Annotated in this window: 44 protein-coding genes and 3 pseudogenes (2 of these 47 cut by a window edge); 23 read left to right on the plus strand and 24 right to left on the minus strand. The window is 70.9% G+C overall.

Annotation, left to right across the window (positions count from 1 at the left end; all coding sequences use genetic code 11):
- A protein-coding gene (locus WMF17_RS11775) for a protein phosphatase 2C domain-containing protein (RefSeq protein WP_437602138.1) crosses the window boundary here: on the minus strand, nt 1–535 show its 5' portion. The gene continues 329 nt to the left of window position 1, outside the view; only the first 535 of its 864 coding nucleotides appear in the window; it begins with the start codon at nt 533–535; its stop codon lies off the left edge, out of view.
- A gap of 424 nt (nt 536–959) precedes the next feature.
- Here WMF17_RS11775 and WMF17_RS11780 point away from each other — a divergent pair, with 424 nt between their 5' ends.
- From WMF17_RS11780 to WMF17_RS11815, 8 genes and pseudogenes are all read left to right on the plus strand, one after another.
- The gene (locus tag WMF17_RS11780) at nt 960–1,658 is read left to right on the plus strand and encodes a DUF2238 domain-containing protein (protein ID WP_437649465.1); all 699 of its coding nucleotides are present in this window, start codon (nt 960–962) and stop codon (nt 1,656–1,658) included.
- A gap of 1,008 nt (nt 1,659–2,666) precedes the next feature.
- The gene (locus WMF17_RS11785; RefSeq protein WP_437649467.1) at nt 2,667–9,422 is read left to right on the plus strand and encodes a DNRLRE domain-containing protein; all 6,756 of its coding nucleotides are present in this window, start codon (nt 2,667–2,669) and stop codon (nt 9,420–9,422) included.
- 161 nt (nt 9,423–9,583) lie between these two features.
- Nucleotides 9,584–9,820 carry a hypothetical protein gene (locus WMF17_RS11790; RefSeq protein ID WP_437649469.1) on the plus strand — a complete coding sequence of 79 codons (237 nt, stop codon included), beginning with the start codon at nt 9,584–9,586 and terminating at the stop codon, nt 9,818–9,820.
- Between the two features lie 38 nt (nt 9,821–9,858).
- A complete protein-coding gene (locus tag WMF17_RS11795; protein WP_437651330.1) occupies nt 9,859–10,500 on the plus strand; it encodes an RHS repeat-associated core domain-containing protein in 642 nt (213 codons plus the stop codon).
- Between the two features lie 18 nt (nt 10,501–10,518).
- Nucleotides 10,519–10,830 carry a hypothetical protein gene (locus tag WMF17_RS11800; protein ID WP_437649471.1) on the plus strand — a complete coding sequence of 104 codons (312 nt, stop codon included), beginning with the start codon at nt 10,519–10,521 and terminating at the stop codon, nt 10,828–10,830.
- A gap of 89 nt (nt 10,831–10,919) precedes the next feature.
- Nucleotides 10,920–11,252 carry a carboxypeptidase-like regulatory domain-containing protein gene (locus WMF17_RS11805; RefSeq protein WP_437649473.1) on the plus strand — a complete coding sequence of 111 codons (333 nt, stop codon included), beginning with the start codon at nt 10,920–10,922 and terminating at the stop codon, nt 11,250–11,252.
- Between the two features lie 122 nt (nt 11,253–11,374).
- Nucleotides 11,375–11,677: pseudogene (locus WMF17_RS11810) on the plus strand (hypothetical protein); the annotation flags it as partial.
- Nucleotides 11,677–12,153: a hypothetical protein gene (locus WMF17_RS11815; RefSeq protein WP_437649475.1), complete on the plus strand. Its 477-nt coding sequence runs from the start codon at nt 11,677–11,679 to the stop codon at nt 12,151–12,153. The pseudogene WMF17_RS11810 and the gene WMF17_RS11815, both read left to right, overlap by 1 nt.
- A 437-nt stretch (nt 12,154–12,590) precedes the next feature.
- On the opposite strand, the gene WMF17_RS11820 is transcribed toward WMF17_RS11815, so the two are convergent.
- The gene (locus WMF17_RS11820; protein WP_437602140.1) at nt 12,591–13,280 is read right to left on the minus strand and encodes an NUDIX hydrolase; all 690 of its coding nucleotides are present in this window, start codon (nt 13,278–13,280) and stop codon (nt 12,591–12,593) included.
- A 254-nt stretch (nt 13,281–13,534) separates the two neighbouring features.
- Here WMF17_RS11820 and WMF17_RS11825 point away from each other — a divergent pair, with 254 nt between their 5' ends.
- On the plus strand, nt 13,535–14,374 hold the full coding sequence (locus WMF17_RS11825; RefSeq protein ID WP_437649477.1) for an STAS domain-containing protein: 840 nt from the start codon (nt 13,535–13,537) through the stop codon (nt 14,372–14,374).
- A 62-nt stretch (nt 14,375–14,436) separates the two neighbouring features.
- On the opposite strand, the gene WMF17_RS11830 is transcribed toward WMF17_RS11825, so the two are convergent.
- Nucleotides 14,437–15,954, minus strand: a complete 1,518-nt coding sequence (locus WMF17_RS11830; RefSeq protein WP_437649479.1) for a L,D-transpeptidase — start codon at nt 15,952–15,954, stop codon at nt 14,437–14,439.
- A gap of 50 nt (nt 15,955–16,004) precedes the next feature.
- Nucleotides 16,005–17,402: a WD40/YVTN/BNR-like repeat-containing protein gene (locus tag WMF17_RS11835; RefSeq protein WP_437649481.1), complete on the minus strand. Its 1,398-nt coding sequence runs from the start codon at nt 17,400–17,402 to the stop codon at nt 16,005–16,007.
- A gap of 183 nt (nt 17,403–17,585) precedes the next feature.
- On the opposite strand from WMF17_RS11835, the gene WMF17_RS11840 reads away from it, so the two are divergent.
- From WMF17_RS11840 to WMF17_RS11860, 5 genes and pseudogenes are all read left to right on the plus strand, one after another.
- Nucleotides 17,586–17,717 carry a hypothetical protein gene (locus WMF17_RS11840; protein WP_437489870.1) on the plus strand — a complete coding sequence of 44 codons (132 nt, stop codon included), beginning with the start codon at nt 17,586–17,588 and terminating at the stop codon, nt 17,715–17,717.
- Between the two features lie 48 nt (nt 17,718–17,765).
- Nucleotides 17,766–18,272, plus strand: coding sequence for an RNA polymerase sigma factor (locus tag WMF17_RS11845; protein ID WP_437602144.1), 507 nt, complete (start codon nt 17,766–17,768; stop codon nt 18,270–18,272).
- On the plus strand, nt 18,262–18,810 hold the full coding sequence (locus WMF17_RS11850; RefSeq protein ID WP_437602145.1) for a hypothetical protein: 549 nt from the start codon (nt 18,262–18,264) through the stop codon (nt 18,808–18,810). The genes WMF17_RS11845 and WMF17_RS11850 overlap by 11 nt, the downstream gene beginning before the upstream one ends.
- Nucleotides 18,811–18,895: 85 nt before the next feature.
- Nucleotides 18,896–19,306 carry a DUF2809 domain-containing protein gene (locus WMF17_RS11855; protein ID WP_437602146.1) on the plus strand — a complete coding sequence of 137 codons (411 nt, stop codon included), beginning with the start codon at nt 18,896–18,898 and terminating at the stop codon, nt 19,304–19,306.
- Nucleotides 19,307–19,382: 76 nt separating this feature from the next.
- Nucleotides 19,383–19,562, plus strand: a pseudogene (locus WMF17_RS11860) (VOC family protein); the annotation flags it as partial.
- Between the two features lie 262 nt (nt 19,563–19,824).
- Here the strand turns inward: WMF17_RS11860 and trxA are convergent.
- The 8 genes from trxA to WMF17_RS11900 all read right to left on the minus strand — a co-directional run bounded on the left by trxA (nt 19,825) and on the right by WMF17_RS11900 (nt 30,541).
- Nucleotides 19,825–20,226 (minus strand): thioredoxin, encoded by a 402-nt coding sequence (gene trxA / locus WMF17_RS11865; protein ID WP_437602149.1) that lies wholly within the window; start codon nt 20,224–20,226, stop codon nt 19,825–19,827.
- 157 nt (nt 20,227–20,383) lie between these two features.
- Nucleotides 20,384–20,830, minus strand: a complete 447-nt coding sequence (locus WMF17_RS11870) for a hypothetical protein (RefSeq protein ID WP_437602150.1) — start codon at nt 20,828–20,830, stop codon at nt 20,384–20,386.
- 7 nt (nt 20,831–20,837) lie between these two features.
- Nucleotides 20,838–21,227 carry a DUF4150 domain-containing protein gene (locus tag WMF17_RS11875; protein WP_437602151.1) on the minus strand — a complete coding sequence of 130 codons (390 nt, stop codon included), beginning with the start codon at nt 21,225–21,227 and terminating at the stop codon, nt 20,838–20,840.
- Nucleotides 21,228–21,239: 12 nt separating this feature from the next.
- Complete coding sequence (locus tag WMF17_RS11880) at nt 21,240–21,890, minus strand: DUF3540 domain-containing protein (protein WP_437649482.1); 651 nt, start codon at nt 21,888–21,890, stop codon at nt 21,240–21,242.
- 35 nt (nt 21,891–21,925) lie between these two features.
- Nucleotides 21,926–22,969: a pentapeptide repeat-containing protein gene (locus WMF17_RS11885; RefSeq protein ID WP_437649484.1), complete on the minus strand. Its 1,044-nt coding sequence runs from the start codon at nt 22,967–22,969 to the stop codon at nt 21,926–21,928.
- Nucleotides 22,966–25,641, minus strand: a complete 2,676-nt coding sequence (locus WMF17_RS11890) for a DUF2169 domain-containing protein (RefSeq protein WP_437649485.1) — start codon at nt 25,639–25,641, stop codon at nt 22,966–22,968. The genes WMF17_RS11885 and WMF17_RS11890 overlap by 4 nt, the downstream gene beginning before the upstream one ends.
- A gap of 98 nt (nt 25,642–25,739) precedes the next feature.
- A complete protein-coding gene (locus WMF17_RS11895) occupies nt 25,740–28,163 on the minus strand; it encodes a type VI secretion system Vgr family protein (protein ID WP_437602155.1) in 2,424 nt (807 codons plus the stop codon).
- A 95-nt stretch (nt 28,164–28,258) separates the two neighbouring features.
- Entirely contained in the window at nt 28,259–30,541 is a 2,283-nt protein-coding gene (locus WMF17_RS11900) for a DUF2169 family type VI secretion system accessory protein (RefSeq protein WP_437649487.1), read from the minus strand.
- 628 nt (nt 30,542–31,169) lie between these two features.
- On the opposite strand from WMF17_RS11900, the gene WMF17_RS11905 reads away from it, so the two are divergent.
- Both WMF17_RS11905 and WMF17_RS11910 read left to right on the plus strand, forming a co-directional pair.
- The gene (locus WMF17_RS11905) at nt 31,170–31,403 is read left to right on the plus strand and encodes a hypothetical protein (protein ID WP_437649488.1); all 234 of its coding nucleotides are present in this window, start codon (nt 31,170–31,172) and stop codon (nt 31,401–31,403) included.
- 77 nt (nt 31,404–31,480) lie between these two features.
- Entirely contained in the window at nt 31,481–32,737 is a 1,257-nt protein-coding gene (locus tag WMF17_RS11910; protein ID WP_437649489.1) for a radical SAM protein, read from the plus strand.
- 32 nt (nt 32,738–32,769) lie between these two features.
- On the opposite strand, the gene WMF17_RS11915 is transcribed toward WMF17_RS11910, so the two are convergent.
- On the minus strand, nt 32,770–33,942 hold the full coding sequence (locus WMF17_RS11915) for a lipase family protein (protein ID WP_437649491.1): 1,173 nt from the start codon (nt 33,940–33,942) through the stop codon (nt 32,770–32,772).
- 303 nt (nt 33,943–34,245) lie between these two features.
- On the opposite strand from WMF17_RS11915, the pseudogene WMF17_RS11920 reads away from it, so the two are divergent.
- Nucleotides 34,246–34,458 (plus strand): annotated as a pseudogene (locus tag WMF17_RS11920) (helix-turn-helix transcriptional regulator); the annotation flags it as partial.
- A gap of 88 nt (nt 34,459–34,546) precedes the next feature.
- Here the strand turns inward: WMF17_RS11920 and WMF17_RS11925 are convergent.
- Nucleotides 34,547–38,494 (minus strand): protein kinase domain-containing protein, encoded by a 3,948-nt coding sequence (locus tag WMF17_RS11925; protein WP_437649493.1) that lies wholly within the window; start codon nt 38,492–38,494, stop codon nt 34,547–34,549.
- A gap of 285 nt (nt 38,495–38,779) precedes the next feature.
- Here WMF17_RS11925 and WMF17_RS11930 point away from each other — a divergent pair, with 285 nt between their 5' ends.
- Nucleotides 38,780–39,241 carry a hypothetical protein gene (locus WMF17_RS11930; RefSeq protein ID WP_437649494.1) on the plus strand — a complete coding sequence of 154 codons (462 nt, stop codon included), beginning with the start codon at nt 38,780–38,782 and terminating at the stop codon, nt 39,239–39,241.
- A gap of 67 nt (nt 39,242–39,308) precedes the next feature.
- Here the strand turns inward: WMF17_RS11930 and WMF17_RS11935 are convergent, their stop codons facing one another.
- Together WMF17_RS11935 and WMF17_RS11940 are read right to left on the minus strand one after the other, a co-directional pair.
- Complete coding sequence (locus WMF17_RS11935) at nt 39,309–39,794, minus strand: hypothetical protein (RefSeq protein ID WP_437649496.1); 486 nt, start codon at nt 39,792–39,794, stop codon at nt 39,309–39,311.
- 278 nt (nt 39,795–40,072) lie between these two features.
- Complete coding sequence (locus WMF17_RS11940) at nt 40,073–41,638, minus strand: AbgT family transporter (RefSeq protein ID WP_437602164.1); 1,566 nt, start codon at nt 41,636–41,638, stop codon at nt 40,073–40,075.
- 281 nt (nt 41,639–41,919) lie between these two features.
- Here WMF17_RS11940 and ssuD point away from each other — a divergent pair, with 281 nt between their 5' ends.
- Complete coding sequence (gene ssuD / locus WMF17_RS11945; protein ID WP_437602165.1) at nt 41,920–43,059, plus strand: FMNH2-dependent alkanesulfonate monooxygenase; 1,140 nt, start codon at nt 41,920–41,922, stop codon at nt 43,057–43,059.
- Between the two features lie 62 nt (nt 43,060–43,121).
- Here the strand turns inward: ssuD and ssuE are convergent, their stop codons facing one another.
- From ssuE to WMF17_RS11975, 6 genes are all read right to left on the minus strand, one after another.
- Complete coding sequence (ssuE, locus tag WMF17_RS11950) at nt 43,122–43,688, minus strand: NADPH-dependent FMN reductase (protein WP_437602166.1); 567 nt, start codon at nt 43,686–43,688, stop codon at nt 43,122–43,124.
- Between the two features lie 176 nt (nt 43,689–43,864).
- On the minus strand, nt 43,865–44,356 hold the full coding sequence (locus tag WMF17_RS11955; protein ID WP_437649498.1) for a hypothetical protein: 492 nt from the start codon (nt 44,354–44,356) through the stop codon (nt 43,865–43,867).
- Nucleotides 44,356–45,777, minus strand: a complete 1,422-nt coding sequence (locus WMF17_RS11960; protein ID WP_437649500.1) for a hypothetical protein — start codon at nt 45,775–45,777, stop codon at nt 44,356–44,358. The genes WMF17_RS11955 and WMF17_RS11960 overlap by 1 nt, the downstream gene beginning before the upstream one ends.
- A gap of 622 nt (nt 45,778–46,399) precedes the next feature.
- Entirely contained in the window at nt 46,400–47,152 is a 753-nt protein-coding gene (locus WMF17_RS11965; RefSeq protein WP_437602168.1) for a hypothetical protein, read from the minus strand.
- Nucleotides 47,149–47,754 carry an RNA polymerase sigma factor gene (locus tag WMF17_RS11970; protein WP_437602169.1) on the minus strand — a complete coding sequence of 202 codons (606 nt, stop codon included), beginning with the start codon at nt 47,752–47,754 and terminating at the stop codon, nt 47,149–47,151. The genes WMF17_RS11965 and WMF17_RS11970 overlap by 4 nt, the downstream gene beginning before the upstream one ends.
- A complete protein-coding gene (locus tag WMF17_RS11975) occupies nt 47,754–48,854 on the minus strand; it encodes a hypothetical protein (RefSeq protein ID WP_437649502.1) in 1,101 nt (366 codons plus the stop codon). The genes WMF17_RS11970 and WMF17_RS11975 overlap by 1 nt, the downstream gene beginning before the upstream one ends.
- A gap of 725 nt (nt 48,855–49,579) precedes the next feature.
- Here WMF17_RS11975 and WMF17_RS11980 point away from each other — a divergent pair.
- Together WMF17_RS11980 and WMF17_RS11985 are read left to right on the plus strand one after the other, a co-directional pair.
- The gene (locus WMF17_RS11980; protein ID WP_437649504.1) at nt 49,580–50,086 is read left to right on the plus strand and encodes a hypothetical protein; all 507 of its coding nucleotides are present in this window, start codon (nt 49,580–49,582) and stop codon (nt 50,084–50,086) included.
- A 72-nt stretch (nt 50,087–50,158) separates the two neighbouring features.
- Nucleotides 50,159–50,884: a hypothetical protein gene (locus tag WMF17_RS11985; protein ID WP_437649505.1), complete on the plus strand. Its 726-nt coding sequence runs from the start codon at nt 50,159–50,161 to the stop codon at nt 50,882–50,884.
- A gap of 108 nt (nt 50,885–50,992) precedes the next feature.
- Here the strand turns inward: WMF17_RS11985 and WMF17_RS11990 are convergent, their stop codons facing one another.
- Together WMF17_RS11990 and WMF17_RS11995 are read right to left on the minus strand one after the other, a co-directional pair.
- Nucleotides 50,993–52,303, minus strand: coding sequence for an ammonium transporter (locus tag WMF17_RS11990; RefSeq protein WP_437602173.1), 1,311 nt, complete (start codon nt 52,301–52,303; stop codon nt 50,993–50,995).
- 236 nt (nt 52,304–52,539) lie between these two features.
- Nucleotides 52,540–54,192 carry a 4-alpha-glucanotransferase gene (locus tag WMF17_RS11995; protein WP_437602174.1) on the minus strand — a complete coding sequence of 551 codons (1,653 nt, stop codon included), beginning with the start codon at nt 54,190–54,192 and terminating at the stop codon, nt 52,540–52,542.
- A gap of 328 nt (nt 54,193–54,520) precedes the next feature.
- On the opposite strand from WMF17_RS11995, the gene glgX reads away from it, so the two are divergent.
- Together glgX and treY are read left to right on the plus strand one after the other, a co-directional pair.
- Nucleotides 54,521–56,875, plus strand: coding sequence for a glycogen debranching protein GlgX (gene glgX / locus WMF17_RS12000; RefSeq protein WP_437602175.1), 2,355 nt, complete (start codon nt 54,521–54,523; stop codon nt 56,873–56,875).
- Between the two features lie 479 nt (nt 56,876–57,354).
- Nucleotides 57,355–57,671, plus strand: partial view of a malto-oligosyltrehalose synthase gene (treY, locus tag WMF17_RS12005; RefSeq protein WP_437602176.1) — the beginning only. Its footprint extends 2,890 nt past the window's final position; 317 of the gene's 3,207 nt are visible here — the first part of the coding sequence; its start codon is at nt 57,355–57,357; the stop codon falls past the right edge of the window.

Genomic DNA, 57,671 nt, shown 5'->3' on the forward strand with positions numbered 1-57,671 from the left:
CGCCCGGCGGGCGATCGAGCAGGCCGTAAGCGAGGTACGGGGGTTCGTTCCTCGGGAAGGGGCCGAGCCGCAGGAGCTCGTCGCCGAGGGCGATCAGGCCGTCGCCGAGGGAGAACGCGCACGCCGTGTCCCCTGAGACGGCGAGGCCGACCGCGGTGAAGAGGAAGTAGGTCGACACGACCTCGGCGAGGCTCCCGCCCATGCCGCCGGCCATCGCCCGGAGCGGCGCGAGGGTCCCGAGCCGCACCTCTTCCCAGGTCTCCGGCGACGCGACGTCGGCGCCCCGCCGGAGCGCGCCGAGCACCTGCTCGGTCACGAGCCGGGCCCCGAGCGCCGCGCCCACCTCGCTGCGCGCGCCGCTGCCGCAGCCGTCGCAGACCACCGCGGCAAGACAGCCGCCCTCGACCCGGAAGGCGTAGGCGTCCTGGTTGGGCCGCCCCACCGCGAGGTGGTCGGTCCCGGTCACGGTGCCGCCGGCGATCTCGAACGGCGAACCTCCTCCCACGTCCGTCAAGAAAGCGACCTCGCGAGACATGGACATCCCTTCTGCGCCCGGCGAGGGGGCGCTGCGGCCGGACATCGGCCCGTCAGAGCGCCACACGCGCGGCGCTCTCGGCGTCAGAGCTCCGCCATCGGCGCCGGCCCTGGGGGCCTGAACGCGGCGAGCATCCGATTGTTCGTGTTTTCTATACACTAAGCTTAGTGTTCTATGTACACCTTGTCAACCCTGGGGGGGCGGAATGCGCGAGGCGCAGCGCCTGGGCACCGCGCGCGGGCACGCGTTGAAGGGGCTGCCTTCACCGAAGGGGCTGCCTTCACCCACCGCCAGCCTGCGGGGCTCCTCGTCGGCGTCACGGCGCTGGTCACGATCGCCGCAGGGACGGTACGGTGGGCGCGTCGCGGCGCCGCGAGGCTGACCGATCGACGGGAGGGGTAATGATCCGCAACCAGGAGAGCGCATGACAACCACGACCGATCTCGCGAAGCCCGAGCCGAGCTCCGACGCGCCCCGTACGACGGCGGAGCACGCGAAGCTCCCGCTCATCCTGCTCGCCGTCCTCACGATCATCAGTATCGCCACCGTGTGGAGCCCCGCGGCCGGACGCACGAGCTGGATGCTCGAGGTGGGCCCCGGCCTCGCCGGCGTCGCCGTCCTGATCGGCGTCTACCGGCGCTTCCCGATGTCCCACATCGTCTACTGGGGTGTCTTCCTCCACATGCTGATCCTGATCTACGGCGGCTATTACACCTACGCGCTCACCCCGCTCGGCAGCTGGGCCAAAGAGGCCTTTCATCTGAGTCGCAACCATTACGATCGCGTCGGCCATATCGCGCTCGGACTCTTCCCCGCGCTCACGATCCGCGAGGTGCTCCTTCGGCGGACGCCGCTCCGCCGCGGCGGCTGGCTGACCTTCCTCATCCTCTCGGTGGTCCTCGCGATCGCCGCCTTCTGGGAGCTCCTCGAGTGGTGGGTCACGCTGCTCGTCGCGTCCGACGTGGGGCAGGCCTTCCTCGGCTCGCAAGGCGACATCTGGGACGCGCAGTGGGACATGGTCCTCGCGCTGATCGGCGCGATGGTCGCGCTGCCGCTGCTCGGCGGGCTCCACGATCGCTCGATGGCGCGTGTCCCTGGGCTGATCGAAGGGGCGCCGCGTTGACCGCGGTCGAAGCTCCGCGATGAGCTCCCGCGTGCTGGCCGACGCTGCGTGGCCTTGCAGGCTGGGTACTCGAGGACATCGAGCGCCAACGTGCGGGCTCCACCATCGCCTGGTGGAAGATCGCGGCGGCGGGCGGGTCGCGCCCGAGCTCGTCGAAGTGCTCGGTCCCGGACGGCGCCGCCGCGTCTCCGGCGCCCCACGCCATCCGGCCGGTGCGGATACAGTCTACGAGGTGTCCTTGAGCCCGGCCCACGCGAAGGAGCCAGCTCCGAGCGCACCGACCACCAGCATACCGACGATTACCTTCCTAGATCCAAGACCACTGCCGGCATGGCTCAGGCCCTCGCGTGGCGATGTCGCGCCGTTTGCGCGCGCCCGCACGGGGATGCCGGGCATGCGACGGGCGTGACCGCCGCACAGCGAGGGGGGCCGCGCAGCGTGACATGTCACGGAGCCAGCGTGACATGTCACGGCGCGAGCGCGCCGTACATCGCGGCTCGATGACGCCGGCCGGCGCACGGGATCGTGGTGGACGTGGCCGGCGGTGAGGGACGCTGTACGAGCGACGAGCTGAGGCGACGAGGTGTTCGGATCGATCGGATCCGCTCCGCGGTGCGCCGGCGTGGCCGCGCTGGGGGCGTGCCCGGAACGAAGGACGATCTGACGATCGGGCTTCGCCGATGCCGAGCGAGGGAAGGAACGCAGGGTGGCACGTGGGTTGCTTGGTCGCGCGCGCTGGATGGCCTTACGGCGCTCGTGCGCGCCTCGCGCGTCAATGCGGCTAAACGTGATTGACCGAGGCGACCGCGGGCGCGAGGCGACGCCGGCGCGTGCATTTCGCATTCCTGTGACGCACGCGCTCCGGACCAAGGAGAAGCAATGACGGTTGAAATAGAAGCTAGACTGCTCGCGAGACGACATCGACGAGCATCCCTTCAGGCGCTCGAGATCTTCGAGCCGCCGAGCAGGTACCGGCGAAGGTCCCTCCTTCTCGCGAACGGCGTCCTCTTGAGCGCCGTCGCGTTCGGCGCCGGCTGCAGCTCGGGCTCGCCGAGCGAGGAGCTGCACGGCACCGCGAAGCTCGCGGTGGGCGCCGAGGACCCGACCTGCGTGACGATCCAGCGCGGGACGGCGGGCGCGGTGGAGGACGCGACGATCTGGGAGACGTTCCCGACCTGGAGCGATTCGACCGTGCTCCTCCGCACGGGCACCCTGGCCGGGTTCGGCGTACGGCACGCCGTCCTCCGTTTCGATCTCTCACCGATGCCCGCCGGGGCGACGGTCGTCTCTTCGACGCTGCGGATCGAGCAGATCTACCGGGACGACACCACCTCGAGCACCATCAACATCCACCGGATCCTCTCGCCGTGGGCCGAGCCGACGGTGACCTGGCAGAGCCTGGGAAATGGGAGCGATTTCGACTCGGCGATCGCGGCCTCGTTCCAGTCGCTCCCCGGCGCCGGGATCCGCTCGGCCGATCTGACGTCGCTCACCGCGGCGTGGCTCGCGGGCACCGTCCCGAACCACGGAATGCTGCTGGAGGAGGCGCCGGTCCTCACCACGAGCTTCCGAAGCAGCGACGATCCGCAGGTCGACGACCGGCCGAGCCTCGAGGTCTGTTACACGACCGCGGCGACCTGCACCGGCACGCTCGACGATAACGACGCGTGCACGACCGACACCTGCGACCCGGTGCTGGGCATTCTGCACACGCCCATCTCGACCGACGACAGTGATCCGAGCACGATCGATACGTGCGACCCGGCGACCGGCGCGGTGACGCACGTGGCCTGTCCGGCGCTGGATCCGACCGTGGCCACGCGGCTCATCGACGCTGTCGGCTGCATCTACCAGGGACCGAGCGCGCCGCAGACGGGCGCGACCGCGACGTTCGAACCGGGCACGGTGGCGGTCGTCAAAGGCAAGGTCGCGACCCGGTCGGGCGTCCCGATCTCCGGCGCCCAGGTGAGTGTGCTGGGCCATGACGTGGGGGACGCCGAGAGCTTCGGGCGGGTGCTCACGCGCGCAGACGGGGCCTTCGAGCTCGTCGTGCGGGGAGGCCGGCCGCTCACGATCCAGTACGAAAAGAGCGGATACCTGCCGGCGCAACGGCAGGTGGGCACCACCTGGCAGCGCTGGTCCGACGCGCCTGACGTGGTGCTGATCGAGCGCGATCCGGTGGTGACGCCCGTCGCGCTGGGCAGCGCGGCCGAGGTGCAGGTGGCGCGGGGGAGCGTGCAAACGGACGAGAGCGGGACGCGCCAGGCGACCTTGCTCTTCCCCCCGGGCACCTCGGGGATGATGACCGTGCCGGACCCGAACGGCCCGCCGGGGGCCATGACGACCGTGGCATTGCCGGCCGAGGTGCACGTGCGAGCGACCGAGTACACGGTCGGCCCGAACGGCCCCGAGGCGATGCCGGGTACGCTGCCAGCGGCCAGCGCGTACACCTATGCGGTGGAGCTCGGGCTCGACGAGGCGGTCGCCGCCGGGGCGACGAACGTCGAGTTCAATCAGCCCATCCCGTTCTACGTCGAGAACTTCCTGAGCTTCCCTGTCGGGATGGCCGTCCCGCTCGGCTACTACGATGCGCAGCAGGGGATGTGGATGCCGTCGGAGGACGGGCGCGTCATCGAGATCCTCGACGTGAGCGGCGGGGCGGTGTCGCTGGACATCGACGGCGACAGCGTGGCCGACGACACGAGCGAGCTCGACGAGCTGGGGATCACCGCCGAGGAGCTCGAGCAGCTCGGCGCGCTGTACACCGCGGGGACGAGCCTCTGGCGCGTCCAGGTGACGCACTTCACGCCGTGGGACGCGAACTGGCCGTTCGGGCCGCCGGAAGACGCGGTCCCGCCTCCCGACGGCTCCGGCGTGGCGACGGGTCTTCCGGACAAGACCTGCAAGGCGACCGGCTCGATCATCGAGTGCGAGAGCCAGGTCCTCGGCGAGCGGCTGCCCGTGAGCGGCACGCCGTTCGGCCTGCATTACCAGAGCGACAGGACGCTGGGGCGAAGGGACCTGTACCGCCTCCCGATCCCGCTGACCAAGGAGACGGTCCACTCGAAGCTCCTGCGGATCGGCGTCGGCGTGAGCATCGCCGGGCGCAGCTTCGGGTATGCCCAGTCGTGCCCCTGCCCGCCGAACCAGGAGTATGTCTTCGAGTGGGACGGCAAGGACGCTCTTGGCCGCGACGTCGCGGGGAAGCAGCCGGTCGTGGTGGATATCGGCTACACCTATGAGGGGGAGTACAAGAAGCCCAACCTGAGCGGCACCTTCGGCGGGGGAACGGTGAGCGGGGGCGGGGGCTCGTTCGGCCGCCTGGGGGGCGACCGGATCTCGGGGAACAGGGCGCGGCAGGACATCACGCTGCACCGGAGGTGGGAGAGCACGCTGGGCGCCTGGCACAACGGCTCCGACGCGCTCGGTGGGCTGAGCCTCAGCGAGCACCATGCGTACGATCCTGTCACCTCGATCCTCTATCGAGGCGACGGCGAGAGGCGCACCGGCCGCGACTTGCCGAGCAGCCTCCGCCGGGTGGCGGGCGAGATCCCCGCGAGCAGCGCCGCGGCTGCCGACGGTATCAGCGCCGCGTCCGCGTACATCGGCCTCCCGGAGGGCGTCGCGACCGGGCCCGATGGCAGCCTCTATTTTCCCGACCAGTTTACGAGTCGCGTCCGGAAGATCGGCCCCGACGGGATCATCAGCACCATCGCCGGCGTCTACAATCAGCACGGATACAACGGGGACAATCGGCCCGCCACGAGCGCGCTCCTTTCTACTCCGAAGCTCATCACGATCGGGCCTGACGGAACCATCTACTTCAAGGACAGCTGTCGCATCCGGCGCATCGCCCCGGACGGCATGATCTGGAACGTCGCCGGGAACGGCAGCTGCAGCGTCGCTGCCATGCCCGACAACGTGGCCGCGACCTCCCTCCCCCTCGGCGATACCGTCAACGCCCTCTCGGCCGCGCCGGACGGCACCCTGTACATCGCCATGAGCACGCGTGTCCGAATGGTGACCCCCGACGGGATCATCAGCACGGTGGCGGGCACGGGAGAGGCAAGCAGCTCCGGAGATGGCGTCCGGGCCACCGAAGCTCGCTTCGCCTGGATCACCGCCGTGGCCGCGGCGCCTGACGGCGGCTTCTACCTCGCCGAATCCGTCGGTGCGATCGGTTCTGTTGGAAACCGTATCCGGCGCGTCGACCTCAACGGAGTCCTCACCACGGTCGGGGGCCACGCGGTCGGAGGCACACATCAGACGGGCGACGGGGGCTCGGCGACGTCAGCGTTCCTCGGATCGCCCCAAGCGCTCGCGCTCGGACCCGACGGCAGCATCTACTTCACGACCCAGAGGCTCGGGGACCACGACTACCCCACCTTGCGCCGCATCTCGCCGGACGGCATCATCACCACGATCGCGGGCAACCGCGCCATCCCTCCGACGCTGTGCGGCTCCGAGCATTGCGGGCTCGACGGGCCGGCGACCAAGGCCTGGCTCATCAGGCCGCGGGGCCTTGCCGTCACGCCGGGCGGGGAGATCCTCATCGCCGACGGGAACGCGGCGGCCGATGCAATCATCGTCCGCTTGAAGGCGCCCTTCCCGGGCGTGGCTCCCGGCAACCTCACGGTGCCGAGCGAGGACGGCACGGAATACTACGTGTTCGACGAGCGGGGGCGCCACCTCGCCACGAAGGACGCGCTGCTCGGGGTCACGCGCTACCAGTTCGGCTACGATCCCGAAGGCCGACTGACGACGGTCACCGACGTGGACGGCCAGGTGACGACGATCCAGCGCGACGCGAGCGGCGTCGCGACGGCGATCGTCGCGCCCATCTTGCAGACCACATCGCTCGCGATGGACGCGGAGGGCTACCTCGGAACGCTGACGAACCCTGCGAGCGAGACGACGACGCTGGAGTACTACCCGGGCACGGGCCTCCTCATGTCGATGCTCGAGCCGCTCGGGCGCCTGCACGAGTTCGAGTACGACGAGGGGCGTCTCGTCAGGGACGACGATCCGGCGGACGGCTTCAAGACGCTCAGCCGGACGAACACCAGCTCGGGCTACTCCGTCACGCTCACCACGGCGGAGGGCCGGACGCGCAAGCACGAGATCGAGGAGCTCGCCGCCGGCGGCGAGCGGCGCACGCACACCGGATGGAACGGCCTCTCGACCGTCGTGCAGACCGACCCGAGCGGATCGAGGACGATGACGACGCCGAACGGCACCGCGGTCTCCACGGTGGTGACGGGCGATCCGCGCTTCGGCGTACAGTCGCCCATCAACGGCAAGGAGACCTACACCACGCCGCTTGGAAGGCAGATGCAGATCACCCGAGCGCGCTCGGTGCTCCCGCCCAACGACCTCGACATCACCTCGCTCATCGAGACCACGACCGTCAATGGGATGGTGTTCACGGACGTGTTCGACAAGGCGTCGGGCACCGTCGTCCACACCTTGCCGACTGGACGACACGTGACGACGACCCTGAACGCGCAGGGACGGGTAGCCGAGATCGCGGTGCCGGACGTTCTTCCGCTCCAGGCAACGTATCATCCGAACGGTCGGATCCATACGCTCGTTCAGGGGCCCAGGACGTGGACGTACACCTACGAGGACAACGGCTGGCTCACCACGGTGACCCAGCCGCTGAACCATACCACCTTCGTTGGGCACGATCCGGTCGGCCGGGTCACGCAGGTGACGCGGCCGGACAACGAGATCCTCGGCGCGAGCTACTACGCCGGCGGGCTCGTTCACACCGTGACGCCGCCGGACCGGCCCGCGCACACGTTCGGGTACACCCCGGCCGCCTTGCTCGAGCAGTACCTGGCACCCGAGGCCGGAAGCATCGCCAGGGAGACCTCCTGGTCCTACGACCCGGATCGCCTCCTCACGAGCTCGACCCGGCCCGGCGAGCCTGCCACGGTGCACACGCCGGATCCGGTCACAGGCCGACCCATGCTCGTGATGTTGCCAGCCGGCATGGGTACGATTCAGTACAGCTATCACCCAACGACGGGCCACCTGGCGAGCATCGCCGGGCCGTCCGGGCTCTCGATCGCGTATGGCTACGACGGCGTGCTCCTGACCAGCCGAACCTGGACGACCACCGGGACGGGGAGCAGCCTGGGAGCGGTGCACTGGACGTATGACAACAACTTCCAGATCGCCAGCGAGCGGGTGAACAGCGGCGCGGCGCTTAGCTTCGGTTACGACGCGGATGGATTCCTCAACCACGCCGGCGGCCTCACGCTGCACCGCCACCCGCAGAACGGGCTGTACACAGGGAGCAGCGTCGGCGTCGTCAGCGACACGGTCACCCCCGACGAGTACGGTGCCGTGGAGACGTACGTCGCGCAGGTGGCGGGGTCGGCTGTGTACGAGGTGAGTTATACTCCGGACGCGCTGGGGCGCATCGACCAGCGGACGGAGACCATCATGGGAGAGACTCACGCGTACGACTACGCCTACGATCTCGCCGGCCGGCTGACCGACGTGGTCCGGGACGGCGTGCTCACGGCGCACTACGACTACGGTGCGAACGGGAACCGCATGGCGCGTACGTCGCCGGCGGGCGTCGAGGGCGGCACCTACGACGACCAGGACCGGCTGCTCACGTACGGGACCAGGACGTACGTGACGAGCCCGGCGGGCGACCGGACGGGCGTGACCGACACGGCGACGGGCGCGACGACGACCTTCACGTACGATCCCGGCGGCAACCTGCGGCACGTCGACTTGCCGGACGGCACGGAGCTTGACTACCTGATCGACGGCGAGGGACATCGCGTCTGGAAGCAGCGGAACGGGGTCAACGTCCAGGGCTTCCTCTACCGGAGCGCGCTCCAGCCAGTGGCGGAGCTCGACGGCGCGGGGGCCGTGGTGGCGCGCTTCGTCTACGCGCAGGGTCGGAATGTGCCGGATCTGGTGATCAAGGGTGGTGCCACCTACCGCATCCTCACGGACCACCTCGGGAGCCCGAGGCTCGTCGTGGACGCGGCGAACGGCCAGGTGGCCCAGCGACTCGACTACGACGAGTGGGGTAATGTCACGCTCGACACGAACCCGGGATTCCAGCCGTTCGGATTCGCGGGCGGGTTGTACGATCGGGACACGAAGCTCGTGCGGTTCGGGGCGCGAGACTACGACCCGAGCGTGGGGCGGTGGACGTCGAAGGACGCGAGCGGCTTCGCCGGCGGGCCGAATTTCTACGCTTACGGGCACAATGATCCGGTCAACTACGTCGATCCAGACGGGAGGCTTAGCATCCTCGCGACGGGGGCCATCGGTGCCGTGGCGGGCGGCGTGGGCTCGTTCGTCATGCAGGGGCTGCAAAAGGGCTTCGGCTGCGTGGACTACGGAGAGGTAGGCATCGCGGCGGCGGCTGGAGGGCTCGCCGGACTCGGCGTTGGCTGGCTCGGAACGGGCGTGTGGGGCAGCGCCGCGATCGGCGGTATTACCAGCGAAGGCCAGTACCTTACCACCGCCGCCTACTATGGGCAGGATACGACGGGGGAGGGAATCGCCGGTGCCGCGGTCCTCGGCGCCGTCGGCGGAGGGTTCGCCGCCTGGGCGTCTCCCTCACCCGTCGCGACCATGCAGTTCGTCGAGTCCTCCGCGATCAGCGGTGCTGTCAACTCAGGGCTCGCCAGGGCTCTGAACGATGCTCCTCAGGTGTTCGCGGCGACGTCCTTGCGGAGCATCGGCGCGAACGTGGCGGCCGGCATCTACTCGAATGGGCCGTCGAAGTGAACGATCCGATCAGGCGGCGGTGGGCGGTTGTTGCCGTGGTGAGCCTTGTTCCTCCGGGGCTTGCATTGCTTAATCTCGCGTGGTGCATGTCCCGATGGCACAGCCCGCAACCGCTCGAGGTGATGGTCATATTTCTTGGCTCCGCGCTGGTCGTGTCTGCGATGATACTGTGGCAGGCGCTCGTGAAGATCACCGACGAGGGCGTCGCCTACCCGCTGTCACGGTCGATCCCATGGACCGAGATCGTCTCCATTCGCGGCAATGACAGGAAGATCGAGCTGAGATCCGCGTCCAGGTGCGTCGCCATCGCGCTGTGGCCCTTCCGCTCCCGTCAGGAGCTCATGGGCTACATCGCGGAGCGGCTCCGCCGGGCAGGGCGCGACGGGCTCGTCCAGTAGACACGGAGCGCCCGAGGCGCTCTCGCTTGCGCTCCGTCATGGCAGGGACGGAGCGCAGGCGCGGCCGCGCAAGCCGCTCAGGGGGCTTCGACATTCCTGCCGTGTCTTCGAACGCCATGGTGGCGTCGTTGGTCGAGCTGCCGAACGGGACGCTGCTTGATGACCTGGTCGACGGCGAGGGCCATCGCATCTGGAAGCAGAGGAATGGGGTCAAGGTCCAGGGCTTCCTGTACCGGAGCGCGCTCCAGCCGGCGGCGGAGCTTGACGGCGCGGGGAACGTGGTAACGCGCTTCGTCTATGGGCGAGGGCAGCACGTGCCGGACCTGATGATCAAGGGCGGCGCGACGTACCGGATCCTCACGGATCACGTCGGCAGCCCGTGGCTCGTGGTGAACTCCGCGACCGGCGCTGTGGCGCAGCGAATGGACTTCGACGAGTTCGGTCGCGTGCTGCTCGACACGAACCCGGGCTTCACGCCCTTCGGCTTCGCCGGGGGGCTGTACGATCCGGAGACGAAGCTTGTGCGCTTCGGGGTCCGGGACTACGATCCGGAGGCGGGAAGGTGGACGAGCAAGGATCCGACCATGTTCGCAGGACGCAGCTTGAATCTCTACGCTTATGTCGGGAATGATCCGGTCAACAGGATCGACCCTACAGGGTTGCTCGACCCGGCAAACTAGACTGGCGGAACACTCGCGGTGCTCAATCTCTGGTCGATGTGGGGGAACGCGGGCGTAACCTGGCGGTGGAATGGAGGCAATCCCATCGTTCTCGTGGAGAACGCGAATTATATCAATGGCAACGATGGTCTGACGCTCGGCCATTTCGCGTTCTTGAAGGAGAGCGCTGTGACGGACGCCGACACATATCACCATGAGCTCGCGCACGTGGATCAGCACGACATCCTCGGGGAGGCGTATCTGCCCCTGCATATCCTGGCGCAGGCCTACTCGTTCGCGCGGACGGGCCACTATGCGAAGGCGAATCCGCTGGAGCACGGCCCCCCATAAAACTCCGCCGTGCGCGTTCTAGGCCAGTGTCATTTCCGGAGGATATTGCCATGCTTGCTCGAGCCCGGTATGCGTTACAGAGTGCGTCCATGGCCGTCGTGGCGGCTGCAGGGCTCGTCGGGTGCGACCCGGGGATCGATGTCTCTGGCGTCGTACGTGACGGGGCGGGCAGCCCGATCTGGGGCGTCGAGGTCACGCTGACTTGCCCCGGGACGCGCCGTTATGACCGCACGACGTCCACCGACGCTTCCGGACATTTCCGGGTGCCCGTGGAGCTCGGCTGCCTCGAGCTTGATTGCAAGGTGTCTGTTCGAGCTGCAGATGGCAAGGCGAAGGAGTACATGGTCCGCGAGCACTGCAAGGACAAGCGCTTCCAGTGCGGCGCAGGGTGCAATGTCGTCACGCTGGATGCCGTCCTGTGACGCTCCGCAGTGACGGATGGATGACGGCGGACCCGTGAGCATCTCGGCTCGGCGCTGTCGGTGAGCGCCGAGCCGAGGTCCGCGTTCAGGCGTGTCGCCATCGCGCTGCGGCAGGTGGACGCTACTCCTACACTCCTGCCGCAATTGGAGGATCGAGCACATCAAACCCGATGAAAACTGCGAAGCATCTACAGCCCGGAGATGAAGTCGTCGGGGACTACCACACCCATGCCTCCTACCACGCACCAACCGACGAGCAGTTTTCGCCTAGGGACCTGATGACGGCCGACGCACTAAGCTCATCGAGCTTTGGGTATCGCGAATACACGTCGTTTTTTGCGACGCCTCACGGACGTATCGGCATCTACAGGGGCGACCAGAAGCCGTATTTCTCCCCTCCAAGCTCTGGCTACGGAGTGCCGTGATGTCTCGTCATGTGACTGCGATCCCGGTGTTACTTGCCATTGCGATTGCTGGTTGTGGAGCGGAGCCAAATCGTGTCGCACCCAAGTCGCCGAGCCCAGAGTGCTCGTTCGGAACGCCGGATCCGACCGCCGTCGCCACAGACCTCGACCAAGTACTTGCTGATCCCGAGAGGTTTGCTGGGCGACGTGTGCGGCTTCGCGCCTTCTTGACGAACGAATTTGAAGATCACGGTCTCTATATCAGCGAGGTGACCACAAAGAAGCCAACCCTTGACGGCAAGCGTGCGCCGCGTTGTGACGTACGAGCCCTCGTTCCGCCCATGAAGGCGTTATGGTGGGACGCCGCCGGAACGCCGGGTGCCGGGTGTAATCGCAGTCTTGTGACGATCGAGGGAATCTTTGATCCTTGCGAAGGTGGGCATATGTCGTTGTTCTCGGGCGGGCTGCACAATGTGAACTCTATTCATTCGGAGTAGGACGATCCCGACCCTGGTTGGTGATGGCCGCGACGCCCAAGAGGGGCTCAGCGCTTGAAGCAACCCATTGTGGTCGTTAAACCTCGCCATCCGACGGCCGTCCACACGCCATACAAGCAACCCGATCCGACTCCTCCGCCATCTCGTTCAGCTGGAACGCGCAGGGGAGCTGCACGTCGCTCAGCGTGCACAGCGGGTCGCGCTTCCTGCCCTGAGCCATGCATCCCTGGTTGCGCGATGTTGTTCTGATCGGAGCAGGGGTCGCCGCGGGGACGCTCGCGGCGACGCTCTGCTGGGCGCCTGTTCGCGCCGACCTGAGGTCGGTCCAGGGTAGCCTGGGCATCGTCCACCAGCAGCTCGAGAGGCAGAATGCCCGGTGCGCCGAGAGCGCGCCTGGCAAGGTCGACATGGGCGCGCCGGGCGCCGCCCGCCCCGCTTCAGATCTCGAAGCTGAACCCGTCCTTCTCCAGCCGCTCGTACTTCCGCCGGTCGAACCGGTAGAGCCGCGCCGCGCGGTGGGCGACGTCCTGCTCGACCTCGTCGAGCTCCACGAGGAGCCCGGTGCCGAGCACCTTCTTGCGGAAGTTGCGCTTGTCGAGCGGGCGCTCGAGGATCTTCTCGTAGAGCCGCTGGAGCTGCGACAGCGTGAACTTCGGCGGCAAGAGCTCGAACCCGACGGGCCGATACCGCACCTTGCCCTTGAGCCTCTCCAGCGCCATCGAGAAGATCTCCTCGTGATCGAAGGCGAGCGCCGGGGTGTCGTCCACCGAGAACCACGCGGCCTCGCGCGCGTCGGTCGCCGCCTTGACCCGGTGATCCCCGAGCTTGACCAGCGCGCAGTACGCCACCGAGACGACGCGCTCGCGCGGGTCGCGCCCGAGCGCGCCGAACGTGTAGAGCTGCTCCAGGAACACGCCCGACAGCCCCGTCTCCTCCGCGAGCTCCCGCCGCGCGGCGTCGTCCAGCGCCTCGTCGACGCGCACGAAGCCGCCCGGGAGCGCCCACCTGCCGCGGAACGGCTCGAGCTCCCGCCGGATGAGCAGGACCTTCAGATCCTCGTCATCGAGGCCGAACACGACGCAATCCACCGTCAATGCCGGCCGTGGGTGCTCGTACGCGACGGACATCCGAACCTCCGTGTAACTTCTACACGAGGCTTAGTGTGTATCGTACACCACGTCAACCCGCGGCGCGCCGGCATGGGAGACTCCATGCCTCGATTCCTTCATCGGGACATCGCGTATGAACAGGGCAGGCGAGCTCAGCGAGCTGTGCGATGTTTCCCCCGGTGGGTTCATGAAACTCGCTGGCCACGGACGACAAACGCTCGACGGCCAGCACGCGCGCGGGATAGAAAGCTCTCATGGTGGGGGAAGAGAAAATGACCACGACCGGGGCGGAGACGCGGGAAGAGCTCGAGGCGCAGCTCCGGGAGGCGCGGCTGCTTCTCCGCGCCATCCTCGACAATCTTCCGATCAGCATGGCCAGGTTCGACCGCAGGGGCGTTTTCACGTTCCAGGAGGGCAAGGGGCTGGAGAGCATCGGCATGAAGCCGGGGCAGCTCCTCGGCACGAACGTGCTCGAGCTCTACGCGGACCATGCGGAGGGCGCGGAGCGCCTCCGGCAGGGGTTCGCGGGGAAAGCCTCGCACAGCGTCCTCGACGCGCACGGCGTCCCCTGGGAGACATGGCAGATCCCCGTGCGCGACGACCGCGGGGAGCTCGACGGCCTGATCAGCATCACCCTGGACGCCACCACGGTGAGGCAGCGAGAGAGCGAGCTCCAGACGAAGCTCGATCTCATCGAGAAGCAGCAGAAGGTCATCCGCGATCTCTCGACGCCCATCATCGAGGTCTGGGACAAGGTGCTGACCCTCCCCATGGTGGGCGTGGTGGACAGCCTGAGGATCTCCGAGGTGATGGACAACCTGCTCACGGCGATCGTGAACAAGGACGCTCGGTTCGCGATCCTCGACCTCACCGGCGTCGATGCGGTCGACACGCAGACCGCCGGATACCTCATCGAGATGATCAAGGCCATCCGGCTCCTCGGCGCGGAGGGGATCATCACGGGGATCCGGTCGAACGTGGCCCAGACGATGATCGCGCTCGGGCTCGACCTCTCCGGGGTCACGACCGTGGGCAACCTCCGCGCCGGCCTCAAGCTCTGCATGCGGCGCATGGCCGCGGAGCACGAGGCGGCCAGCGCGCCGGTGAAATAGCGGCCCGTAGAGGCGCCCGCCAGGCGCGAGCGAGCGCGTTATCCACGCTCGGGCCGCGGCGGTCAGCGGTGGATCACGAGGCGCGTCGACGGGTCCTTGCGCGTGACCTGGACCGCGTACCACCCCTCGGGCACGGGGGGATCGGTCCAGTGGAAGAGCCACTTCGCGTCGACCGGCGAGAGGTTCACGCACCCGCCGCTCTGCCCGTCACCCCAGTTGTTGTGCCAGTACGCCGCGTGCAGGAGATACTTGCTGAAGAAGTGCTGGCTCCACGGCACCTCCGCCTCGATCCAGTCGTCCGCGTTGACGTGGGGCGTGATGAGCGTCTTCGTCACCCACTTGCGGTTGATATGGTACTGGCCGAGCGGCGTCGTGGAGGGCGGCACGACCGGCTCGGGGCTCTCCGACCTCTCCGGCTCGTCGGCGCCGTTGCGCCCGGCCGAGATGAGCGTCGCGAAGACGGGCCGGTCGTCCTCGTACGCGATGAGCCAGCCGTCGAGCGCCGCGATCTCGATCCACGTGTTCCTCGGCCCCTCGGCCGGCGGAGCCGGCGCCTCGCCGCCGAGCTGGATCCGGCGTCCCCACGGGTTCCGCGACTTCCGCGGCTTGACGACCACCGCATCTCGCTCGAGCACCCAGCGCCCGTCGTCGCGGGTCTCGAGATAGGTCAGCTTGCCGGCCCGCTTCGAGCGGCCCGTCAGCCCGACGCGGTCGAGGCGCTCCCACACGGCGTCCGTCTTCTCGAGCTGGTTTTCGTCGGTGAGGCGGTACTTGGGGCGCGGCTTGCGGCGAAAGAACGCGAGGGGGAGCCGCACGTCGGGGCCGAGGTGGACGCCCTCGAAGGTGGCGGGCTCATACGGCTTCACCTTGTCCTTCGGCACGAACGTCAGATCGGACGCCCAGAGCCACGTCGCCCCCCCGGCCTCGACCTCCTTCGTCCATGCGACCGACGACCGCGGGCGGACCTGGATGTGCCGCAGATCGTGGATCCCCGCGGGCCACGCCGGCGCGTCGATGCCCTCGACGTTCAAGAGGCGCTTGAGCCCGAGCGACTCGCCGTAGAGGTACGGCAAGGGCTGATCGACCCGCGGGGCGTGGGCGAGCAGCGTCTTCAGCATGGGATCGGCCGCGTCCAGGGTGGCGCGCTCGCCGTCGACGCAGACGTACCCGCGCGGCTCCACGGCGTAGAACGCCGGGCAATCGCCGGCGCCGCGCGAGGGCTCGGGGCTCTTCAGGCGGACCGAGCCGCCGATCGAGAGAAAGCCGATCCACTGGGCCTTCGGCCTCGGCGCAGACCGGATCCACACCTGGCGGCTCTTGGCGTACACGCGGGAGGGACCCGCCGGCGCCGCCTCCTCCGCCGCGGCGGGCGGGGCCCCGGCGGCCGGAGCCTCCGGCGGCACGAGAGCGACGGCCGGCGCGACGGCGCCCGGGGGGCCTGCAGGGCGCCCGATGGCGGGCTCTGCGACCGCGACGCCCGCGCTCCCGGCCGGGTCGGCGCCCGAGCCGGCGTCGTGCCGCGACGGCGTGCACCCGAGGCAGAGCACGCCGAGGGCAGCGAACCACGAGCGGCCGGACATAGGCACGGCACCCTAGCACGCCGAGCCTGCCCGGCAGAATGATCTGCCAGTCAGAGCCTCCGGCGGAAAAGGCCGTTCGCGCCGAGGAGCGCGTGGGCGCCGGCGTAGACCCAGCGCTGCTCGTAGTCGACGGCGAGCGACTCGACCTGTGCGCCGAAGAAGCCGAGCGAGCGCCAGCTCCTCCCGCCGTCGGTGCTGTGCAGCACGCCCTCTCCCGAGCAGCCGATCACGAGCTCTTCCTCCCGCTCCGGGTTCACGTTCACGGCCGAGCCCGTCGTGCACGGCGCCGCCTCGACCTGCGTGTGCTCGCCGTCGACGGTCACGAACCATGCGTCGCTCATCGGTCCGCCGTGCACAAGGATGTACGCTCGCGTCGGTCCGAGCGCCGCGCGCGCGGCGAAATCGGGGACACCGCGACGGTCGAGCTCGCGCCAGCGCTCGCCGCCGTCCTCCGAGAGCAGCCACCGCGAGCCCACGACGAGGCGGCGGTCGCGGAAGGCGGCCAGCGTCGAGCAGCGCGCGATCTCCGGCGATGCGGTCCAGCCGTCGCTGTCGCGGGGGCTCCGGTAGAGCCCGTCGGGGTAGGCCGCGAGCACCTGCCGTTCGTCGACGGCGAGGCCCCGGAGGAAGCCCTGCTTCGGCAAGGCGACCTGGTACCAGCCTCGCCTGGCCTCGTCGAAGAACGTGAGCGCGTCCCCGTCGCTCGGCGCCATCCAGATGCGCCCGCCGGCCGCGTCCTCGACCAGGCTCGTCCCTGGATGGCCGGGCAGGTGCAGGCTGTCCCAGGAGCGGCCGCCGTCGCGGCTCGCGTGGCTGCTCTTCTCCTCGCCTTGGGTCGTGGCGAAGAGCGCCCCCCGGCTCGTCAAGAGCACGAGGGGCGAGTCCCACGTGGGCCCCGAGCCCAGGGGTTCCCAGCCGGTGTCCGCCCGCGCGATCCCCAGCGCCGCGCGCGCCGCGCTGCTCGCGTTGACCCCCGCGAACCCGAGCACCAGGGGCCAGGCGACCCAGGGCGGGAGCGGCGAGCCCTTCGGCCAGAGCGCGAGCAGGCTCCCGCCGAGCATCAGCGCCCCGAGGAGGAGCGCGACGGCCAGCTCGCCTGTGTGCGCCGTCCGCGCCGCGAGGCCCGTTCCCAGGAGCAGCGCCGCCGCTCCGAGCAGGAGCGACAGCCCGCCGTGCACCTGATGGACCCGGACATCGAAGTCCCGCACGGCGCGCTCCGCCGCCTCCGGGCCGAGCGCGGCCCGGCTCAGCGCTATGAGCAGGCCGCCGCCGAGCACCAGGGCGAGGCCCGCCGGCGCCTGGGCCCACCGCGCCTGCCCGAGCAGCTCTCCCACATCCGGATCGAGGGCGAAGCCGAACCAGCCGAGCGCGGCGTTCGCGATGAAAAGGACGCCAGCGACGACGAGGACGATGCCGGCGGCGAGGGTGAGCCGAGCCAGGGAGCGCAAGCGCAACCGCTCGTACGCCGGGCGGGATACGGCCGCAACGGCCGGCGCGTGCATGGGTCCGGTCGCCGGGATCTCGGTCGCCGGGAATTTCGATCGCGCGGGTGTCACGCTCGCCCCCGCTCGCGCCTAGAGCCGAGGAAGGCCGGTGAGGACAGCCGGCCGGAGAAGAAAAGGAGAGCTCCCATGCGTCGTTGGCTCAAGGTGACCCTGTTCGCGGCCGTCCTCGCAATCCCGTCGATGGCCTATGCTGGCACGCAGCTCGCCGGCGGCTGTCCGTGCGCGGATTGTCCGTGTCCGGACTGCCCCTGCGGCTGAGGACCCAGCCCGTTGGAACTGCGCGCGCGATCGCTGCTCAACGCGTCGATGAGACGCCTCGCCGACGGCGATCGCGCGGCGTTCGACCCTGTCTATGCCGCCCTCTGGCCAGCGATCGGCGCGTTCTGCCGCCGCATGCTCGGGGGCGAAGCGGACGCGGAGGACGCGGCGCAGCAGGCGCTCCTCAAGGTGTTCGATCGCGCCAGCTCGTTCGACCCCGAAGCGGACGCGCTCACCTGGGCGCTCGCCATCGCGGCGTGGGAGTGCCGCACGGCGCGGCGGCGGCGGACCCGGTCGAGGGAGGCGCCGGACGAGCTCATCCCCTCGGTCGCGGCCGACATGCCCACGCCGGAGGACGCGGCGATCGCCCGGGATCTGGACGACGCGGCGCGCGAGGTGCTCGGCACGCTGGCCGAGGCGGATCGCGAGACGCTGAGGGCGACCCTGCTGGAGGGCGATCGCGATCCATCGGTATCGGGCGCGGCGTTCCGCAAGCGCCGCGAGCGCGCATTTGCCCGTCTCCGGGAGGCGTGGAGGAGGATCTATGGAACCTGAGGCGCTCGCCGGCCTGAAGGAGAGGGCCTATCGTGCGTACGAGCGCGGGAGGGCGCGACAGGCCGCCTGGGCGGCGTCCCCGACGATCGCCGTGGCGCTCGTCGCCTCGCTGATGAGCGACCGTCCGCTCACCACCGCGATCATCGGCGCGGCGCTCTACGTCGCCGCGGCGCTGCTGTCATGGCGGGGGCGGGAGCTCGGGCGGGGCGTGCTCCCGGGGGTCGCGGCGGGGCTCGTGCCCTTCGCGATGGCGCACGCGGCGCGTGTTTACGGCCACCTGTGCACGCCGGCGGGGTGCGCCTCCATCTGCGTCCCTGCCTGCCTTTTGGGCGGGGTCGCCGCCGGCGTGGTGCTCTCGCGCGCGCTGCGCCGGTCGAACCGGCTCGGGGCCTCCTGGGCCTCGGCGTGCGGCGTCGCCGCCCTGACGGGCGCGCTCGGCTGCGCCTGCGTCGGCTTCGGCGGCGTGCTCGCCCTCGCGGCGGGGCTGCTCACCGGCACCGTGCCGCTCGTGCTCCGGCCTGCGCGCGGCGGCGCGTGAGGTGGCATATCGCTCGCGTCGGCGAGCGCGACGTGCCGTATCGACGACCTCGTGGCCCGGGCTGGAGGGGTGTAGGCTGGGCGCCGTGGAGGATACGGCGCACGGCCCGGGAGCTGCTCGCAAGCGCCTCGCGCTGGCCCTCCTCATCGTCGCTGTCGTCCCCGTGGGCCTGATCGCCCGGTTCCACGGCGGTCCGATCTGGCTGCGCAACGGCGCCGGCGCGGTGCTCTACGAGGTCGTGTGGATCGCCGCGGCGCAGCTCGTGTGGATCTCCGCCCGCACGCACCGGCTGGCGCTCGCGGTCCTCGCCGCGACGTGCGCGATCGAGCTGCTCCAGCTGAGCGACCTGCCCTGGCTGTGGGCCGCGCGCAGCACCACCCCGGGGCGGCTCCTGCTCGGCGCGAACGGCGGATTCGATCCTGCCGACTTCGCGCTGTACGGCATCGGCTGTGTCCTCGGTCATGCGCTCTGCCGGCCGCTCCGGGCCTCCCGATGACGCAGCGCCGCGACGGCGCGGCGGTTGCGCTGCGCGCCCGGAGAGATCAGGCTGGCGCTCGCGACATCCAGGGACAAGGAGGCGACGTCCGCGTGGCCCCGACGGCGAGGCTTACGTCCGCCTGGACGCCGCGGAGCGCGATCTGTCGGTCGAGGTGCAGAGCGTGAAGCACGGCAGCCGCGTTCACCTCGACATCGAGACGGACGACGTCGAAGCCGAGGTGCGCCGCCTCGAGCGGCTCGGCGCCAAGCGGGTCATTCGCCGGGGATGATCGCGCTCCAGCCGGAGCGGCTCGGCCACGTCCTCTGGGCGGCGACACACGGGCTCATCGGACTACACCGGGCGGGGAAGCTGAGGCACGGGGTTGCGTTCGAGCAGCTCATGCAGGATCTGGGCGACACGTCGGTCTTCGGCTTCGTGCCTCGAAGCGGGATGTCCCGCCGTGCCACGCGCCGCGTGCGCCATCGCGAAGGGCACGAGCCCCGCCGCGTTCCTCCCGACCCCCGGCCGCGCGTCCCTCAGGGCCCCTCGGCCGCCTGGCCTCCCTCGGCCGCGCTCTTCGCCTCTTCCTCGGCGATCTTCGCGCGCACCTCGTTCATGTCGAGCGAGCGCACCTTCTCGATCACCTGATCCAGCGCCGACGCGGGCAAGGAGCCCGCCTCCGCGAACAGGAGGACCTTCTCGCGGAAGATGAACAGCGTCGGGATCGACCGGATGTTGAAGGCCTGGGCCAGGTCCTGCTGGTCGTCGGTGTTGATCTTCCCGAACACGATGTCTGCGTGCTTCTCGGAAGCCTTCTCGAAGACGGGCCCGAAGACCCGGCAGGGGCCGCACCAGGGCGCCCACCAGTCGACAAGGACGATATCGTTCGACTCGACCGTCTGCTCGAAATTCTCGGCGCTGAGCTCTCGGGTACTCATCCGCGGAGCATAGCCCCGAAACCCACCGATGTCGCCGAGCGAGCGGCCGAGCGCCCCGCGCCGCGCCCGCGCCTCCGCCGCCGCGCGCAGGCCGGAGCGCGAGCGCGCCGACTCTGCCCGATGTCGTCTCCCGCTGACTCCGCTGCTCCCGCCGCGCTCAGGGCGCGTTGCAGACGATGATCTGCTCGATCGCCTCGACGAGGAGGTGCTCGACGCGGTCGGGCCCGATGTCCGCGGCGCGGGCGAACCGCTCCAGATCGAACGGCGTGGGGTTGACCTCGAGGTAGGCGAGGATCTGGAGCGGGTAGCCGGTCCAGCGGATGACGCAGAAGCCGACAACGTTGCGGCTCGCCCTGGCGTCGCGCAGACCGAGGGCGAGCTCGATGCTCGGCGTGTCGTGTCCCTCGTCGATCACGATGCGCGGCGCGTGGCCCGCCCTCCGGAGCTCGGCGGCGAGCTCCTCCATCGGGGGGCGCAGCAAGCGCTCGCGTAAGTCGTCGAATTCACGTAGGAAATCGACCTCCGCCGGCGCGCGCGCCGCCTCGATGCGCCGCGCGTAGCGGGCCGTGAGGCGCTCGATGCGGAGCCGGTTGTGCTCTTTCATGGGCAGGCTACGGGGCGAGGAGCAGCACCTTGACCTGGCTCGGGACGAGGCTGACGCCGGGCGCATTGACGGAGTTCTGCATCGTGACGCTCGTCATCCGCGTGGCGGGCGCGCCGCCCACGAGCACCGTGAACGCCGCCGTGACGTGCCGCGAGGGGCCCATCACGGTGTGCGAGACGACGCCCGTCTCCAGGCCGGCGTTGTCGCCGTTCGTCAGCGGCACCTGCGTCATCATGTTGTGCGCCGGCGTGCACATGAACAGCACGTTGTAGACCGCCGGCACCCCCATCGGCTGCGCCGCCAGGTTGGGGTAGGGCACCGGCAGGTGCGCCGGCGGCGTCAAGCACACGTCCGGCCCGCCCAGGGCCATGCCTCCCATCTGCGTGTTCGCGAACATCGGTGCCTCCTGTCAGCCGAGGTGGATCTGCCCACCGTCGATCTTTGTCAGCTCGCCGCTCGAGACGAGCGTCGCCTGCGCCTTGATGTTGATCGCGGCCTTCGCGGTGACCTCGTAATACTGAGTCCGCACCTGCTCCGACTCGGCGATGAACCGGTAGGCCCGGTCGAGCCGCTGCACCCAGCGGTCCGCGATCGACTCGACCGACCGCGCGACCGTCTTCACGCGGTCCACCTGCGCGACGAGCCGCTCGCCCACATACGTCATCGCCCCGACGGCGAGCGAGCCCTCGCCCGCGGCGACGCGCACCTTGCCCGCGGCCACCGAGGCCTCGGCCGGCGTGACGAGGCGCACGCCCTCGCCCGCGGCGATCGTGACGCGCCCGCCCGGGGCGCTCACCTCCAGGTCCCCCTCGGCCACGAGGCGCGTCGGCGCGTCGCCCTCGCGATCGAGCACCGCGAGCACGTGGCACCCCGCGTCGTGCAGCGCGACGAGCACCCGGTCGCCGAGCGCCGGCTCGACAAGGCAGCTCACCGCGCGCTTCGCCGCGTAGTCGCCCGACCCGACGCGCACCTGGAACGACCGGTCCACCGCCCCGAGGACCGTACCGACCTCCTGGATCGCGAAGGTCTCCACCCGATGTCTGGCCAGATTGTCTCGCATGGTCTCGTTCTCCTGCTGTCGGGAGGGGCATCCCCTCAGGGCGTCCATCGCTCGGCTTCGAGCAGCTCCGGATCGTCGCCGAGCGCGGCGGACCGGCTCGTGAAGGTCGCGCTCGCGTCGCGCGTCTGGTGGAAGCGGGCGCGGAAGAGCTTCGCATGCGAAAAATCCGCCTTCTCGACGCTCGCGTGCGAGAAGTCGGCGTAGGTCAGGTCGGCGTCGCGGAAGGTCGCCAGCGGGCAGGCCGCCCGCTGGAAGATGGCCTGGTAGAGGTCGGCGCCGGCGAGGTTCGCCGCCTCGAGGTCGGCCTCCGCGAAGATCGCCTGCCGCGCCTTGAGGCCGGCCGCGGAGACGCCCGCGAGCCGCGCGCCGAAGAAGAGGCCGCGCTCGGCGTCCGCGCCGTCGAGCTTCGCCGCGGTGAGGTCCGCGCCCTTGAAGCTCGCCTGGACGAGCCGGGCGCCTCGCAGGTCGCACCCGGCGAGGTCGGCGTCGGTGAGCTGCGCCAGGGTCAGGTCCATGCCCGAAAGATCCTGCCCGCGGAGGCGGGCGCCGACCAGCACCGTGAGGTGCATCGTCGCGCCGCGCAGGCTCGCGGTCGACAGGTCCGCCTTGATGAAGCAGGCCTGCTTGAGCTTCGCCCCGTCGAGCGCGAGGCGCGCTGCCTCGGTCTCCACGAGCGAGAACCGGTCCAGGTTGGCCTCGCGGAAGCTCGCCTCGTCGGCGCGCCCCTTGATCATGCTCCCGATCGTGAGGTTCACGCGGTCGAAGCTGGCCCGCGACACGTCGCACTCGGCGAAGCTCGCGGAGACGAGGTCGCTCTCGTCGAGGCGCGCGTGGAGGAGCGCGCACCCGCTCCACACGGCGTGGCGGGCCCGCGCGCCGGACAGGTCGGCGCTCGAGAGGTCGCACCCGTTGAACATCGACTCGCTGACCTTCGCGCTCTTCAGCCTGGCGCCGCGGAACGTCGTCTTCTCGAACACGACGCCCGACAGGTCGAGCCCCGACAGGTCGAGCCCCGACAGGTCCTCCCCGGCGATGACCTCGCCCTCGGCCACCTTCGCGATCAGCTCGTCGCGGGTCACTTGCTCTGCCCCGTGAACACGACGTTCTTGATGTGCGCGTCGGAGAAGGTGGTCCGCTGGTCGCCCTTCGCGTCGAGCAGGTTGGCGCGGAAGAGGTTCGTGTTCTCGAAGCGGGCGCCGGGCACCTTCGCCTTCTGCAGCATGGCGTCCATGAGGTTCGCGCCCGTCAGATCCGCCTCGGTCAGGTCCGTCCGCATGAACCGCGCGCCCTTGCCCGAGAGCTGCGCGAGGCGCGCCTTCCGGAGGTTCGCCTCGCTGAAATCCGCGTTGTCCGCCGTGGCGCCCTCGAAGATCGCGCCCTCCAGGTCGACCCCGCGGAGGTTCGCCCGCGCGAGCTCGGCGCCGGTGAAGTCCGCGCCCGGCAGCGCGGAGGCGGAGACAACGCGCAGGGCCGTGGCCCTCGCCTTGCGGAACGAGGCCTCCTTGCCCTTGAACTCGACGAAGGCCGCGTCCTCGAGCTCGGCCTCGCCGAAATCCGCGCCCGCCCCCGTGCACTGGAAGAACGTCGCCTTGCGCAGGCTCGCGCCGGCGAAGCGCGCGCCCGTGAGATCGAGCTGGAAGAAGAGGACGTCGTCCGCCTGCGCGCCGCTGAAGTCCGCGCCTCGCACCCGGGCCTCCAGGAAGTCGGCCTCGGCGAGGTTGGCCCCCGAGAACCGCGCCTCCTCGAGCCACGCCTTGTGGAGCACCGCCTTGCGGAGGTCGACCCCGTCGAAGCTCGCGCGCGAGGCGCGCGCCTCGCCGAGGTTCGCCCCGCGCAGCGTGGCCTTCCCGAGCCGCGCGCCCTCGAGCTTCGCGCGCGTGAGCACCGCGCCCGTCAGATCGGCCCCGCCGAGGTCGCACGCCGACAGATCCGCGCCCTCGAGGAGCGCCTCGCGCAGATCGGCGCCCGCGAGGCTGAGCTCGTGGAGGTCGGCGCCCGTCAGGTCGCGCCGGGCGAGCGACTCGCCGGCGGCGAGCGCCCGCTCCACCTCGGCGCGCAGGTCGGATTTCTTCCCCTCGGGCGCCGGCTCGGCCGGCGGATAGAAGTGAGCGAAGGCGCGGTACGCGAGGAGGACGTTCTCCTCGGCGCTCCGGAGGCTCGCCGCGAACGCCGGGTCCGCGAGCTTCGCCTCGATGTCGTCCATCGGGGCGCCCGCCTTGCGTCCCACCTCCGCGAGCTCGCGCAGGCGGGCCAGCTCCTCGTCGGCGCTGAACTTCGGCGGGCCGCCCCCGTCGCTCTTGCTCTTCGCGACCACCGCGTCGAAGTCGAGCCCCTGCTCGGCGCACAGCTTCCGCACCTCCTCCTCGGTGGCCCTGCGCTGCTCCTCGGCGTCGCTCTGGAGCTCCGCGGCTTCCAGGTCCATCCGGGCGGCGTAGTCCGCGAGCTCGTCGGGCCTCGGCTCCTCCGGGCGCTTGATCTCCCGCGGGAGCTTCTCGTCCGGGTTCATCCCGAGCACGAGCAGGGTGAGCCGCGCCTGATCGAGCTCGCGCTGCGCCCGCGAGATCGACCGCTCCTCCATCGCCCCCTCGCGCCGGATGAGCTCGTCCATGTCGCTGATGACCTCGTCCGGGAACGACGGGGCGTCGGGCTCGGGCTCCGGAAGCAGCTCCTTCTCGCGCAGCGCGTGGAGGTGCCCCTTGTCCTTGTCGAGCCGCCGCTCCAGCGCCGCGCGGTAATGCTCGACGGGCCTCGGCGCGTCGGCCCGCTCCAGGCCGGCGATCAGCACGCGCACGTCCTCGGCGTCGTCCTCGGCCACCGGCACGACGCCGCGGAAGATCGCGACGCCGCGCTCGAGGTCGGGGAAGAGGAGCACCGTCTCCAGGCGCGTCGCGATCTCCCGGAGGGGCTCCTCGCCGTCGGTCACCGTCTCGCCCGTCTCGCCCCGCTGCCGCACGAAGCACCGGGCGCGGAGCTTCGGAGCGTGGGTCTCGAGCAGCGGCCGCGCCGGGTGCAGGTTCTTCAGGCGGATGGCCTCCCCGCCCTCGAAGTAGTCGGGCAGCCGCTGGTCCTCCGGGGCCACCTGGAAGTACGCGGGGTCGAGATCCCGGGCGAACCCGGGAAAATCGTGCTGGAGCCACTCGCCGCCGTAGGTGCCGAGCTTGGCCGTCCGCGAGGCGAGCGTGGGGTCGAGCGCCCCGAAGCCCGCGGGGGGCGGCCTGTCGCCCGGCGACATGAGGAGGCGTCGCGGGTCCTCGAGGTGGGGCAGGGGATGCACCTGGGTCCCCTCCTCGTCGACCGGGGCGAGCCCCATCCCCCTCGGGTTCAGCGGGTACTCCGCGCCGCCGAAGGCGTATTCCCAGGCGAGCGGCATCTCGGTGATCGGCTCGGGCTCGGTCGGCGCGCCGAGGTGCCACCGCCGCTTGCCGACGACCGCGATGGACTTGTCGACGAGGGGCCTGTCGGCCGGGCCGACCTCCAGGCCCGCGGCGAACGCCGGCCGGGGCTCCCCGCCGGGCGAGAACGCCTTGCCGAAGACGAGGACCTCGCCCCGCGGCTTGGGCATCCCCTCGTCGAGGAGGCCGTCCTTGCCGAGCGCGGGCATCACCCGCTGCCACATCGACACCTCGGGCAGCGGGACCTCCGGCGCGTCGAGCGGGAAGAACACGAGGAGCCCGATGCTCAGGTGATGGTTGCGCCGGACCGTGAGCACGCGCTGAAGGACGGAGAGGCGGAGGGGCTTGATGACACGCATGGGGCTCGGAGGATCGGTGTTCGCGGGTGGCGCCTCGCTCCCGCCCTTTCGCGGTCGAGGCCGATGTCTCGCTGGCTTGGCGACGGCGCGCCTCGTCGCTAGCTGACCACGAAGATGCCGTGCTTCCTGATCTCGGCCGCGACGCTCTGCAGGGTGAAGCTCCCGTTCTTGAGCTCGACGGTCTTCGTCGTGAACTTCGGGCCCTGGATGGTCAGCTCGGGACCGTTCTTCACGGAGACCGACGCGCCGAGCTTGAACTCCACGGAGTTGGTGAGGTTGAACGACAGCTTCTGGCCAGCGGTGACTTCCATGTTCCTGCTCAGCGAGAACGACTGCTTGCTCCCCACCGTGAACTCCTGCGCGCTCGTCGCCTTGAGCTCCGTCGTCTGCGCCAGCTTGATGTCGAGCGACTTGGAGACGTTGACCGACGTGAACCCGCCCGCCTTCAGGTCGAACGCCTGGCCGACCGTGACCGAGACGGCGCGGCTCAGCTTCAGATCGGTCGACGCGGCGGCCGCGACCGACAGGAACGCGCCCAGCTTGATGTCTCTCCCCGCCCCGATGGTCATCGACGAGTTGAAGCCGTGCACCTCGGAGGTCGCGCTGCCCTTCGTGATGAGGACATAGTTGCCCTCCCGCTCCTTTGTGTCGTTGCCTGTGGTCTTTTCGTTCCTGTTCCCCTTCGTCTCGATGTTGAGGTCCGACTGCGAGAAGATGTTCACGTCGGCGGCCAGGGACTTGATGTGGACATTGCCCGACTCGGAGGTGATCGTCACATCGCCCTTGGCCGTCTCGGTGAGGGTGCCGGCGACGGCCTGCGTCGTGATGTCGCCCGCGGTGGCGGTCGTCGCGATGTCGCCAGAGGCGGCGGTCGTCGTGATGTGGTCCTCCACGGTGCTCGTCCAGCTGGCGCCGACCTGGAAGTCCATGTTCACCCCGCTGTCGAGCAGGATGTTGCCGTCCGTCTTGCCGATGAGCTCGTGCCCCTTGTTGGGCGACCCCATGCGCATGTACGTGTTCGAGTACGGCGTCGAGAGCGTGATGCGCTGTGACCCGGCCTGGTCCTCCAGCTCCAGGCGGTTCCTGCCGCCGGTCTGGATGACGTTCTTCGTGTGGTTGCCGCTCGTCACCGGGCTCGGCGTGAGCACGTTGGGCACCACGCCGGCGATCACGGGCCGGTCCGGGTCGCCGCCGAGGAAGCTCAGCACGACCTCGGTCCCCCGGCGCAGCGGGAAGTGGAACCCTTCGACGCCGCCGCCGTGCGGCTGCATCATGCGCACGAACGTGGAGCCGCTGCCGTCGCGCGGGCTCGCCTCGTCGAACTTGAGCTTGACCAGGTAGCGCCCGTGCTCGTCGATCTGCGCGTACTCGCTCGACGCCGAGCCGTCGACGGTGCCGTTCTCGTAACCGTAGATGCGCGGCCACGCCGTCCGCGACTCCGCCCTGAACTGCGTCGCCGCCGGGATGGCCGAGACCTCGACGAAATAGACCTCTTCGTGGGTGAGCCCGGCGAGCTCCTCGAAGTCGCCGTGCCCGGCGGACTGGTTGCCGTGGTGGCGCAGCTCGACGGCGAGGTACTTCGCGTTGAACCGCGCGCGCGGGTGGTCCTCGAGCTCGAACGTGGTCCCCGAGCGCAGGTGGAGCCGCGCGCCGGTGGCCTGATAGACCGCCTCCCGGGCGAGGTATTCCTCCGCGCGCAGCTGGGCCAGCCGCTTGCCGGCGTCGGCGCTGAAGAAGCGCTCGCCATGGAGGCTGATCTCCCCGGTGCCGTACGGGGACACCGGCGCCGCGCCCGCGAGGGGGAAGTGCGGCCGGACATAGTCGTAGTCCCTGAGCTTCACCCGCGACGGCAGCGCCCCGTGCTGGCAGGAGAAGGTGCGGAACGAGGCCGAGGCGCTCCGGTCCTCGCCGGTCTGGGGGTGGTAGCGGACCGGCGTGTGGAGCGGCTCGGCGGGGTAGCTCCTGTCGTCGCAGAGGATGAGCTTCTCGCCGTCCTCGGTGTGCTCGAAGTAGTAATAGATGCCTTCCCGCTCCATCCAGCGCGAGATGAAGTCGAAGTCGCTCTCGCGGTACTGGCCGATGTGCTCCTCGGTCTCGTAGCTGCCGAGGTTGAGCTCGACATCGCCGCCCGTGATGCCGTTCTCCTCGAGCACGAGCTTGATCACGTCGGGGACGCTCTTCTTCGTGAAGATGCGGCTGTGCTTCGACAGCGTGAGCCCCCAGAGCCGCGGCACGAGGACCGCCCGCAGCAGGGCGCGTCCGCCGAACTCGTGCACGAGGTCGACGCCGGCGAGCACGCCGGTGAACACGTAGGGCGGATTGGTATCCTCCAGGCGGTCGATCGAGAGCCGCGCCTTGGCCCCGACCATCTCGGCGAAGTCCGTGTCGTCCTCGCCCTCGCTCGGGATGGAGAGGAAGATCTCGAACCTGTACGGGCGCGAGATCGCCTCCACGCCGCGGAAGCCGACGACGCGCGCCGGGCCCTGCAGGATGCTCGAGGAGAACGTGATGAGGTCGCTCATGGTCGTGTCTCTTCCAGGGTGCGAGGAGGCGAATGCTCCGCCTTCGTTCCCGAGGGCGCTCGTTTCATGGAGCTAGACGTAAAAGATTCAGCGAGTCAACCATGTGAAGAAACATCAATGTCCTCTCCCGCCGGTGGTATCTCGACGATGGCGCGCAGGACGGCGCCGCTCGACTTCGCGTTGGCGAGCTTGACTCCATAGACGTTGGCGCCCGCGAGGTCCGCTTCGCGCAGATCGGCGCCATCGACGTTGGCGCACGCGAGGCTCGCTTCCTTGAGCTTCGCCGCGCGCAGGATGGCGCCAGCGAGGTTGGCGTTCGCGAAGCTCGATCGCGAGAGGTCGGCCTTGCTTCCGTTGGCGTCGGCGAGGCTCGCCCGGTCGAAGACGGCGTCGGTGAGGCGGGCCTGCCGCAGGTCGGCGCCGTCCAGCGACGCGCCCTCGAAGCGCGTGTGCGCGCCTCTGGCCGAGGTGAGGTCGGCGCTCGTGAGGATCGCCGAGGAGAGCTGCGTGCGGTCCAGCGTGGCGCGGGAGAGGTCGGCGCGCGTCAGGTCGGCCGCCGTGAGGCGCGCGTCGGTCAGGTCGGCGCCGCTCAGGTTGGCCCTGGCGAGGCGCGCGGAGGTGAAGTTGCACCGGGCGAGCGTCGCGCCGGCGAGGTTGAGGCGCTCGAGGGAGGCGCCGCTCCAGTCGATGCCGTCGAGCTCGGCGCCGGCGAGCTCGAGGTCGTCGAGCGGCTGGCCGCTCTTCAGGCGGGCGAGCACCGCCGCGCGCATGCCGCGCGCCTCCGGCTCGGGCGGGGGTGCCTCGGGCGGGGGTGGCTCGGCGGGCGAGGCGTCGGCGGGGGCGGCGTCGGCGGCGTCGGCGTCGGCGGGGGCGGCGTCGGCGGGGGCGGCGTCGGCGGGAGCCGCTTCGACGGGCGGGGCGGCGCTCGCGGGCGCGGGCTGGTCGATGACGGGGTGCGTCTGGTCGAGCCCGGCGAGCGGCGGCTGCACCCGGGGCGGCGGCTCGGGCGACGCGGCGTCGGGGCCCGGATGGGCGAAGGGCATCGCGAACGGCACGGAGCCGGGGGCAGGCTCGGGGCGCGGCGGCGGCTCGGGCGCGGGCACGAAGGGCAGGGGCGGGGGAGATTGCAGCGGCGTCACCTGCTGCGTGACGGCGCTCCAGTGCGGCTCCTGGCGCTGCGAAAAGGGCAGGGGCGCGGGAGATTGCAGCGGCGTCACCTGCTGCGTGACGGCGCTCCAGTGCGGCTCCTGGCGCTGCGAGAAGGGCAACGGGGGCAGCGAATGCAGCTTCGTCACCTGCTGCGTGACGGCGCTCCAGTGCCCCGCCGGGAGCTCCGCCCCCCGGGTGGCAAGCGCGCTCCCCAGCTCCGTGATCGCGATGGGCGCGAGCGGCGGGGCGATGCCCGCCGCCGTCGAGGGCCACGGCAGGGGCCGCCCGGGCATCTCGACGCCCGCGACCACCCGCATCCGGGCCGGCAGGTCGTCCGGCAGGAGCGCGACGTTCCCCCGCCAGACGAGCGAGCAGAGCAGGTGATCCGCATCGATCGTCAGCGTGTCGGCGACGAGCTCGATCGGATGCCCCGGGTCGTCGCCTCCCGGCCCGGTCCGATGGAGCCGCGCGAGCCCGCGCGCCGACGGCAGCCTGGACCGGATCCACGGCATGTGCGGGTGCAGCCCCTGAAGAAAAATCCACTCGTCGCCGCGGAGGAGCTCGATCTGCTGGTCCGCGGGGGCGGCGTGGAAATAGCGAAAATCGAAGCTGCCATCGAGATCCGGCGCCAGGAGGTCGGGCGCCTGATCCCGCGCGAGGAGGCCGCTCCTCGGAGCCCAGTGCCTCGCGATGGGCCCGACGCCCGCGGGCCTCACCGGATGGGCCGGATCCACGACGCTCGGCAGCGCCGTCCCGGAGCCCACGCCGACCGGGTTGGCGTCGATGTGCGGGCCGCCGAACGCGCGCTCGTACTCGAGCGGCATGAAGCTGAAGGGACGCGGGCTCGGCGCCTCTCGCGTGGATTCGCCGTAGACGTGGAGCACCTTGTTGAAGACCCAGCGATCCTCGCGGAAGAGCGCGACCCGCACCGCGAGCGCCGTCGCGGTCGTCCCCGCGGGGGCGGCCGCGTGTCCGCGCACGAGGACCCCTGCGCCCGGCAGGTAGGGCGCTGTCTCACACGCCTCCTCCAGGCTGCCGCGCCCCTCGCGGAGCTTGTCGGAGCGGACCAGCGGCGCCGGGGCGGCGAGCTCGGCGTTCCGGTCGTGGACGAGGGCAAACGTGGCCTTGACGATGACCGTGAGCCGCTCTGCGCCCTGCATGCGCCACAGCACGGCCCCGCAGGAGGCCGGCGTCAGGGCGACGATCGGGAGAGGCCAGGGCGATTGCACAGCGTGATCTCGGCTGGCCCGCGCGCCTTCGTGCAGCGGAGGGCTCTCAGACAGCCGACGATACTCGGCGAGTCTCTCGGACGCAAGCGCGGGAGACGCAAGCGCAGGAGTTGACGCTGAGGATCACTCGTGTCGAGCCTTCTCACAGGACCATGTCGCTGTGAAGATCGGCTGAGCCGAAGAATCTATGGTGCATGTAGGGAAAGGCCATGACGGCTCGCCCGTGTGCCGCGGCGAGGCACGTTCGGCACTCAGGCTGTGCTGGGTCGGTAGCTGTGTCGTCTGGCTGAAATGTTCGCCCCTTGCAGGAGTCGAGAAACCAATGCAAGGACGCCGAACCGCCAGGACGCAAGAAAGAATAAGGCTGCTCCGTGCGATCTGTCGGCGCCCGCTCCGGCAAGAAGCATGGCGGCCCTCGCCGCCGTCGTGTCCCGCGCTGAGCCATCGTCGGAACGACAAAGCGTCGTGTGCGCCCGCTCGCCAAAGAGCGCCCCCGGGGATCACTCCTGATCTGCTTTTGGTGGCTGCCCTCCGTGGTGGGCGGGCTCACGCAACCCAAGGTTACCAGCGCGGGTCGCCGGAGCTCGTGACGAGCTCGGCGCCCAGAGAGAGGAGCCCAGGGATGAGCATGGACAGCAAGGAGTCCTCGCAGGCCGTCATCGCGACGCACGGTGGCGGTCCGGTGAACCTCGAACTTGTCGCGCAGAGCCTCCGCGAGGAGCAGATAGCGAGCATACGGCAAGAGGCGGTAAGATCGGCCATCCTCTCGGTGACCGAACTGCGCCAGGGCCGGAGGCGCTGCGATTCGCTCGCCTTCAGCGAGTGGGTAGAATTCTCGTCTGCGCCGGGGCCCCGCGGATAGCCGGAGAGCGCGGCGGCACGAGCGCAGCGAGCAGCCCCGTCATCTGCTGACCAGCTCGTGGAGGAGAAGCTACAGCCATGGCATCCATCATGAGGCTGCCCGTCGCGGGCGAGCCAGAGCACGCGGTGCCCATCTCGACCTATGTCGTCAAGCTCGTGAGCCGCTGCAATCTCAACTGTAGCTATTGCTACATGTACAACCTGGCGGATCAGACCTACAGGAGCCAGCCGGCGGTCATGCGTGACGAGGTCACGGCGGCGATGTGTCGGCGCATCGTCTCGCACGCAAGACGGCACGGCATCGCGGGCGTGCACATCATCGGGCACGGCGGAGAGCCCCTGCTCCTCGGCAGGCAGCGCTTCCGCGCGTGGGTCGAGCAGGTCAGGGGCACGCTCGATGAGGGCGGCGTGTCGTCGTGCTTCACCGTCCAGTCGAACGGCGTCTCGATCGACGATGCGTGGATCGAGCTCCTCGCCGAGCTCTCCGTGCGCGTGGGTCTCAGCATCGACGGTCCGAAGCGGTTTCATGATCGCCACCGCGTAGACCACCAGGGCCGTGGCTCGTTCGACGACGTGATGACGGCGATCCGGCGCCTCCAGGCCCACCCTCTCGGTCCCGGGATCTTCGCGAATGTGATCGCGGTCGTCAATACGGACATTCCGCCCCGGGAGATGTTCGAGCTGTGGCAGTTTCTCGACATCCCGGGCCTGGAGATCAACCTCCCCCACGCCAACCACGCGCATGCGCCGCCCTCGGGCGCGATGTCGTACGGCGACTGGATGATCGAGTTCTTCGATCTCTGGTTCGAGCAGAATCGGCCGGATCGCCACGTGCGGTACTTCGAGAACATCCTGCGTCTGCTCTTCGGGCACCCGAAGAGCACCGACAACATCGGCGGAAAGCCCGTGGGCGCCGTCATCATCGAGACCGACGGCGGCATCGAGCCGACCGACGCCTTCAAGTGCTGCGAGCACGGCATCACCAAGCTCGGTAGCAACGTCCTGCGCAACGAGATCGATGACGCGTACCGGTCCGCGATCCTGCGCAAGATGCTGGGCGGCGTATCCGAGCTCTGCGCGCAGTGCCGTGCCTGCGAGCTGCGCGACGTGTGCGGAGGCGGGTACATGCCGCACCGCTTCAGCCGCGAGCGGCGGTTCGACAACCCCTCCGTGTACTGCCCCGACCTGCTGAAGCTCATCCGTCACATCCGGATGCGCGTCCTCGCGTCGCTGCCACCCGATCTGGTCGCCGCGGCCGCCCGGCGTGCGACGGCCCGCGAGGCCGACAGCCGCGTTGACGAGCGGCGCGATCCCAAGATCGCGGAGCGGGAATGAGCTTCACCGCGGAGGACGCTCACCGGAGCGCTTCAATCGCCGTGAGGCGCCGGAGTCGGCTCGAACTCGGATCCGGGCGGGATCTTGTCCGAGGTGCGCAGGTACCACCACGGCGAGTGGTCGCCCCAGGAGACCGGCAGATGGATCCACCTGAGGTTCGGGATCTGGTCGATGATCAACGCCGTGACGCCGAGCACCATGTACATCACCAACCACGGGACCTGTTTCACTGTCTCCGTCCCCCGCATCCAGCGGCCGTTTTTCTCGATGTACTCCCGACCGAAATGTTCGAAACTACCCAAAGAGCATGGTGGCAGGCGCGGCACAATGTCCTTGCGGTAGATATGTCGGAAGAGCTTGCTCTCGAATTTCTTCCCGATCATGCGGGCGAACGTCCTGTTGCCGACCATCGGCTGCCCGAAGGTGTACACGCCGCGGAGCACATCCCGGAGTTGCTCGACGTTGCTGTCGGTGTAGATGCGCGCCGCGGTGAGGACGGCCAGCGCGCCGCCCAGGCTGTGGCCCGTGATGTAGAGCGCCTCCAGCGCACGCCGGGGCGTCACCTCGGGCCGGCTCCGCGCCGCGCGGCGAGGCCCGGCGGCTCGGCCCACCGGGGCTGGCGGATGACACGACTGGAGGGGGGTCGTCATGTCGTCGAAAATGCGGCAGATGGGTGTGCCTTCGAGCATCCCTTTCAGGAAGCGTCGGAGCTGCGGCCACAGGGCCCAGGTGGCGCGAGCGAAGCCGCCGTGTACGGATCCGGATCCTGCTCGTTCGAATGGAGTCATTCGGACGTTCGTGCTCATCAGCCATGTGATGAGGCTCACGGGTCGTGTCCCCCGGAAGCAAAGGATCGCCAGCCGCCCATCTCTACTCTGCGCGAGATACGCGTACGGGGACACGAAGAGCGCTTCATTCTCGAAAGTGAGCCGGATACACTCGCAATCGATGCCGTGGTTTTTCATCATCTCCTGAAACGACTCGATGTCCGAGTAAGCCCACGTCGATGCCCTGGCGAGTATACTCGTGACCTCCGGGTCGTAGCTCCCACCCTTCGCGCTCACCAGATGATCGAGCGTCCGGTGGTCGCCCCCACTTTTCGCGCTCTCCTCCCTCCCCATGCGGACGCTGGCATCATCTGAGATGGACACATCCTCGTCCGGATCAACATCATAGGGATCTTGCTCGATATCATCGAATCTCATGGTGGCCTCCTCCATGGATTGACGCCACACGACCCTGCGTCCGCGCGGGTCTGCCGCAGCCATCACGCGCCGGCGTCGCTGCGCTGACTCGCCTCGGCTCCCGTGCTGACATCGGAGCACCCATCGCGTCCACGGCGTTCGTAGGACCCTACCCGCGCCAGCGCAACCGGCGGGCGAGCTCATCGTGAAGTGCGAGGACCGGATACCGGCTCGGGGCACTCTGCAACCGCCCGCCTACTCCGGTACTCCGGCGCGGGCGCGCTCGCGATGCGCTACCAGAGCGAGTCGGGGCACAGCTCCGAGCGCGACGTCTGGCCGGTCCAGATCGCCTACTACGATGGCAAGCAGATCGTCGCGGCGTGGTGCTGCCTGCGCGCGTCGTTCCGGCACTTCCGCGCCGGGAACACACCGGAAATCGGCACCACCGTCGTCCCGACCGTCGCGCAGGTGACCGGGCGGCCGGCCCGCACGTTCGCGCAGTGGGCCCGGGAGCACGCGGCAGCGTTCGCGGCATAGGTGAAGACCTCACCCGGTCCAGCCCTCTCCGGGAGAGCGGCTGGACTTCCCGCAGGCCTGCCGTGAAGGCGGCCCTCGACCGCAGCGCTTACCCGATCGAGGCGCCGTCGCGCTCGTCGCGCTCGCCCAGCCACGCGCGGGCGAGCGCGCGCGTGCGGGCGTGATCGTGCACGTTCTCCAGGAATCCTGCCCGCCACGCGGGGTCCGCGATCCGCGCCGCCCGCTCCAGCAGCCGGCCGCGGGCGGTGGCGATCGCGGCGCGGGCCTCCCCGTGCGCGCCGCACGCCTCGAGGGCCTCCGCGCGCACCAGGTAGATCTGCGACTCGCCCTCCTCGAGGTGGCCCTGCGAGGCGATGATCGGGGCGGCGAGCTCCGCGGCCCGGTTCGCGGCTTCGAGCGCCTCGGCGGCGCGCCCCGCGGCGAGCAGCACCCCCGCGAGCGTGCCCAGAGCGCACGGGATGAGCGGCGGGACATCCGCCAGGAGCTCGCAGCCGCGGCGCGCCTCCGCCTCGGCGCGAGCGAGATCCCCCGCGAGGCGAACCACGTCCGCGAGGTAGACGTAGGTGCCCCCCTCCATGCGCCGGTCGCCCGAGGCCACGAACGACCGGAGCGCGTCGTCCAGCAGGGCGCGCGCCTCGTCGAGCTCGCCGAGGTAGCTGAGCGTTCGGCCGAGGTTCTCCTTGGCGAACGCCACCATGTACAGCAGGCCGAGCCGCTCCGCGTCGGCGATCGCTGCGCGGAGCAGGCGCGCGGCGTCGGCGTACGCGCCGAGCTCGTTGCAGAAGTGGCCAGCGTTGCCGCGCGCGCCGCAGGCGCCGCGCACGTCGCCCGCCGCCTCGAAGGTGCGGATCGACACCTCGCCGAGCTCCCGGGCGGTGCCGACGTCCCCGGCCAGGATCGCGCAATGCGTGCGCAGGCGCAGGACCGGCGCGCTCACGGTCGGGTCGTGCTCGAAGCGCGCGAAGGACGCGTCGATGCGCGACGACAGCGCCTCCGTCTCCTCGCTCTGGCCCTTCTTGTAGAGCAGGACCATGGCCGCCTGCGCCATGGCGATGAGCTCGGGCCCGGTCGTCGCCTCCGCCGACCACCGCGCGCACAGCGCCCTGGCGAGCGCGACGACGCCGTCCTCGCGCCCCACCAGGTGGGAGGCCCAGAGCGCCACGCACGCCGCGCGGCACCACGGCGCGCCCCCCTCGGGCAGCGCCGACATCGCCCTCGTCGCGTGCAGCTCGGCCGCCGCGCTCTCGCCCCGGTACTGGTACGCCTCCGCCTGGACCGTCTCGATCTCGCCGAGCGCCTCGCCGGCCGCGCCGCACGCGAGCGCGCGCTCGGCGCGCTCGATCGCCGCCGCGTAGTCGTTGCCGCCGAGCGCCTGCTCGGCCGCCCGGCGGTAGCAGCCGATCGCGCGCTCGAGCTCGCCGCCGCGCTCGAAGTGCGTGGCGAGGACCATGGCGTCGGTCTCGCCGGCCTCGGCCAGCCACGCGCCCGCGAGGCGGTGGCCGAGCCGCCGGTCCTCCTCGGTCAGCATCTCGTAGGCCGCGTCGCGCACGAGCGCGTGCCGGAAGGCGTACTCCACCTCGCCCTGGAACGTCGACTCGTGCACGCGCGTGATGAGCTCGCTCCGCGCGAGCTCCGCCAGGCACGCGTCGAGGTGCGCCTCGCTCGCCCCGGCCCCGAGCAGCGCGCCCGCCGCGCCGCGCCAGAACGCGCCCCCGAGCACGCTGCCCGCGCGCAGCACCCGCCGCGCGTCCGGCGCCTGCCCCTCCAGGCGCGACTGCATCATCGCCAGCACCGTCTCCGGGACGCCGCCGCCGTGGCCCTCCGCCGCGGCGCGCACGAGCTCCTCCAGGAAGAACGCGTTGCCCCCCGAGCGGTCGACTATCCGCGCGACGCCCTCGGCGTCGAGCCCCCCGAGCGCCTCGCCGACGAGCTTCTCGCACGTCCTCCGCGCGAGCGCCGTCAGCCGCAGATCCGTCAGCGCCCGCTTGCTCCACAGGTCCGGGAAGGCCTCGCGCACCTCGGGGCGCGCGAGCGCCAGCACCATCAGCCGCTCGCCCTCGAGGACCCGGAGCGCCGCGTCGATGTACTCGACCGTGGGCCGGTCGCCCCAGTGCAGGTCCTCCAGCACGAGCAGGAGCGGCCGCGCCCGGGACTCGGCGCGCGCGAGCTCCACCCACGCGGCCTGCATCTGGTCGCCCATGAGCTTCGCGTCCTGCCGCGCCGCCCGGAGCAGCACGCTCTCGTCCGCCGGGAAGGGCGTGCCCGCCATCTCGCCCAGGAACTCGGCGACCTGCCGCCGCAGCGGCTCGGCGACGTTCACCGCCACGCGCGCGGCGAGCTTCTGCCGCCGCGCGTCGAGCGGCTCGCCGTCGAGCAGCCGCGCGGCGCGGCGGACCACCTGGCCGAGCAGGCCGAACGGCGCGCCCACCCGCATCGGATCGCCGCGCGCGATCCAGAGCTCGAAGGGCTCGCCGCGCGCGCCGAGGCGCCGCACGAGCTCGTGGCGCAGGCGCGACTTGCCCACGCCGGCCTCCGCCGTGACCAGCACCGCGCGGGCCTCGGACTCGGCCACGCACTCGTCGAAGGTCGCCTGGAGGAGGAGCAGCTCGCGCTCCCGCCCCACGCACCGCGTCGGCTTGCCCAGCAGCATGCGCGCCTCGTCGGCGGGCTCGAGCTCGCCGACGAGCGCGAGCCCCGCGCCGTCGAGGGCCACCTCGAAGCGGTCGCCCAGGAGATCCGCGGTCATCCGGTCGAGGAGGACGGGGACCGCGTCGGCCGAGCTCGCCGCGAGCAGCGCGCTCGCGCGGTCGATGACCTGCCCCATCGGCTGCGTCTTCTCGAGCTCGTCCCAGCCGGTCGCGAGCGCCACGCGCGCGCGGGGCAGGAGGTCGCGGAGGGCGAGGGCGCAGCGCGCGGCGTTCACCGCGAGATCCGTCGGCGAGCCCGCGCCGGAGAGGACGGTCGCGAGGGAGCCGTCCCGGAGCAGCTCGAGCTGCGCGCCGTGCCGGGCGGCGACCTGCCGGAGCGCCTGCGACGTGTCGAAGAGCGTGCTGAGCAGCGGGGCGTCGCTGAGCGAGGCGGTGATCTCGCCGGAGTCGAAGCGCGCGGGGATCCGGCCGCCGGCCGCGTCGGACGCGAGGATCACGCTGACGAGGCGCCGCTCGCGGCGCGTCAGGCCGGCGGCCGACGTGGGCGCGCTCGAGGACGACTCGGCGACGCGCTCGGCGAGCGCGCGCAGCTCGTCGAGGACGGCCCGCGCGGCGGGGCGCTCCTCCGGCCGCTTGGCGAGCAGCCGCGTCACGAAGGCGTCGAGCTCCCGCGGGAGCCCGGGCACCAGCGCGCTCGGGCGCGGGGCCTCCTCGAAGACCACCCTGGCCAGCAGGGCGAGCGGGTGCGACGCGGCGAAGGGCGGCCGGCCGGTCAGGCAGGTGAACAGGACGCACCCGAGCGAGTAGATGTCGGCGCGGGCGTCGATCTCGCCTTCGCCGACCACCTGCTCGGGCGCCATGAACGACGGCGTGCCCACCGTCGCGCCGGTGCGCGTCAGCGAGGACGTCGCGTCCTCGAGGCGCGCGAGGCCGAAGTCGACGAGGGTCGCCCGCTCGATCTCGCCGCCCGGGAGGAAGAGGTTCTGGGGCTTGACGTCGCGGTGGACGACGCCCTGCGCGTGCGCGAACGCGAGCCCCTCGGCCACCCGCAAAAGGAGCCTGAGCGCGGCGATCGGCTCCATCCGGCCCCGGGAGAGCCGCGCCCCGAGGTCTTCCCCCTCGAGCCACTCCATCACGAGGTAGAGCTCGCCGTCCGGCGTCGTCCCGTGGGCGACGTACTGGACGATGCACGGGTGCGACAGGCCGGCCAGCGCGCGCGCCTCGCGGGCGAACCGGCTGCGCTTCTCGTCGGTCGGCTCCCTGAGGACCTTGATGGCCACCGGCGCGCCGCTCGCGTCGTCGCGTGCGCGATAAATGGTGCCGAGGCCGCCCTTCCCGGCCTGCCGCTCGATCGTGTAGCGCGCCCCCAAGCGCTCCCCCGGTGTCATCGGGGCTCGAGTATCTCATGGAATGAGGGCGTGTCCGCCAGCCGCAATCGGCGCCGGCGGCCCACGAGGCCACGCCTCGCCGGGGTCGCGACGAGGCCTGAACGATGGCCATCTCCCCGTCCATTTCAGCGAAGTCGTGTCGTCTCGCCGCTGCGTGCGCCTCGCGGGGAGTCGTGCAGCTCACGTCCTGGAGCCGAGCGGGCGCTGTGCTACAACGTAAGCAAATCCTGCCTTGAAGGAGCGTGCGCCATGATGAACGCGTGTGTTCAAGCTCTCGCCGATGCCATGGATCTTGGTTCGCTGCTGCAGGAGGTCCGGGATCGACATGGCGAGTTCGACGTCCTGGCGCACTGGACGCAAGGCGAGTTCCACCACGACGTGGTCATCCGGGTCGATCGCTTCGCGCCGCTGCCGGGCCCGGTGCTCGTCGTGAGCACGAACTGCAACGGTGGGGTCAAGGAGGTGCTGTGCTTCGGCGAGGTCCCGGACCGCTATGCCCTCTGGCATCATCGCTGCCCCGGGGTGCCGGAGTTCATCGGAGCGCTGCCGCCCATCGCCGCGCAGGCCCGGACGTCGCATTACTTCGACCCGTGCGAGCTGCTCGCGGCCGACGCGCGCAGCGAGCTGCGCCCCGAGTTCCGCGAGCGCGACGTGGGAGGCGGCTGGCGCGCGCGCTGCGGGCAGCCCGGCTCGACGCGCGAGCCCGGAGAGACGAGGGGATCGACGCCGGGGGAATCGTGCCCGTGATCCCCGACGCGTCGAGCGTCGCCGGCGGGTGACGCGGCTCAGCGGCGCTCTGCCGGCATGACGCGGCTCAGCGGCGCTCTGCGTCAGCGCCCGTCTCGTCCCGATCCGCGGCGCGGGCCGCGTGGAAGGCCGCGTCCAGCCGCGCCGCCTCGCGCGCCGCCTCGCCGGCCGGCAGGCCGCGCGCCCCCGCGGCCGCGACGATCGCCTTCCGGAACCGCGCTCCGGCCCGGCGGTACTCGAGCGTGACGAGCATCAAGCAGAAGGCGACGAGCAGCACGTCGCGGGCGTTCGGTGACGGTAGAGACCAGGCGAGCCAGCCGATGGCGATGGCGAGCAGCGCGCCGCAGAGACCCCAGGACTCCGAGCGCTCAGCGCCCTCGGCCGCCGCCGTGGCGGTCAGCGCGCCGGCGACGGAGGGTGGTGGCTCGGCATCCTTGTCGGAGGGCACTCGCCCCCTTGCGTCATGAACGACCGGCGCGTCGCCGCCGGTCATGGGGGGCGCCGAGGACACCACGACAGCGTTCCCTGCCGCACCGCGATGCATTGAGCTCATACGAACACCCTCCTCGCTTTGCCGTCCGGCCCTGCACAATGTCCGCGCTTGCACGCCGCGCGCCGTCGCGTAAATACGCGAGCACACGAGAGGATCTCACGGCTGAGGCCGCATCGCATGCGCCTTGGTCGCGCAGGGCACGCAATTGGTGCGCGCTCGTCGAGATCTCGGCCTGGACGAGGCGCACCGAGGGCGCCGCGGTGGGTGGATGTCGCTCGCTCCCTCTCCTCCGTGAGCGCGCGGCGCGGCCCGGGCTCCGCGGCGGGGAGCGCAGGCGATCAGGGATAGACGTAGGGCGCGTCCAGCCCGAGCGGGAGCCCGAGCTGCCAGTAGGCGAGGAGGAACAGGCTCCACGCGACGAGGAACGTCACGGAGTAAGGCAGCATCAGCGCCATGAGCGTGCCAATCCCGGTGCCCTTCACGTACTTCTGGCAGAACACCACCACCAGGGGGAAATACACCATGAGCGGCGTGATGATGTTCGTTGTCGAGTCGCCGACGCGATAGGCCGCCTGGGTGAGCTCCGGCGAGATGCCGAGCGACATGAGCATGGGCACGAAGATCGGCGCGAGCAGCGCCCATTTCGCCGACGCGGAGCCGATGAGGAGGTTCACCGTCCCGGTGAGGAGGATGATGCCCACGATGGTCACCGTGCTCGGGAGCGCCATGGCCTGCAGCGTCGCAGCGCCCTTGAGCGCCAGGAGCGCGCCGAGGTTCGACTTGTTGAACAGGTAGATGAACTGCGCGGCGAAGAAGGCCATGACCAGGTAATAGGCCATGGTGCCCATCGTCTTGCTCATCCCGCCGATCACGTCGCGGTGGCTCGTGAACGTGCCCGCCGTGTAGCCGTAGACGATCCCGGGGATCAGAAAGAACAGGAAGATGAGCGGCACGATCGCCGTCATGAGCGGCGCCGTGCTGCTCGTCAGTTGACCGCCCGGCGCGCGCAGGGGCGACGACGCGGGCGCGCTCGCGGCGACGAGCAGGGCGACGCACAGCGCCATCGCCGCGAGCCCCGCCCAGAGCGCGCGCGCCTCGCGCTGCGTGAGGTCCGCCACGCGCGGCTCCTGCTCCGGCGCGGCGTCGACGGGCGTGCGGGCGAGGCGCGGCTCGATCACACGGTCGGTGATGAACCAGCCGAGCCCGACGACCAGCAGGCAGGAGGCGCTGCAGAAGAACCAGTTGCAGAGCGGGTTGACGGTGCGCTTCGGATCGAGGATGCCGGCGCCGGCCTGGGTCAGGCCCTGCAGCAGCGGGTCGAGGCTGGAAGGGATGAAATTGGCGCTGAAGCCCCCCGAGACGCCCGCGAACGCCGCGGAGATGCCCGCGAGCGGGTGCCGGCCAGCGGCCTGGAAGATGACGGCGGCGAGCGGGATGACGAGCACGTAGCCCGCGTCGGCCGCTGTGTGGCTGATGATGGCCACGACGATCACCATCGGCGTGAGCAGCACCCTCGGGGTGATCGCGAGGAGCTTCTTCAGACCGGCGTTGATGAACCCCGAGTGCTCGGCGATGCCGACGCCGAGCAAGGCGACGAGCACCACGCCGAGCGGATGGAAGCCCGTGAACGTCGGGACCATGCTCGCGAGGAACTCGGTGACGGCCTTGCCCGAGAGCTGGCTCTGGACCTGGAGCGGCTGCTTCGTCCTCGGGTCGATCTCGCTGAACTGGAGCGGCGCGAGCGCCGCGGACAGGACCACGACCGCGGCGGCGAGCACGACGAAGAGCAGCGCGGGATCGGGGAGTTTGTTGCCCGCCCTCTCGAGCGCGTCGAGGGCGCGGCTCGCCCGGCCCGCCCGCGCTTCGAGCGGGGCCGGAGGGAGCACGGGTTGCTTGCTGGACATGCGCGCATCGTAAGGCGATCCGCCCGGCGCGTCGCCATGGTCCACCGTCCGGACGACGAAGAGGGCCGCCGGGGTTCGTGATGGAGCCTGTCCGGGGTTGCTGCTCCAGCAGCAAGCGCTGCGTGCGGGGTGCTGCTGGAGCAGCAACGGCAGCGGCCCGGGGCGCGCAGCTTCAGGTGGCGGCCGGCGCTCGCGCGGAGATCCATCGCTCACGGCTGCGGCGCGAGACGTGCTTGCGGGCCTCCGGCCCGGCGAGCCACGGGCGAGGAGCCCATGTTTTCATGAACGTCTTCTGGTTTCTCCCGACGCACGGTGATGGCCGCTATCTCGGCACCGCCGAGGGGGCGCGCCCCGTCTCGCTCTCTTACCTTCGTCAGATCGCGCAGGCCGCCGACGACCTCGGCTATCACGGCGTGCTGCTCCCCACGGGGAGGTCCTGCGAGGATGCCTGGGCGATCGCGTCGGCGATGATCCCGCTCACGCAGCGGCTCCGGTTCCTCGTCGCGCTGCGGCCGGGGATCGTCTCTCCCACGTGGGCTGCCCGCATGGCGTCCACGGTCGACCGCCTGTCGGGCGGCCGCCTGCTGCTCAACGTTGTGACCGGCGGCGATCCCGCGGAGGCCGAGGGCGATGGCGTCTTTCTCGGCCACGACGAGCGCTATGCGGTGACCGACGAGTTCCTCACCATCTGGCGCCGCGTCATGGCCGGCGAGACGGTCGACTTCGAGGGCAAGCACCTGCGCGTCAAGGGGGCGAAGATCCTCTATCCCCCGATCCAGGCGCCGCACCCGCCGCTCTACATCGGCGGGTCGTCGCCCGCGGGGCACGCCCTGGCGGCGCGCCACCACGACGTCTACCTGACCTGGGGCGAGCCGCCGGCCGCCGTGGCCGAGAAGATCGCGGACGTCCGCCGCCGCGCGGCCGCCGAGGGGCGCGAGGTGCGCTTCGGGATCCGCCTGCACGCCATCGTCCGCGAGACCGCCGAGGCGGCGTGGGCCGCCGCGAACGACCTCATCCGGCACCTGGACGACCGCGCCATCGCCGCGGCGCAGCAGGCGTTCTCGCGCTTCGACTCCGAGGGCCAGCGGCGCATGGCGGCGCTGCACAGCGGGCGGCGCGAGGCGCTCGAGATCAGCCCGAACCTCTGGGCCGGCGTCGGGCTCGTGCGCGGCGGCGCCGGCACGGCGCTCGTGGGCGATCCGGAGACGGTCGCGCGCCGCATGCGAGAGTACGCCGCGCTCGGGATCGACACGTTCATCCTGTCGGGGTATCCGCACCTCGAGGAGGCCTATCGCGTCGCCGAGCTGCTCTTTCCGCGGCTCTCCATCGAGCGGAAGGGGCCCGATGTCCGCCCCAACCTCACGGGGCCGTTCGGCGAGGTGATCGCCAACGACATCCTCCCCCAGCGGTCGCAGAGCTGAGCCGGTCGCGGCGCCGCGCTGCGCGGGGCGCCCGCGCCGGCGGCGCGCCCCGCGCGGGGATCTCAGGCGGCCACCTCGCGCGCCGGGAGCGCGAGGCCTTCGCGGAGCACGCTGTCGATGAAGGGCCTCACGATCTCCTCCAGCTTGCTCCCGAGCTCGTCGTCGATGTCGAGCTGCCCGTCCTCGCCGAGCCGCAGCGCCTTGTCGAGGAGGAACAGCCCTGCGAGCACGTGCCGCGCGCCGAGCGACTGGAGGACCGGGCGGAGCCCGTAGTCGATGGCGAGCACGTGCGCGAGGGTCCCGCCCGTCGCGAGCGGCAGCACGGCCTTCCCCGCGAGCCCGAACTGCGGCAAGAGGTCGAGGAACGCCTTGAGCACGCCCGTGTACGAGGCCTTGTAGATGGGGGTCGCGATGACGACCCCGGCCGCCTCGGCGACGATCCGCGCCGCGTCCGCCACGGCGGGGGAGTCGACGCGGCCGAAGAGGAGGTCCTCGGCGGGGAGGTCGCGGACGTGGAGGAGGGTGACGCGAAACCCCTCGCGCCCGAGCCGCGCCGCGATGCGGGCAGCCAGCGCGGCGGTCTTCGAGCGCGCGGAAACACTTCCAGTGATGATGGCAATGCCAGACATGGGCGCGTCATAACAAAGCCCCTGGCCATTGTCTACTATAACGGATATTTGTCCGTTAAAACGGATTGCTCTCGGCGGACCGGCGCTGCGGCCCCTGTGCATGGGAGCCTGTCTGCGCGGGAACGGAGGGCGTTGTCGAGGAGCGCGCGCTCGCCCTCACGAACGCGCGCTCGCGGCTAGTTCTCGAACCGGACGTTGTCCAGGTAGTAGGGCCCCGAGTTGCCGATCACGTTGAGGTTGAACTGAAGCTTCACGTCGCTCGGCGCCGCGTTCAGCGCGTTCAGGGTCGCCGTCGGGAGCGGGGCGAACTGGATCCTCTGGAACGACCCCGGGGCGACCAGGCTGAGCGAGGTGTTCCCGGCCCACTGGTTGTCGATGCCGGCCGACGGGATGGAGATCAGCACCTCGATGTTGCCGGCCCAGCTCGGGGCCGGCTGGATGGGGGACACGAAGAGGTCGAGCGTGATCTTGTTGCCCACCGGGGTGAGGCCCGCGGTGCTGAAGCTCGGGCTGACGATCGCGTTGAAGCTGGCCGGGGTCTGGACCTGGAGCGAGGCGATGCCCTCCACCGCGCGGCCCGTGTGGAGCGACAGCTGCGCCTGCGTCGAGGTCCACGCGCCCGGCTCCTCGAACCCGAGGATCGGGTTGTTGAGGAGGAAGTCGGCCATCACGTCCTTCCGGAACGGGATGAACAGGTCGGTGAGGGCCTCCGAGATGATGAAGCGCTGGCCGCCCTCGATGGGGTCGCTCTCGAGCTGCTCGGTCGTCTGGATGAACGGGCTCGTCTTGGCGAGCGTCTTCGTCGTGCCGAGGTCGAGATCGACCGTCGGCGAGCCCGTGGCGTCGCCGATGGGCTCATGGCACCCGCTGCACGAGAGCGAGAACGCGCGCCCGACGATCTGGTCCGGCGTGAGCGGCTGCCCATGGCGGTGAGCTCGCTCTGGATGCTGGTCCTGAGCGCCGAGGGCCCGCTGCCGAACGTCGCGAAGTAGTTGTTCTGCAGGCCGATCATCTGGCTCTCCCCGGCGTTCATGGTCGTCGGGTAGCTCGGCTCGAAGGCGAAGCGGTTGATGTCGTCCGCCGCGGCGAGCCGCTCCACAAGGGCGGGGAACGACGTGCTCCGGAAGGCGACGGCGCGCGCGTCGGTCGAGGCGGGATCGAAGAGCGGCGCGGCCGGGGTGTCCTTCACGAAGGACGGGGTCACGACCAGCGTGGCGCTGCTCCCGGAGCCGCCGTGCAGGAGCCTGAACTCCCGCAGGTTCCAGGTCGTGAAGGGCACGGGCGGATCCCCGACGACCTCGGGGGCGAAGAGGAACTCGTTGGTCCGGATCTGGCCGCCGTACGGCCCTGCGTTCTGGCCGTAATGATCGATGTGAATGACGGGCTCGAACCCGGACAGGCCCTCGAAGTAGAAGTCGTGCAGCGCGTCCCTCCGGGTCGCCAGGCTCTTTGTCGGATCCGACAGGCCGTACCAGAAATCGGCGACCGGGCGGCAGCCTTCCCGGCCGAGGCTCGGCGTCGGGTTCGGCAACCGGGCCTCGAAGATGATGAAGTTGCGCAGCTGGAACGCGCCCGGCGTCATGCCCGAGCGCCTCGCGAAGACCACGCGGTATTCACCGCAGTTGGCGCCGTCCGGCGGGGCGAGGTCGAAGCGGTTCGACAGGGTCGTGGCGACGTACGCGTTGTCGGCCGTCTCGTCGGCGAAAGGATCCCTGTCGGCCTCGAAGCCCACGGCACGGGGGCAGTCGATCGGCCAGCCGTTGATGGCCCCGTCCGAGCCGGGGATCACCACGTCATCGCAGCTCGGGCCGAGGCCGAGCCCGTCCGCGGCCTTCCGGTTCGTGTCCATGAGCTGCCGGAACAGCTGGAGGGGCGTCATGCTGACGCCCGCCTGATCGATGAGCTGCTGGAGCGCGTCCTTCAGCGTGAAGGCGCTGAGGATGTCGGCGTTCGTGACGACGAGCGACTTTCGCCCCTCGATGGCGAACGGCAGGGTGAGCGCCTGGGCGGCGGACGCAGCCTCGCCCTCCGCGTGATCGGCCGGCTCGCCGTCCCCCGGCGCGATGTCCGCGCAGGAGACCGGCAGCATCGCGAGCGAAACCAGCGCGGCGCGCCGCGCCCTCCGCCACGCCCCGGCGGGGGCAGAACCAGAATGAGAGCGCACCGAAATGCTCGAACTCGACGACCTGGAGAACATGAAACCTCCTGAAAACGATGACGACAAACAACGACGGAGCCGCGCTGCAGAGCGCGCGCTCGCGGATGGCGGATGAAGGTGCGGGCCGAGCTCGACGATCGCGGGTGAGCGCGTGCGTCGGCCCGCGAAGAGACGGAGCCAGCGCGCGCCCGCAGGGGTACGCCTCGCCGCGGCCGACGCCGGCACTGCGAGCGTGGGAGCACCGGCCCGTCGAGTACGGCCCGCGACGAGGCGCTCCGGCGCTTTCATCGCCCGGAGCAGCTGCCCGTGAACGCGGGCTGGAACTTAGTACTGTTTACGAACCGATCAAGCTCATGGGGACGGTGTACGGGATCGCGAGGTTGACCCCCGGCTCGTCCCGGAACCCTGGATCGAACACCGCGGGGCCGGTCGTGCGGCCCGTGGGCCCGCAGGGGTTCCCTTCCCGTGAATGCTGCCGAGCCCGCCGGTCCTTCACGGAATCGTGAGGGGGTCGCGTCGTTTTCCGGCCGCCCGGCCTGCCGGCGTCACGGGCTCACGGCGCCGCGCTCACGATCCGGCGCACCGGCTCGGCGAAGGAGCTCGACGGGTAGCGCGCGACGAACGCCGCCGCGCGCGCCCGCGCCTCGTCGGCGCGCCCGAGGCGCATCAGCGCGCGGATCGCGATGAACTCCCGCTCCTCCGCGAGCCGCCCCTTCGGGAAGTCGGTCTGGTGTCTGTCGAGCGCGGCCAGGGCGGCCTCCGGGTCCTGCGCGAGCGCGGCCCTCGACCTGTCGACGAGGTTCGACTCGCGGACCAGATCGTCGTTGTCCACCGCGACGATCGCCTCGGGCGCGGGCGCGGGCGCGGCCAGCCGGGGGGGGCGCGGCGCCTCGCGGCGGGCGGCGGCTGCGGCCGGCTGCGACGCCGCGGCCGCAGGCGGCGGCGCGTCGGGCGCCGGCGCCGCGGCGGGGACGCCGCCCCGCGCGCTCGAGAACAGCTGCTCCAGCGGCAGGTCCGTCAGCGACGGGGGCGGCGCGACCGACGCGGCGGCGCTCCGGCCCTCGTCGAGGGCGACGTGGAGCCCGGCCCCGCCGGCGCCGAGGCCCACCGCGAGGAAGATCCCCTTGATCCACATCGGCACCGTCGCACCGGCGCCCGCGGTCGTCCCGAGCGGCGCCACCCGGGCCGCGGTGCGCGCGAGCTCGGCGGCGGTCATCGAGCGCGGGCGCGCGGCGGCGAGGAGGAGCTCGCGGGCTCCCAGCGGGGCGCCGCCACCTTCCTGGTTCCATCGCTTCGGGTCGCTCATCTGGCCTCCCTGCTTGCGCGCTCGGCCCCGCTCTTCTTCAGCAGCGTCGCGAACTCTTTTCGTGCTGCGTGGAGCCGCGAGTATACGGTCCCGACGGGGACGCCGACCAGGCTCGCGATCTCGTTGCAGGGCATCTCTTCGATCTCGAACATGACAAACACGGCTCTTCGATCGAGATCCATGGCCTCGAGGATGCCATCGAGCTGCAATCCCGCCTGACGTTGGGAGGTGATCTCTTCCGGGCCGCGCGCGGAGTCCGGCACGTCGTCCACCACCTCGCCGAGCCGCTCCCGGCGCGTGTGCGCGCGGCGGCGGTGCGAGGCGGCGACGCGGCGGCAGATGGCGAAGAGCCAGGTCGTGATGGGGCAGGCCCAGTCGAACGACGGGAGGCGCCGCTGGACGACGATGAAGACGTCCTGGAAGGCATCTTCCAGGTCCGGATGCTGGATGCCGAACCGCTGCAGGGTGGCCCAGACGAATCCGCCGTGCTCGGCGTGCAGGGCGACGAGGCTCCGTGGCGGCTGCCTGGCGTCGCCCAGGACCTCGGCTTGTAAGCATTGCTCCACGCTCTGGTGGATGCCGGCAGCCGGGGGATCCTTCATCAAAACGTGACCCCGACACCCCCGAACGCCGCGCCGGCGACGGCCGGCTGCTGGAAGCCCGCCGGCTGCCCGTCCTGCAGCTGGAAGCTGTACCGTGTCATCGGAACGAAGAGGTCGATCCCTGTCTCGAGCCGCAGCGGCCCGACGATGCGGACGCCGAGCCGGGTGCCCGCCCCGAGGCTGAGCCACGCCCGCGAGCCGACGTCGGTCGGCAGGATCGTCGGGGTGATCTGCTCGTCCCCGTAGATGACGGCGTAGATGGCGCCCGCCACCACCCGGCCGCAGAGCCCGAAGACGAGCGATCGGCTCCGGACCATCTCCAGGCACCCGCCGAGCCAGCCCGCCGTGAGGCCGAAGGCGAACGTCCGCCGGGTCGCGTGCTGCTCCGGGAGCCAGAGCGCCCCCGTCTCGAGGGTCCACCGCGGCAGGATCGACCACTCGCCCGACAGGGCGACGCCGGCCCCGGGCGAGGGGACGATGCCCACGGACGCGAACCCGCGCCAGGCGACCGAGATCTCCGCGGGCGGCGGGCCCTCGGCCGGCGGCGGCGCTGCCCGGGTCTCCGCCGGCCAGGGGAACGGCGGCTCCGGCGACCGCACGGCCTCCGGAGGGCTCGGCGGACGCACGGCGGCCGGGGGCGGAGGGCTCGGCGGCGCCTCGGCGACCGGCGGCGGGGGGGCGTCGGCCGGGGGGGCGAGGCCGGCCTCGGGATCGGTGGTGAGCATGATGTGCACGGCCGCGGCGGCGACGATCCCGTCGCAGCTCAGGCCGTGATCGGAGAACTCGCGGACGGTCGGCGGGGCGCCGTCGCACAGCTGGGTCCGGATCGTGGCCGACCAGGCGCCGGGCTGCCCTTGCACCACGGCCTCGATCGAGGCGACCTTGCCCGTGGTGACGATCTCGCGGCCGAGCCGCCGCGAGATCTCGGCGCGAAACCGGGACGCCGAGGGGCACTGCACCTCCGCGCCCGCGAGGCGCACCCACGACACGTCCGCGGCGGCGCGGTCGCACTCCTCCGCCCGCGCCCCGGCCGGCGGGAGCGCAGCGCAGGCGCCGAGGACCGACACGAGCGCACGTAGCAGGGCCGGCGCGCGGCTCACCGCCGCCTCCCTTCGCGCCGGCTGCTCGGGCTCGCTGCGGGGGAAGGGGCGACTTCGTCGGGGGCGGCGCGCCATGACGGAGAGAATGCTAGCTCAGTCGCCAAACGGTTCGGGGCTCGTGTACACGCGGGTGGCTCACAACTCACAGGAATTACGGGCGCCGTTGCTGGTTTGCTTCCCCCGCGTGTACACGAGGAGCCCCGGGTGGGGAAGGCTCCCGGACGAGGCGTGGATGCCGGCAAGGCGACGAGTGCCCCGGCCCTCCGCGCGCTGACGCGCGCCGGGCGGCGAGCGCGATTCGCCTGGCGTGCGCGCGCGACAGGAAGGCCGCGGGCGTGCGCGTGGGATGGAGTGCCGGCGGCGCCGCGGTGAGCGAGGCGGAGCCCGCTGCGGGGGGCGCGCCACGAGAGCACGAGCGCGCGGGGCAACGTCGTGCGCTCCGCCGCGTGGAGGGCGACATGGCCGCCGCGAAGCGAAGCGTAGCAGTCATCGATTCGCTATGGGATCGAGCAGCTCTTCTATGCTCGCTCCACGCTTGGTGTAGACATGTCTGGACATGAGCACGTCATGAACGTGCATGTCGGCTGCCAGCGTGATTGCCGGGCACGAGAGGCGCGATTCGAGCGGGAGGCAAGGCTCCTGTCGGAGCTCTCCAAGCCGGGCATCGTGCGGCACGTGGTGCGCGCGGACGCCACGCGTTCTATCTGGAGGAGCTGATCCGCGCTGTGGCGGAGCGCAAGGGCGAGGTGCTGCCGGAGACGGTGCTGGCGATGGTCCAGGCGCGGCTCGCGGCGCTCGACGGCGAGGCGCGGAAGGTGCTGCGCGCGGCGAGCGTGTTCGGCGACGTCTTCTGGCGGGGCGGCGTCGCGGCGCTCCTCGGGAGCGCGGAGGCGTGCCCCGCTGCGCGCGACGTGCTCTCGGAGCTCTGCGACGGGGAGGTGATCGTTCGCCGCAAGGAGAGCCGGTATCGGGCGGCGGAGGTCGTGGCGGCGCACGAGCGCTGGGGCGCGTCCGGGTACAAGAGCACGTTCGCCCACCTCGTCCATGCGGAGGCGCTCCACGCCGCGAGCGACCGCGAGGGGGCGTCCGCGGTCATCGCCGGCGCGCGCGAGCGGCTGCTCGCGCGGGCAGAGAGGCTGCCGGCGGCGCACCGCCGGAGCTTCCTCGGCGAGATCCCCGAGAACGCGCGCGTGCTCGAGCTCTCCCGGCAGTGGCTGCGCGCCGCGAGCTGACGCGGCACGGCGCCCGGCCGTCGCGGACGGCGCGCGGGCCCGCTGCCGGAGGGACGCGTGGTAGAATGGCGCGTGCCTCCTTCGATCTCGGTGCGCGCCTCGCGGCGCAATCCCACCGCGGCGCGAGCTCGGCTGTGGCTCTGCGGGGCGCTGGCCGGCGCGTGCTGCGCCGGGGCGATGGGCTGCGCGGAGAGCGCGCCCGCTGCGCCGGCGCGAGGGGCCCGGGCCGCCTCGACGGCGCCCGCGGCGCAGGTCGCCTCGGCGGCGCCGGCGGCGAGCTCCGCGCCCGCCGGCACGCCGCCGGCGTCTCCGCCGGTGGAGGGTGAGCGACCTGGCGAGACGTCCCCGCAGGAGCGCTGGGTCGGCACGCTGACGCTCACGAAGGGCGAGCAGCCGCTCATCGCCGGGAGGATCATGTCGCGGGAGGACGCCGAGCGCTGGCTCGGCCCCGGCTGGCGAGCGCTGGAGGGGCAGCGCGTTCGCGTGATGGCGGTGCTGCGGGACCACGTCTGCGAGCCGCACGCGCAGTGCCTGACGGGAGGGCGCATCCCGCTCCTCGAGCAGGTCGCGTCGATCGCGCTGTGCAGCGGCGGTGACGCCGCCGGGCGACAGGAGGTCATCGACTGCACGCCGTCGCCTGCTCAGCTCGCGCGCTGCGAGGCCGAGTGCCGCGGCCTCAGCGACGACTGCGATCAGCGCGCCGGCGAGCGCGGTGCGCTGCGCCGCTGCGGGTGCGCCAAGATCACGTGCGAGCAGCGCTGCCGCGAGACCGGCGAGCCTCTCTTCGCGTGCAGGTGACGCGCTCGCGCCGCGCGACGCCCGCGCCAGAAGGGCGGGGGACAAAACGGCGAAGGCCGCCCGGCTCGTGCCAGGCGGCCCTCGCGGGCGCGCTTCCGCTGCGCTGGATCAGGCGCCTTCGCGCGCGAGGACCGGCGACCCAGAGGGCACGGGGGAGGCCGGCGGCGTCGACTCCACGGCGTGGGCGCCGCCCTCGCCGAGCGAGTAGGCCTCCTCGCCGTGGAGGGCGCCGTCGAGGCCCTCGTCTTCCGTCTCGTCGTCGACCCGGAAGCCCATCACCGCGTTGATGCCCTTCACGAGCACGAAGGTGACCGCCGCCGCGTACGCCGCCGCGACCCCGACCGCGATCGCCTGCTCGACGAGCAGCGCCGAGTTGCCCTTGATGAGGCCGTCCTGGCCGGCCGGATTCCACACCTTGGAGGCGAACACGCCGGTGAGCAGCGCGCCGAGCAGACCGCCCACGCCGTGGATGCCGAAGGCGTCCAGGCTGTCGTCATAGCCCAGCTTGCCCTTCATCATCACCGCGCCGTAGCACACAGCGCCCGCCGCGAGCCCGATCGCGACAGACGCCATCGGCCCGACGAAGCCCGCGGCCGGCGTGATGGCGACGAGCCCCGCCACGAGCCCCGACGCCACGCCGAGGAGCGACGGCTTGCCGAAGCGCACGCCCTCGATGAGCGCCCAGGCGAGCGCGCCGATGGCCGCCGCGATGTGCGTGTTCACGAACGCCACCACCGCGAGCCCGTTCGCGGCGAGCGCGGAGCCGCCGTTGAAGCCGAACCAGCCGAACCACAGCATGCCGGCGCCGAGCAGCGTCATGGTGAGGTTGTGCGGCACGATCTTGCGCGTCGGGTACCCCTTGCGCTTGCCGATCATGATCGCCATCACGAGCGCGCTCGCGCCCGAGGCGAGGTGCACAACGGTGCCGCCCGCGAAGTCGAGCGCGCCGCGCGACAGGAGCCACCCGCCCGGGTTCCACACCCAGTGACAGATGGGGCTGTAGACCACGAGCGACCACAGCAGCGTGAACACCACGTACGACGAGAACTTGATGCGTTCGGCGTAGGCGCCCGAGATCAACGCCGGCGTGATGATGGCGAACATCAGCTGGAACACCATGAACAGGAGATGAGGCACCGTCATCCCCTCGCGCGGATCGGTGCCTACGCCGTTCAGGAACGCGTAATCGAGGCCGCCAATCAACCCGCCCTTGGATTCGGCGAACGCCATCGAGTACCCGATGGTCACCCACGCCAGGGTCACGATACCCATGGCGAAGAAGCTGTGCATGTATGTGCTGAGCGTGTTCTTGGTTCGGACCATGCCCCCGTAAAACAGGGCCAGCGCTGGCGTCATCAGCAGTACCATTGCCGACGAGACCAGGAGCCAGGTGGTGTCCGAGGCGTTGATTTCGTTCACTGGTGGCCTCCTCGACCGCGAAGGTAAAAGAGGCCAGTTTTCCGGAATGTTTCGGCGGCATGTACTTCACGAGCTCGTGAAACGTGCCGCCGCGACGCAGCGAGTCAGTCTGCGTGGGCTCCCCAACCGCCGGCGCGCGGGGCGGACTGGGACTTACAGCGGGTCAATGGATTTGCAGTGATGCCGCACGCCGGCGAGGGCCGCGTGCTTCAGTCACGGGCAGCTCGGCTCAGCGCTCAGCCACGCCCGCTCGCCTGGATGCTCTCCCGCACCCGCTCGAGCGCAGCCCGCACCTCGGGATCCCGAGCCATCTGTGCCGGCGCCGCCGGCAACCGCAGCGACCAGTTCTCCGGCCCCACGGTCCCCGGCGTGTTGATCCGCTCGCGCGTCGCGAGCACGTCCTGCACGAGCAGCAGCACGAGCTCGCTCTTCGACCCGTGGATGAGGTCGAGCAGCGCGCGGTGCGTCTCCTTCGTGAACTCCCGCCCTAGCTCCTGCCGCCGCGGCGAGAGCTGCGGCAGATCGAGCACCCCAGCGCGCTCCCGGTCGTCCCGCGACTCCCACCACGCCACCACCGAGTCGGTGTCGTGCGTCCCGAAGCACGCGACCGAGAGCGCCGGGTACTCCGCCGGATTGCGGAACCTCACGTCGTCCTTCTCCCAGATCAGCACCTTGTAGCCCGGCACGCCGAGCTCGGTCAGCGACGCCCGGACCCACGGCGGCACCGCGCCGAGATCCTCCGCCACGAGCTGCGCCCCGGTCTCCGCCGCCCCCGCGATCATCGCCCGCACCACGCGCTCGCCGTGCTCGCGCTGCTCCGGCTCCTCCGCCGGATCGAACGTCGCCCTGGGCCGCTCGCCCCCCTGGCCCTGGCTCCCGCGCTCCGGGAAGATGTACGTCCGGTAGAAGCCGACCAGGTGATCGATCCGGAACCGGTCGCAGAGCAGCCCGGTGTAGCGGCAGCGCCGCCTCAGCCACGCGAAGTCGGTCTCGCGCATCCGGGACCAGAAATACGGCGGAAGCCCCCAGTTCTGGCCCTCCGTGTCGAACTGGTCGGGCGGGGCGCCGACCGACCTGTCGTGCCGGAACTCGCCCTGATGCGCCCACACGTCGGCGCTGTCGCGCGCCACCATGAACGGGAGATCGCCCATGATCTCCACCCCCTTGTCCCGGAGATCCGCGCGCGCCGCCTCCCACTGCGCGTGCGCGAGCCACTGGACGTACTCGTAATAGAGGATGTCCCGCGCGCGCTCCTGCCGCAGCTTCACGAGCGCCTCCGGCCTCCGCTCGCGGATCTCCTCGGGCCAGTCCCACCACGCGACGCCGTTGAAGCCGTCCTTGAACGCGCGGAACTGCGCGTAGTCGGGCAGCCAGTCCGACTGCCGCTTCACGAACGCGGCCAGCTCGGCCGCGCGCGGCGTCTGCTTCGCGTGGTGCTCCCGCTCGAACCTGTCGAAGGCGAAGCGCAGCGCCCGCCCCTTCACGCGGCGCACGAGATCGTAGTCGACGCGCGCGCTCGTCCTCGCGCGATCGAGCGCCGCCATGTCGTCGCCGAGCGCCTCGCCGTGGAGCTCCGCCGGGAGCTCGGGCACGGCCGAGAGCGAGATGAACATCGGATCGATGCCGAACGCGGAGAGCGCCATGTACGGCGACGTCTCGCCGCCCGCCACCTCGCCGAGCGGCAAGAGCTGCACGAGGCGAAGCCCCGCGGCGCGCATCCACGCGGCGAACTCGGGGAGATCACCGATCTCGCCGATGCCCCACGAGCGATCGCTGCGCAGCGAGAAGAGCGGCACCGTCACGCCGGAGATGCGGCGGCGCGCGCCGGAGGGAGGTGGCGAGCTCGGGGACGAGCCCTGGGACTGATGTTCGGCAGAGGGGGAAGACATGGGCGTTTTTCGCTTGGCTCCAGGCGTTCGGGGCGGAGTCTATCCCGGGTCGCGCGCTTGGCGATGCTCCTTCTGCTCCGTCGAGCCGCCCCGGCGCCGCCGCGTCGTTGCCGCCTGCCGGCGCGCCGCTCCGCGTCGGGCCGGGCAGCGCGGAAGGCGGCGCCCGGTCCGCGAGCGGGCGCCGCCCGAGGGCGGCGCCCGACCGGTGAGCTGGCGTAGCCTGCGCTGCGTGGATCCGGGCCCCGGGAGCGAAAAATCGAGCCGCGGGCGCTTGTGCCTCGACAGCGGCGCCGATTTCGCGAATAGGGCGGCTCCACAGGTTTTTCCGATGACCAGACGCATATGGCCCGGCACGCCGACCCCCCTCGGCGCCGTTTATGACGGCGAGGGGGTCAATTTCACGCTGTTTTCTCAGTCCGCCACGAAGGTCGAGCTCTGCCTCTTCGAGGCCGTCGACGATGTCGTGGAGCGTGAGCGCATCGAGCTCCCCGAGCGAACGGCCCACGTCTTCCATGGGTACGTGCCGGGGCTCAAGCCCGGCCAGCTCTACGGCTACCGGGTGCACGGGCCCTACGATCCGCGCTCCGGGCACCGCTTCAACCCGGCGAAGCTCCTCGTCGATCCGTACGCGTACGCGCTCTCCGGCGAGCCGAACTGGAAGGCGCCGCTCTACGCCTACGACCGCGGAGGGCCGCCCGAGCGCGGCGAGGGCGGCGCCGGCCGGCCCAAGGAGGCGGCGGGCCGCGACGGCGCGGCGGCCGAGAAGGGCGAGGGCGGGCGCGCGGGAAAGACGGCGAGCGATCGCCGCGGCGCCGAGGCGCGCGGGAAGGAGTGCGCGTCCTCGCCGCCGCCCCCGCTCGCGCCGCCGCTCCCGCTCGACGACCTCGAGATCTGCCACCGCGACAGCGCCTGGGGCGCGCCGAAATCGGTCGTCGTCGACCACCGCTTCGCGTGGGACGGGGACCGGCCGCCGGCGACGCGCTGGCAGGACACGATCATCTACGAGGTGCACGTCAAGGGGTTCACCCAGCGGCACCCCGGCGTCCCCGCGCACCTGCGCGGCAGCTACGCGGGGCTCGCCTCCGAGGCGGCGATCGCCCACTTCAAGAAGCTCGGCGTCACCGCGCTCGAGCTGCTCCCCGTGCACGAGATGGCGAGCGAGCGCGAGATCTGGGAGCGCGGGCAGATCAACTACTGGGGCTACAACACGCTCTCGTACTTCGCGCCCGCCGGCCGCTACTCAGCGAGCGGGCGGCTCGGCCAGCAGGTGACCGAGTTCAAGGCGATGGTGAAGGCGCTCCACGCCGCCGGCATCGAGGTGATCCTCGACGTCGTCTACAACCACACAGCGGAGGGCAACCACCTCGGCCCGACGCTCTCCCTGAAGGGGATCGACAACTGGAGCTACTACCGGCTCGTGCCGCACAACCCGCGCTACTACATGGACTTCACGGGCTGCGGGAACACGATGAACACGCGTCATTACCAGACGCTCCAGCTGGTGATGGACAGCCTGCGGTACTGGGTGACCGAGATGCACGTCGACGGCTTCCGCTTCGACCTCGCGTCGGCGCTCGCCCGCGGCCACCACGACTTCGACCGGCTGAGCTCGTTCTTCGACATCATCCACCAGGACCCGGTCCTCTCGCGCACGAAGCTCATCGCCGAGCCGTGGGACGTGGGCGAGGGCGGCTATCAGGTCGCCAACTTCCCCGTCCTCTGGACGGAGTGGAACGATCGCTACCGCGACTCGGTCCGCCGCTTCTGGAAGGGGGATCTGCTCGCGGCCGACCTCGGCTACCGGCTCACCGGGTCGAGCGATCTGTTCGCGTCGAGCGGGCGCCGGCCGTACGCGAGCGTCAACTTCGTGACGGCGCACGACGGCTTCACGCTGAACGATCTCGTATCGTACAACGAGAAGCACAACGAGGCAAACGGCGAGGGGAACCGGGACGGCACGAACAACAACCACAGCTACAACCACGGGGTCGAGGGCCCCTCGTGCGACCCGGCGGTCGTCGAGCTGCGCGAGCGCCAGAAGCGCAACCTCCTCGCGACGCTGCTCCTCTCGCAGGGGGTGCCGATGATCAACGCCGGCGACGAGATCGGCAAGACGCAGCTCGGCAACAACAACGCTTACTGCCAGGACAACGAGATGTCGTGGCACGACTGGGATCTCGACGAGCGGCGGAAAGAGCTCTTCGAGTTCACCTGCCGCCTCATCGCCCTGCGGCGCAGCCAGCCGGTGCTGCGCCGGCGGACGTTCTTCTCGGGCGGCTACGTGCACGGCAGCGGGCTGAAGGACGTCGTGTGGTTCCGCCCCGACGGCGCCGAGATGAACGCGGAGGACTGGACGCACCCGAACGCGAGGGCGATAGGCTATCTGCTCGGGGGCGACGCCCTCTGGTCGATGGGCCCGCGCGGCGAGCCGATCGTGGGTGACACGCTGCTCGTGCTCATCAACGCGAACCATTCGCCGTTCGAGTTCGTGCTGCCAGCGATCGAGTTCGGCGAGCGGTGGGAGGTGCTCATCGACACCCGCACGGCCGCGGAGCCGGCGCGCACGGTGCCGGCGCGGGCAGGGGGAGAGCGCTACCTGCTCGTCGACAGGTCCGTGGCGGTGCTGCGGCTCCTGGAGCGGCAGGAGAAGAAGAAGACAAAGCGGGTGAAGGCGCGGGCGTGACACCTCCCGTCGGCGCGCCGCCCCACGACGAGCGCGCGGGGCTCCATCTCATGCGCTGACGCGTGTCTCGTCCGGGCGCGGACGCGGCCTGTTTCGCGCGCTCCAGGGCCCTTCGCCGTGCGCCCGAGCGCGCGACGAATCTCCAAGCGCTGGTCATCAATGAATCTCCTGATTCTGTCGGACGAAGGCTGTCCGCCTCGCTCCGCCCGCACGGGCAGGGCGCCATGGCGAACCTACGGAGGGCCGCGTCGACGGCGCTTGCGCTGCCCGGGCGCCGCGCCGCCGAATCCGGGCACGGTGCTCCGGGCTCAGCGCAGGTCCGAGGGGCCCCGGGCGCACCTTTGCTGCAATTCCCTATGTGCCTCGGGTTCTCCCTTCGTCGGCCGGTCCAGATCGACAGGAGCTCGCGGCAATCACGACAGATCCTCCCTGCACGACGCTTCGTTCGAAGTAGATTCTGCCCCGGAGGCACTCGACGAATGACGGAAGCGCCGGACGATCGGAATCAAAAGGTGAGCAGCCATCCAGACGGCGCCGCGCAGCAGGCGGCGCGGCTCGTCGCGGCGGCGTGCGAGGGCGTGGCGCCGCGGCTGCCGCGCGCCACGTACCGCGTGCAGCTCAACAAGGATTTCACCTTCGAGCAGGCGCGGCGCGTGGTCGCCTACCTCGACGCGCTCGGCGTCAGCGATCTCTACTCGTCGCCCTTCTTCAAGGCGCCTACGGAGAGCCTGCACGGCTACGACCTCGTCGATCACAACGCGCTGAACCCCGCGATCGGCGGCCGCGACGATCTCGA

It is taken from the genome of Sorangium sp. So ce362 (assembly GCF_051519845.1).
In the GTDB taxonomy this organism is placed as follows: Bacteria; Myxococcota_A; Polyangia; order Polyangiales; family Polyangiaceae; genus Sorangium.

Excerpts from the sequence above, each read along its gene's own strand:
- WMF17_RS11780 (WP_437649465.1), top strand. The coding sequence starts at position 960 with ATGACAACCACGACCGATCTCGCGAAGCCCGAGCCGAGCTCCGACGCG.
- WMF17_RS11790 (WP_437649469.1), top strand. The coding sequence starts at position 9,584 with ATGATACTGTGGCAGGCGCTCGTGAAGATCACCGACGAGGGCGTCGCC.
- WMF17_RS11795 (WP_437651330.1), top strand. The coding sequence starts at position 9,859 with ATGGCAGGGACGGAGCGCAGGCGCGGCCGCGCAAGCCGCTCAGGGGGC.
- WMF17_RS11805 (WP_437649473.1), top strand. The coding sequence starts at position 10,920 with ATGGCCGTCGTGGCGGCTGCAGGGCTCGTCGGGTGCGACCCGGGGATC.
- WMF17_RS11815 (WP_437649475.1), top strand. The coding sequence starts at position 11,677 with ATGTCTCGTCATGTGACTGCGATCCCGGTGTTACTTGCCATTGCGATT.
- WMF17_RS11820 (WP_437602140.1), bottom strand. The coding sequence starts at position 13,280 with ATGTCCGTCGCGTACGAGCACCCACGGCCGGCATTGACGGTGGATTGC.
- WMF17_RS11825 (WP_437649477.1), top strand. The coding sequence starts at position 13,535 with ATGACCACGACCGGGGCGGAGACGCGGGAAGAGCTCGAGGCGCAGCTC.
- WMF17_RS11830 (WP_437649479.1), bottom strand. The coding sequence starts at position 15,954 with ATGTCCGGCCGCTCGTGGTTCGCTGCCCTCGGCGTGCTCTGCCTCGGG.
- WMF17_RS11840 (WP_437489870.1), top strand. The coding sequence starts at position 17,586 with ATGCGTCGTTGGCTCAAGGTGACCCTGTTCGCGGCCGTCCTCGCAATC.
- WMF17_RS11845 (WP_437602144.1), top strand. The coding sequence starts at position 17,766 with ATGAGACGCCTCGCCGACGGCGATCGCGCGGCGTTCGACCCTGTCTAT.
- WMF17_RS11850 (WP_437602145.1), top strand. The coding sequence starts at position 18,262 with ATGGAACCTGAGGCGCTCGCCGGCCTGAAGGAGAGGGCCTATCGTGCG.
- trxA (WP_437602149.1), bottom strand. The coding sequence starts at position 20,226 with ATGAGTACCCGAGAGCTCAGCGCCGAGAATTTCGAGCAGACGGTCGAG.
- WMF17_RS11870 (WP_437602150.1), bottom strand. The coding sequence starts at position 20,830 with ATGAAAGAGCACAACCGGCTCCGCATCGAGCGCCTCACGGCCCGCTAC.
- WMF17_RS11875 (WP_437602151.1), bottom strand. The coding sequence starts at position 21,227 with ATGTTCGCGAACACGCAGATGGGAGGCATGGCCCTGGGCGGGCCGGAC.
- WMF17_RS11880 (WP_437649482.1), bottom strand. The coding sequence starts at position 21,890 with ATGCGAGACAATCTGGCCAGACATCGGGTGGAGACCTTCGCGATCCAG.
- WMF17_RS11890 (WP_437649485.1), bottom strand. The coding sequence starts at position 25,641 with ATGCGTGTCATCAAGCCCCTCCGCCTCTCCGTCCTTCAGCGCGTGCTC.
- WMF17_RS11895 (WP_437602155.1), bottom strand. The coding sequence starts at position 28,163 with ATGAGCGACCTCATCACGTTCTCCTCGAGCATCCTGCAGGGCCCGGCG.
- WMF17_RS11905 (WP_437649488.1), top strand. The coding sequence starts at position 31,170 with ATGGACAGCAAGGAGTCCTCGCAGGCCGTCATCGCGACGCACGGTGGC.
- WMF17_RS11910 (WP_437649489.1), top strand. The coding sequence starts at position 31,481 with ATGGCATCCATCATGAGGCTGCCCGTCGCGGGCGAGCCAGAGCACGCG.
- WMF17_RS11915 (WP_437649491.1), bottom strand. The coding sequence starts at position 33,942 with ATGAGATTCGATGATATCGAGCAAGATCCCTATGATGTTGATCCGGAC.
- WMF17_RS11925 (WP_437649493.1), bottom strand. The coding sequence starts at position 38,494 with ATGACACCGGGGGAGCGCTTGGGGGCGCGCTACACGATCGAGCGGCAG.
- WMF17_RS11930 (WP_437649494.1), top strand. The coding sequence starts at position 38,780 with ATGGATCTTGGTTCGCTGCTGCAGGAGGTCCGGGATCGACATGGCGAG.
- WMF17_RS11935 (WP_437649496.1), bottom strand. The coding sequence starts at position 39,794 with ATGAGCTCAATGCATCGCGGTGCGGCAGGGAACGCTGTCGTGGTGTCC.
- WMF17_RS11940 (WP_437602164.1), bottom strand. The coding sequence starts at position 41,638 with ATGTCCAGCAAGCAACCCGTGCTCCCTCCGGCCCCGCTCGAAGCGCGG.
- ssuD (WP_437602165.1), top strand. The coding sequence starts at position 41,920 with ATGAACGTCTTCTGGTTTCTCCCGACGCACGGTGATGGCCGCTATCTC.
- ssuE (WP_437602166.1), bottom strand. The coding sequence starts at position 43,688 with ATGTCTGGCATTGCCATCATCACTGGAAGTGTTTCCGCGCGCTCGAAG.
- WMF17_RS11955 (WP_437649498.1), bottom strand. The coding sequence starts at position 44,356 with ATGGCCGACTTCCTCCTCAACAACCCGATCCTCGGGTTCGAGGAGCCG.
- WMF17_RS11960 (WP_437649500.1), bottom strand. The coding sequence starts at position 45,777 with ATGCTGCCGGTCTCCTGCGCGGACATCGCGCCGGGGGACGGCGAGCCG.
- WMF17_RS11965 (WP_437602168.1), bottom strand. The coding sequence starts at position 47,152 with ATGAGCGACCCGAAGCGATGGAACCAGGAAGGTGGCGGCGCCCCGCTG.
- WMF17_RS11970 (WP_437602169.1), bottom strand. The coding sequence starts at position 47,754 with ATGAAGGATCCCCCGGCTGCCGGCATCCACCAGAGCGTGGAGCAATGC.
- WMF17_RS11995 (WP_437602174.1), bottom strand. The coding sequence starts at position 54,192 with ATGTCTTCCCCCTCTGCCGAACATCAGTCCCAGGGCTCGTCCCCGAGC.
- glgX (WP_437602175.1), top strand. The coding sequence starts at position 54,521 with ATGACCAGACGCATATGGCCCGGCACGCCGACCCCCCTCGGCGCCGTT.